51 protein-coding genes, 3 pseudogenes and 1 other annotated feature (1 of these 55 cut by a window edge) are annotated in these 57671 nt (G+C 64.8%); of the genes and pseudogenes, 34 read left to right on the top strand and 20 right to left on the bottom strand.

All coding sequences use genetic code 11. The features are described 5' to 3' along the window. Positions 1-374, top strand: partial view of a pyruvate formate-lyase-activating protein gene (pflA, locus tag BKA03_RS14580; protein WP_062075584.1) — the 3' portion only. 454 nt of this gene lie to the left of the window's left edge; the window shows 374 of its 828 coding nt (coding positions 455-828); its start codon lies off the left edge, out of view; it ends in the stop codon at positions 372-374. Positions 375-386: 12 nt separating this feature from the next. Here pflA and BKA03_RS14575 read toward each other — a convergent pair whose 3' ends face one another. Further along, positions 387-956, bottom strand: a complete 570-nt coding sequence (locus BKA03_RS14575) for a hypothetical protein (RefSeq protein ID WP_062075583.1) — start codon at positions 954-956, stop codon at positions 387-389. A 404-nt stretch (positions 957-1360) separates the two neighbouring features. Here BKA03_RS14575 and BKA03_RS14570 point away from each other — a divergent pair, with 404 nt between their 5' ends. The 6 genes and pseudogenes from BKA03_RS14570 to BKA03_RS14545 all read left to right on the top strand — a co-directional run. Beyond that, positions 1361-2290, top strand: a complete 930-nt coding sequence (locus tag BKA03_RS14570; protein WP_083971790.1) for an ABC transporter ATP-binding protein — start codon at positions 1361-1363, stop codon at positions 2288-2290. After that, positions 2287-3168, top strand: coding sequence for an ABC transporter permease (locus BKA03_RS14565; protein ID WP_062075582.1), 882 nt, complete (start codon positions 2287-2289; stop codon positions 3166-3168). Before BKA03_RS14570 ends, BKA03_RS14565 begins: the two co-directional genes overlap by 4 nt. Before the next feature lie 43 nt (positions 3169-3211). Further along, entirely contained in the window at positions 3212-3562 is a 351-nt protein-coding gene (locus BKA03_RS14560) for a VOC family protein (RefSeq protein WP_062075581.1), read from the top strand. A 359-nt stretch (positions 3563-3921) separates the two neighbouring features. Beyond that, positions 3922-5295, top strand: coding sequence for a sugar porter family MFS transporter (locus BKA03_RS14555; protein WP_062075580.1), 1374 nt, complete (start codon positions 3922-3924; stop codon positions 5293-5295). Between the two features lie 162 nt (positions 5296-5457). Further along, positions 5458-7269, top strand: a complete 1812-nt coding sequence (locus tag BKA03_RS14550; protein ID WP_062075579.1) for a glycoside hydrolase family 15 protein — start codon at positions 5458-5460, stop codon at positions 7267-7269. Between the two features lie 151 nt (positions 7270-7420). Continuing rightward, positions 7421-7813, top strand: a pseudogene (locus tag BKA03_RS14545) (transposase family protein); the annotation flags it as partial. A gap of 42 nt (positions 7814-7855) precedes the next feature. On the opposite strand, the gene BKA03_RS14540 reads toward BKA03_RS14545, so the two are convergent. From BKA03_RS14540 to BKA03_RS14525, 4 genes are all read right to left on the bottom strand, one after another. After that, positions 7856-9208 carry an IS256 family transposase gene (locus tag BKA03_RS14540; RefSeq protein WP_179398184.1) on the bottom strand — a complete coding sequence of 451 codons (1353 nt, stop codon included), beginning with the start codon at positions 9206-9208 and terminating at the stop codon, positions 7856-7858. A gap of 880 nt (positions 9209-10088) precedes the next feature. After that, complete coding sequence (locus BKA03_RS14535; RefSeq protein WP_152649653.1) at positions 10089-11771, bottom strand: hypothetical protein; 1683 nt, start codon at positions 11769-11771, stop codon at positions 10089-10091. A 428-nt stretch (positions 11772-12199) separates the two neighbouring features. Beyond that, entirely contained in the window at positions 12200-12391 is a 192-nt protein-coding gene (locus BKA03_RS14530) for a hypothetical protein (RefSeq protein WP_152649652.1), read from the bottom strand. A gap of 382 nt (positions 12392-12773) precedes the next feature. Continuing rightward, positions 12774-13595 (bottom strand): GntR family transcriptional regulator, encoded by an 822-nt coding sequence (locus BKA03_RS14525; RefSeq protein WP_062076283.1) that lies wholly within the window; start codon positions 13593-13595, stop codon positions 12774-12776. 33 nt (positions 13596-13628) lie between these two features. Here BKA03_RS14525 and BKA03_RS14520 point away from each other — a divergent pair, with 33 nt between their 5' ends. The 5 genes from BKA03_RS14520 to BKA03_RS14500 all read left to right on the top strand — a co-directional run bounded on the left by BKA03_RS14520 (position 13629) and on the right by BKA03_RS14500 (position 18710). After that, positions 13629-14600 (top strand): sugar phosphate isomerase/epimerase family protein, encoded by a 972-nt coding sequence (locus tag BKA03_RS14520; RefSeq protein ID WP_238579492.1) that lies wholly within the window; start codon positions 13629-13631, stop codon positions 14598-14600. Then, a complete protein-coding gene (locus BKA03_RS14515) occupies positions 14597-15493 on the top strand; it encodes an NAD(P)-dependent oxidoreductase (RefSeq protein WP_083972130.1) in 897 nt (298 codons plus the stop codon). Before BKA03_RS14520 ends, BKA03_RS14515 begins: the two co-directional genes overlap by 4 nt. Then, on the top strand, positions 15493-17286 hold the full coding sequence (locus tag BKA03_RS14510; RefSeq protein WP_062076281.1) for a dihydroxyacetone kinase family protein: 1794 nt from the start codon (positions 15493-15495) through the stop codon (positions 17284-17286). Before BKA03_RS14515 ends, BKA03_RS14510 begins: the two co-directional genes overlap by 1 nt. Further along, complete coding sequence (locus BKA03_RS14505; RefSeq protein ID WP_062076280.1) at positions 17283-17747, top strand: ribose-5-phosphate isomerase; 465 nt, start codon at positions 17283-17285, stop codon at positions 17745-17747. The genes BKA03_RS14510 and BKA03_RS14505 overlap by 4 nt, the downstream gene beginning before the upstream one ends. 162 nt (positions 17748-17909) lie before the next feature. Further along, positions 17910-18710: an IS481 family transposase gene (locus BKA03_RS14500; RefSeq protein ID WP_062076279.1), complete on the top strand. Its 801-nt coding sequence runs from the start codon at positions 17910-17912 to the stop codon at positions 18708-18710. A gap of 28 nt (positions 18711-18738) precedes the next feature. Here the strand turns inward: BKA03_RS14500 and BKA03_RS14495 are convergent. Then, positions 18739-19014, bottom strand: a pseudogene (locus BKA03_RS14495) (integrase core domain-containing protein); the annotation flags it as partial. A gap of 358 nt (positions 19015-19372) precedes the next feature. On the opposite strand from BKA03_RS14495, the gene BKA03_RS14490 reads away from it, so the two are divergent. The 4 genes from BKA03_RS14490 (at position 19373) to BKA03_RS14475 (ending at position 21669) form a co-directional block, all read left to right on the top strand. After that, entirely contained in the window at positions 19373-19537 is a 165-nt protein-coding gene (locus tag BKA03_RS14490) for a hypothetical protein (RefSeq protein WP_179398117.1), read from the top strand. After that, complete coding sequence (locus BKA03_RS14485) at positions 19534-19998, top strand: hypothetical protein (RefSeq protein ID WP_179398120.1); 465 nt, start codon at positions 19534-19536, stop codon at positions 19996-19998. The genes BKA03_RS14490 and BKA03_RS14485 overlap by 4 nt, the downstream gene beginning before the upstream one ends. Then, a protein-coding gene (locus tag BKA03_RS14480; protein WP_373366739.1) for an IS3 family transposase occupies positions 19941-21205 on the top strand; the annotation gives its coding sequence in 2 pieces (ribosomal slippage) (positions 19941-20226 and positions 20226-21205; 1266 coding nt in all). The genes BKA03_RS14485 and BKA03_RS14480 overlap by 58 nt, the downstream gene beginning before the upstream one ends. Next, positions 20226-20353 (top strand) — a sequence feature (AL1L pseudoknot). It overlaps the preceding gene by 128 nt. A 53-nt stretch (positions 21206-21258) precedes the next feature. Next, entirely contained in the window at positions 21259-21669 is a 411-nt protein-coding gene (locus BKA03_RS14475) for an integrase core domain-containing protein (RefSeq protein WP_179398119.1), read from the top strand. 222 nt (positions 21670-21891) lie between these two features. Here the strand turns inward: BKA03_RS14475 and BKA03_RS14470 are convergent, their stop codons facing one another. Beyond that, positions 21892-24348 carry a beta-glucosidase family protein gene (locus BKA03_RS14470; RefSeq protein WP_202965776.1) on the bottom strand — a complete coding sequence of 819 codons (2457 nt, stop codon included), beginning with the start codon at positions 24346-24348 and terminating at the stop codon, positions 21892-21894. Between the two features lie 649 nt (positions 24349-24997). On the opposite strand from BKA03_RS14470, the gene BKA03_RS14465 reads away from it, so the two are divergent. The 4 genes from BKA03_RS14465 to BKA03_RS14450 all read left to right on the top strand — a co-directional run bounded on the left by BKA03_RS14465 (position 24998) and on the right by BKA03_RS14450 (position 29556). Next, the gene (locus BKA03_RS14465) at positions 24998-26104 is read left to right on the top strand and encodes an ABC transporter substrate-binding protein (protein WP_062076296.1); all 1107 of its coding nucleotides are present in this window, start codon (positions 24998-25000) and stop codon (positions 26102-26104) included. A 66-nt stretch (positions 26105-26170) separates the two neighbouring features. Further along, complete coding sequence (locus BKA03_RS14460; protein WP_083972147.1) at positions 26171-27109, top strand: carbohydrate ABC transporter permease; 939 nt, start codon at positions 26171-26173, stop codon at positions 27107-27109. After that, positions 27106-27930 carry a carbohydrate ABC transporter permease gene (locus BKA03_RS14455; RefSeq protein WP_238579494.1) on the top strand — a complete coding sequence of 275 codons (825 nt, stop codon included), beginning with the start codon at positions 27106-27108 and terminating at the stop codon, positions 27928-27930. Before BKA03_RS14460 ends, BKA03_RS14455 begins: the two co-directional genes overlap by 4 nt. A gap of 87 nt (positions 27931-28017) precedes the next feature. Next, complete coding sequence (locus tag BKA03_RS14450; RefSeq protein WP_062076297.1) at positions 28018-29556, top strand: alpha-N-arabinofuranosidase; 1539 nt, start codon at positions 28018-28020, stop codon at positions 29554-29556. 226 nt (positions 29557-29782) lie between these two features. On the opposite strand, the gene BKA03_RS15465 is transcribed toward BKA03_RS14450, so the two are convergent. The 6 genes and pseudogenes from BKA03_RS15465 to BKA03_RS15035 form a co-directional block, all read right to left on the bottom strand. Continuing rightward, positions 29783-30010: an integrase core domain-containing protein gene (locus tag BKA03_RS15465; RefSeq protein ID WP_257020143.1), complete on the bottom strand. Its 228-nt coding sequence runs from the start codon at positions 30008-30010 to the stop codon at positions 29783-29785. Between the two features lie 116 nt (positions 30011-30126). Further along, positions 30127-30582, bottom strand: coding sequence for a hypothetical protein (locus tag BKA03_RS15460; protein WP_257020142.1), 456 nt, complete (start codon positions 30580-30582; stop codon positions 30127-30129). Then, a complete protein-coding gene (locus BKA03_RS14440) occupies positions 30579-30743 on the bottom strand; it encodes a hypothetical protein (RefSeq protein ID WP_179398117.1) in 165 nt (54 codons plus the stop codon). The genes BKA03_RS15460 and BKA03_RS14440 overlap by 4 nt, the downstream gene beginning before the upstream one ends. Before the next feature lie 371 nt (positions 30744-31114). Beyond that, positions 31115-31943, bottom strand: a pseudogene (locus BKA03_RS14435) (helix-turn-helix domain-containing protein); the annotation flags it as partial. A 110-nt stretch (positions 31944-32053) separates the two neighbouring features. Next, a complete protein-coding gene (locus BKA03_RS14430) occupies positions 32054-32437 on the bottom strand; it encodes a hypothetical protein (protein WP_152649552.1) in 384 nt (127 codons plus the stop codon). A gap of 465 nt (positions 32438-32902) precedes the next feature. After that, positions 32903-33607 carry a hypothetical protein gene (locus BKA03_RS15035; protein WP_218856208.1) on the bottom strand — a complete coding sequence of 235 codons (705 nt, stop codon included), beginning with the start codon at positions 33605-33607 and terminating at the stop codon, positions 32903-32905. Between the two features lie 3 nt (positions 33608-33610). Here BKA03_RS15035 and BKA03_RS14420 point away from each other — a divergent pair, with 3 nt between their 5' ends. From BKA03_RS14420 to BKA03_RS14410, 3 genes are all read left to right on the top strand, one after another. Next, entirely contained in the window at positions 33611-34435 is an 825-nt protein-coding gene (locus tag BKA03_RS14420) for a DNA cytosine methyltransferase (RefSeq protein ID WP_373366738.1), read from the top strand. A gap of 52 nt (positions 34436-34487) precedes the next feature. After that, positions 34488-35018, top strand: coding sequence for a zinc-ribbon domain-containing protein (locus tag BKA03_RS14415; protein WP_062075234.1), 531 nt, complete (start codon positions 34488-34490; stop codon positions 35016-35018). 206 nt (positions 35019-35224) lie between these two features. After that, the gene (locus tag BKA03_RS14410; protein WP_152649550.1) at positions 35225-35572 is read left to right on the top strand and encodes a PDDEXK family nuclease; all 348 of its coding nucleotides are present in this window, start codon (positions 35225-35227) and stop codon (positions 35570-35572) included. Between the two features lie 161 nt (positions 35573-35733). On the opposite strand, the gene BKA03_RS14405 is transcribed toward BKA03_RS14410, so the two are convergent. The 3 genes from BKA03_RS14405 to BKA03_RS14395 all read right to left on the bottom strand — a co-directional run bounded on the left by BKA03_RS14405 (position 35734) and on the right by BKA03_RS14395 (position 39717). Beyond that, positions 35734-38253, bottom strand: a complete 2520-nt coding sequence (locus BKA03_RS14405; protein WP_062075232.1) for a lysylphosphatidylglycerol synthase transmembrane domain-containing protein — start codon at positions 38251-38253, stop codon at positions 35734-35736. A 52-nt stretch (positions 38254-38305) separates the two neighbouring features. After that, a complete protein-coding gene (locus BKA03_RS14400) occupies positions 38306-38737 on the bottom strand; it encodes an isocitrate lyase/phosphoenolpyruvate mutase family protein (protein WP_062075231.1) in 432 nt (143 codons plus the stop codon). 149 nt (positions 38738-38886) lie between these two features. Beyond that, positions 38887-39717, bottom strand: coding sequence for a CPBP family intramembrane glutamic endopeptidase (locus BKA03_RS14395; protein WP_083971641.1), 831 nt, complete (start codon positions 39715-39717; stop codon positions 38887-38889). 249 nt (positions 39718-39966) lie between these two features. Here BKA03_RS14395 and BKA03_RS14390 point away from each other — a divergent pair, with 249 nt between their 5' ends. The 4 genes from BKA03_RS14390 to BKA03_RS14375 all read left to right on the top strand — a co-directional run bounded on the left by BKA03_RS14390 (position 39967) and on the right by BKA03_RS14375 (position 43296). Further along, positions 39967-40506, top strand: coding sequence for a sigma-70 family RNA polymerase sigma factor (locus tag BKA03_RS14390; RefSeq protein ID WP_062075230.1), 540 nt, complete (start codon positions 39967-39969; stop codon positions 40504-40506). A 1-nt stretch (position 40507) separates the two neighbouring features. Continuing rightward, on the top strand, positions 40508-41797 hold the full coding sequence (locus BKA03_RS14385; RefSeq protein WP_062075229.1) for a hypothetical protein: 1290 nt from the start codon (positions 40508-40510) through the stop codon (positions 41795-41797). 79 nt (positions 41798-41876) lie between these two features. Beyond that, a complete protein-coding gene (locus BKA03_RS14380; protein WP_062075228.1) occupies positions 41877-42416 on the top strand; it encodes a sigma-70 family RNA polymerase sigma factor in 540 nt (179 codons plus the stop codon). Position 42417: 1 nt separating this feature from the next. Further along, on the top strand, positions 42418-43296 hold the full coding sequence (locus tag BKA03_RS14375) for a hypothetical protein (RefSeq protein WP_062075227.1): 879 nt from the start codon (positions 42418-42420) through the stop codon (positions 43294-43296). 21 nt (positions 43297-43317) lie between these two features. On the opposite strand, the gene purB is transcribed toward BKA03_RS14375, so the two are convergent. Next, on the bottom strand, positions 43318-44760 hold the full coding sequence (gene purB / locus BKA03_RS14370; protein ID WP_062075226.1) for an adenylosuccinate lyase: 1443 nt from the start codon (positions 44758-44760) through the stop codon (positions 43318-43320). A 62-nt stretch (positions 44761-44822) separates the two neighbouring features. After that, positions 44823-45221, bottom strand: a complete 399-nt coding sequence (locus tag BKA03_RS14365; protein ID WP_062075225.1) for a phage holin family protein — start codon at positions 45219-45221, stop codon at positions 44823-44825. A gap of 35 nt (positions 45222-45256) precedes the next feature. On the opposite strand from BKA03_RS14365, the gene hisC reads away from it, so the two are divergent. From hisC to BKA03_RS14340, 5 genes are all read left to right on the top strand, one after another. After that, positions 45257-46336, top strand: a complete 1080-nt coding sequence (hisC, locus tag BKA03_RS14360; RefSeq protein ID WP_062075224.1) for a histidinol-phosphate transaminase — start codon at positions 45257-45259, stop codon at positions 46334-46336. Positions 46337-46404: 68 nt separating this feature from the next. Next, positions 46405-47067, top strand: coding sequence for a DUF805 domain-containing protein (locus tag BKA03_RS14355; protein WP_152649549.1), 663 nt, complete (start codon positions 46405-46407; stop codon positions 47065-47067). A 128-nt stretch (positions 47068-47195) separates the two neighbouring features. Continuing rightward, entirely contained in the window at positions 47196-48326 is a 1131-nt protein-coding gene (locus BKA03_RS14350) for a thiamine pyrophosphate-dependent dehydrogenase E1 component subunit alpha (RefSeq protein ID WP_062075222.1), read from the top strand. Continuing rightward, positions 48323-49399, top strand: a complete 1077-nt coding sequence (locus tag BKA03_RS14345) for an alpha-ketoacid dehydrogenase subunit beta (RefSeq protein WP_062075221.1) — start codon at positions 48323-48325, stop codon at positions 49397-49399. The genes BKA03_RS14350 and BKA03_RS14345 overlap by 4 nt, the downstream gene beginning before the upstream one ends. 8 nt (positions 49400-49407) lie before the next feature. Beyond that, positions 49408-50970: a dihydrolipoamide acetyltransferase family protein gene (locus tag BKA03_RS14340; RefSeq protein ID WP_062075220.1), complete on the top strand. Its 1563-nt coding sequence runs from the start codon at positions 49408-49410 to the stop codon at positions 50968-50970. A gap of 28 nt (positions 50971-50998) precedes the next feature. On the opposite strand, the gene BKA03_RS14335 is transcribed toward BKA03_RS14340, so the two are convergent. Continuing rightward, entirely contained in the window at positions 50999-52402 is a 1404-nt protein-coding gene (locus BKA03_RS14335) for a UTP--glucose-1-phosphate uridylyltransferase (protein WP_062075219.1), read from the bottom strand. 136 nt (positions 52403-52538) lie between these two features. On the opposite strand from BKA03_RS14335, the gene BKA03_RS14330 reads away from it, so the two are divergent. Next, positions 52539-53024 carry a hypothetical protein gene (locus BKA03_RS14330; RefSeq protein WP_062075218.1) on the top strand — a complete coding sequence of 162 codons (486 nt, stop codon included), beginning with the start codon at positions 52539-52541 and terminating at the stop codon, positions 53022-53024. An 87-nt stretch (positions 53025-53111) separates the two neighbouring features. Here BKA03_RS14330 and BKA03_RS14325 read toward each other — a convergent pair whose 3' ends face one another. After that, entirely contained in the window at positions 53112-54800 is a 1689-nt protein-coding gene (locus BKA03_RS14325; RefSeq protein WP_202965736.1) for an MDR family MFS transporter, read from the bottom strand. Positions 54801-55005: 205 nt separating this feature from the next. Between BKA03_RS14325 and BKA03_RS14320 the strand changes: the two genes are divergently transcribed. Next, a complete protein-coding gene (locus BKA03_RS14320) occupies positions 55006-56841 on the top strand; it encodes a bifunctional copper resistance protein CopD/cytochrome c oxidase assembly protein (protein WP_083971639.1) in 1836 nt (611 codons plus the stop codon). Positions 56842-57671 lie beyond the last annotated feature (830 nt).

Raw genomic sequence — 57671 nt, 5'->3', positions numbered from 1 at the left:
TCGATCTGTTTCTGCTCGACATCAAGTCGGGCATCCCCAAGACCTACAAGCGCGTCACGGGCCGCCCCCTCCAGCCGACGCTCGACTTCGCCAATCGCCTGTCGCGCCTTGGCAAGACGATGTGGATTCGCTTTGTCTTAGTGCCCGGCCTGACCGATGCGCCCGAAAACGTCGAGGCCATCGCGGAGTTCGTGGCGACGCTTGATGGTGTGGCGCGGATGGAAATTCTGCCGTTCCACCAGTTGGGCCGCGCGAAGTGGGAAGCGACGGGAGAGCCCTACCTGTTGAAGAACACCCAGCCGCCGTCGCACGAGCTCGTGGCGCGCGTGAAAGGTCAATTCGAGGCTCACGGCCTCAAGGTGTGGGTGGCGTAGGCCTGCGGCTGGTCAGTCCAGCGTGACGGCCATCAGGAACGGGGCCGACTCCTTGCCAAGGGACACGAAGTCGAGAGTGGCGATGAGGGCATCGGGCCGGGGGTTGCTCCACGTGAAGGCGTAGAGCTGGATCAAGTGGCCCAGGTCCTCGGTGCGCTCGTTTGCGCCGTTCCAGGCAATGGCCGCGTCGGTGGGCAGTGGGTCGCCGGCCGTGAACCACCAGTCGACGACGCTGTGGCCGTACACGATGGGGATCACGGCCACGTCACCGTCGTCGTAGTGCACGCGGTATTCGCCGATCACGCTGCCATCCGGGCCGCGCCACGACGACGACTGCAAAAAATGCATGCGCTTCGACATCGCGCCCACCGGGATTCCCAACGCGGACTCGGGAAACGACTCGCCCGTCTTTTCGTGTGAGATCTTGCCCGATAGCTGGATGAGGCCGTCAATCTGGAACGGAATGTCGGCCAAGATGCACAGACCGTGAGGCGCGGCCCTCAGGTCGTTGCCCGGCTTGTGGTGAATGTCGTCGTCGAGCGAATAGGTGCAATACGCGGAAAGCTCGAGCAGGGTGGTCATCGTTGTCCCTCACTGCTCCCCGGGGTGGTGGTACGAGGGGGCTGTTTCAAGGGTGTCACAGTCAAGGGCAAGGCACCAGGTCGGAAGGTCCCTCGACAGATGCGTCTACTGTTGGACGTGCCCTTCGAAGGCGCGGCGACCCCAGCCGCTGCCCTTAGCGCGCCTGCCCTCGACACCGCCGCCGTGCCGCCCGCGCCGCCGCTACCCGTCGCCGTGAGTGGAGCTTTTGCCGCCTGACCTGCACGTGGCGCTCCGCAACCGGCAACCCCGTCCGAGGATCAACTTGACGGTGCAGCGCGTCCTCTGTAGCGTCTCGCTTAGCATTGGTGGGGATGCTCAATTCTCCTCTGTACACCAACCGTTTGTTGCCAAATCGTTGCGCGTTGAGTAGAGAATGAAGATTGGTGAGGGGTCACTTGATCAGCGTTGAGCATCTCAAGAAGAGTTTTGGGCGAGTTCGTGCGGTAGATGATCTGAGTTTCGACGTTGAAGCCGGAAGCGTATTCGCATTTCTTGGAAGCAACGGCGCCGGTAAATCAACCACCATTTCGTGCTTGACAACGACCTTGCGCGCGGATTCCGGTTCGATTGTGATCAACGGGAACCGCGTCGGGGCTCATGATGCACGAGTGAGGCGCGACATAGGGGTTGTCTTTCAGGACTCTTTCCTTGACCCTGCGCTATCGCCTAGGGAGAACCTGCTTCTTCGCGGGGGACTCTATGGGACGCACTCCGTCCAGCGGCTTCGGCATCGGATTGACGAACTTGCAGACATCGTCGATCTGGGCGACTTCATCGACCGGCGGTACGGCCAGCTTTCTGGAGGCCAGAAGAGGCGCGCCGACATAGCTCGAGCGCTGATCCACGACCCTTCGGTGCTGTTTCTCGATGAGCCGACATCGGGGTTGGACCCGCACAGCCGAGAAAAGGTGTGGAGCGCGATCGCCACGTTGCGGGCGACCGCCGGACTTACCGTGTTCCTGACTACGCACTACATGGAAGAGGCGGAGAACGCGAACTCGGTGATGATCATCGACCATGGGCGCTCGGTTGCCCACGGAACTCCGCTCGAGCTTCGAACGAAGTATTCGACGACTCTGCTTCGGGGTGAAGTCCTGGAACACGAAGGCTGGGAGAAGGTGGGCCGTGTGCTCGCGCAACTCGGCCTGTCCTTCAGTCGCGAAGAAAAGGTGCTCGAAGTTCGAGTCGCCGAGGGGCAGTCCGCTTTCGAAGTCGCCCAAGCCCTCAGCCCGGCGCTATCCAACGTGGAGATCCGCCACGGATCGATGGACCAGGTTTTCCTCAGCCTCACGCACGAGGGGGACGACAAGTGAAGACGACGCTCACCTTGACCCAGCGGAATTTGACCGTATTCTTTCGCGATGTCGGTGCCGTGAGCCTATCGCTCGTCGCCTCTTTGGTTCTGTTTGTCCTCTACGTCGGCTTTCTCGGCGGTCTGCAAGTGGACAGTTTACAGGCACAATTTCCCGATGCGTCAGTGGATAATATCAACTGGTTTGTGAGTACCTGGGTGTTCGCGGGCATCGTGATGATCACCACCGTAACGACTGGAATAGCAGGGCTCGGAACGTTCGTATCCGACCGGTCTTCGGGGCGGTACCGAGACTTCTTGGTGGCTCCGGTAAAGAGCTGGCAACTGATCGCGGGCTACATGGTCTCGAGCGCGCTTGTCGCGATCGTCATGAGCGGGGTTGTGCTCCTCATCGGCGAGTCGTACCTGTTGGCGCGTGGATATCCTGTGGCGGGCGCCCTTGCGATGCTCCAGACGCTTGGTTACATCGTCCTGTTGAGTCTCACATTCTCGGGCGTCTCCGCGTTCGTGGTCACTTTCATCAAGTCCATCGGGGCGTTTGCTGCGTTGAGCACCGTAGTCGGCACCCTGGTCGGCTTCCTTGCCGGCGCCTACCTCCCTCTGGGCCTTCTGCCGCCAGCTGTCGTGAATGCAATCAACGTGCTTCCATTTTCGCAGGCATCCATGCTGATAAGAATTCCCCTCACTGAACCCGCCATCGAAGCGGTGACGGGTAATCAGGTACAAGCAGTGGCCGCGGTGCGTGCGTTCTACGGGGTTGACCTGTCGGTCGGTGACTTCGCCATCACTCAGGGGCTGGCCGTTGGGTTGCTTTTCGCCGTGATGGTTGTCTTCGCCACCGTCGCCACACTACGGATTCGAAAGGTGCTGCAGAAGTGACATCGTCACCAACCCTTGCTACGCCACCCGCATGGTTGCCCCCATGGATGTAACGACGGCGACGGTGGGTTTGCCCGTGAGTGATCTCGACCGTGCGATCGAGTGGTATCGCGCGGCGTTTGAGTTGCCGACCGCCGACCTCGAGCCGGCGTACGGCATCGTCGAGTTTCGCCTTGGGCCCATCTGGCTCCAGTTGAGTGCCGAGGAAACCGCACGATCGGGCGCCGAGGTGGTGACCCGCCTTGGCGTGGCCGACGTCGCGGCAGAGCGCGCGCGGCTACTCGCCCTCGGCATCGACGTGGGTCCCCTCCACCACGTGGAGGGGATGATCGACTACGTCGACTTCCGCGACCCGGACGGCAACGCGCTCAGCCTGTACACCGAGTTGTCCTGAGCGGCGCCGTACTCGTCGTCGCTCGCGATAGCCGCAACGAAACCGCCGAGTACCTCGATGTACGTTTCCGCGTGTCGAAATTGTGCACCGCTGACGTGGTCTGCGCTTCCACGCAACCCGTAGGCCCGATGGGATCGTGGGTGATACGTTGAATGGGCGTGCGCCACCAACGTCATGAGCCAGAGCAGCGCCGGAGAGTCACATAGTCGATCTCCCGACTCACGCGCCTCCCGAAGCCACGCAGATCACATTCATGCCTTACTGGCCGGACGCCGGTCACCGAGAAGGCAAGGACCTCATTGTGCGCGTCGGCTCTGTCGATGTGGTTGGAACTGCCCTGATGAAGAAACGTGAGACGGATGACAAAAAAGGCCACATCGGAAGTGAACGGATTTGTCTACTTCGCCGTGGCGGTCGCCGCTCTCGGAGGCCTGCTCTTTGGCTACGATACGGGCGTCATTTCCGGGGCCATATTGTTCGTGACGAAGCAGTTTTCCCTGTCGTCCACCATGGAGGAAATTGTCGTCAGTTCCGTCTTGGTGGGTGCCGTCGTTGGCGCGACGCTCGGGGGCGCGCTGACGGGCCGCTTTGGTCGCCGCAAGTTGATCATCGTGGCAGGAATGGTCTTTACCATCAGCGCCCTCGGCACGGCTCTGGCACCAACCGTTGGCTGGTTGATTGCGGCCAGGGTGGTCAGCGGCATCGGCATCGGCATCGCTTCATTCATCTCGCCGATGTACATCGCAGAGCTGGTGCCGGCAAAGGTTCGCGGTTCTTTGGTGGCGGTCAACATGCTGGCGATCACCACCGGCATCGTGGTTGCCTACATGGTGGACTACGCGTTTTCCTCGGGTGGGCAATGGCGCTACATGTTCGGACTGGCGGCCGTACCATCCACCGCGCTGATTATCGGAATGTGGCGGCTGCCCGATAGTCCGCGCTGGTTGATCGGCAAATCAAGAGTTGACCAGGCGAGGCGGATCTTGCAGCGCGCGCGCACGGGGTCGGACGTAGGCCCGGAAATCGCAGACATCCAAGAGAGCATGGGAGAGCAGAGTGTCGGCGGGATAAGGGGGCTGTTCCAGCCTTCGCTGAGGATGCCGATGATCGTCGGCATGGGGTTGGCGATATTTCAGCAGGTAACCGGCATCAACACCGTCATCTACTACGCCCCGACCATATTCAAGTTCGTCGGCATCACCGCCGCAGGGCCCGCGATACTAGCCGGAGCGGGGTTAACCGCGGTCATGTGGCTCTTCCATCTGCTGGCCATCTTTCTGCTGGACCGCGTCGGGCGGAGGCCCCTATTGCTGGTTGGGGTGGCCGGCCAGATCATTGGCCTCGCGATCTTGGGCGCGGCCTTTCACTTCCAGCAATTGGCGAGTTTCAAGAGTGGTGTCGCCATCGGCGGCCTAGTCATCTACGTCGCGTGTTTCGCCTTTGGCCTGGGGCCGATCTTCTGGCTACTGATTTCCGAGATCTATCCGTTGAAGATTCGTGGTGCGGCGATGAGCGCCGTGACAGTCACGAACTGGGCGATGAATCTGGTGGTGGCCGTGACGTTCCTGACCCTGGTCGGGGTTCTGGGGCACGCGGGAACATTCTGGTTCTACGGTGTCGTCGCCCTCGGCGCCTGGGTCTTCTTCTATCGGCTGGTGCCGGAAACCAAGGGGAAGACCCTGGAGCAAATTGAGGAACACTGGCGGTCGGGAAAGCACGCGCGGGCACTGTAGAACCCGCTGGGCCGCGATTCCTGACAATCGGCGGCGGCGCGTCCGGCATCACGTTCGCATGCGACATGAGGGGCCGGTCCTTCAGCGTGGGCGGGCACCGCGCTGACTTGAGCGGCGCCCGGCCGCAGTCAGCGTCATCAACGTGAAGTGCGATGATCGAGTATGGCGAGAGTTGAAGATTACGCACTGATCGGCGATTTGCACACGGCGGCGTTAGTCAGCACCGAGGGCTCGATCGACTGGTTGTGTTTGCCGCACTTCGACTCCCCCGCGTGTTTTGCGGCGCTTCTCGACACTCGCGATGCCGGCCATTGGTTGCTCTCGCCCGTCGAAGGTGGGACGTGCACGCGTCGGGCGTATGTCGAGGACACGCTGGTGCTGGAGACCGAGTGGGTGACGGCGAGCGGGACCGTCCGTGTCATTGACTTCATGCCGATCCGCCACAAGGCGCCCGACGTCGTCCGAATCGTGGTGGGCGTCAGCGGTGCCGTGCAGATGCGCTCTGAGCTTCGCCTCCGCTTCGATTACGGCCGTGTGGTGCCCTGGGTTCGTCACGACGCGGATGAGATGCGGGCCATTGCGGGTCCGGACGCTGTGCGCCTCTGCAGCCCGGTGACAAGCGCGGGCAAGGACTGGGCGACCGTCGCCGATTTCACCGTGAACGCTGGCGATCGGGTCCCGTTCGTCTTGACGTGGAGCCTGAGCCATGAGCGGCAGCCGATCCGCATCGACGCCGAAGAGGCGCTGGCGGCCACCACCACGTTTTGGACGGACTGGAGTGGCAAGGGCGCGGACGCCGAGGGTCCCTATCGTGAGCCGATCAAGCGGTCGCTGCTCACACTCAAGGCGCTGACCTATCAGCCCACGGGCGCGATCGTCGCGGCAGCGACCACCTCGTTGCCGGAGCGGATCGGTGGTTCCCGCAACTGGGACTACCGGTATTGCTGGCTGCGAGATTCGACGTACACGCTCCAGGCGCTCCTCGCGGCCGGGTATCTCGCGGAGGCGAAGGCTTGGCGGGAGTGGTTGCTGCGATCAATTGCGGGCGATCCAAGCACGCTGCAGATCATGTACAGCATCGACGGCACCCGACGCCTGCCCGAGGCCGAACTGCCCTGGCTCGCAGGGTATGAGAACTCCTCCCCGGTGCGCACCGGCAACCAAGCCTCGGGCCAACTCCAACTCGACGTGTGGGGCGAGACGCTCGACAGTCTGAATCTGGCGCGAGAGGCGGGCATCCACACGTCCGCCGACGCGTGGGCCATCCAGGTCGCGCTCATGGAGCACCTGGAGGGTGAGTGGCAGGAGCCCGACAACGGACTCTGGGAGGTGCGAGGCGACCGCCGCCACTTCACCCATTCGAAGGTCATGGCGTGGGTCGCCGCCGATCGGATGTCCCGCGCCGTCGCCGATCACCACTTGGAGGGACCGGGCAAGCGTTGGGAAGCGCTTCGCGATGAGATCAGGGCCGACGTGCTCGCCCATGGCTACGACTCCGAACACAACACCTTCACGCAGTCATATGACAGCAAGGTGCTTGACGCCAGCCTGCTCATGATCCCCCGGGTCGGTTTCTTGCCGGGAACGGACCCCCGGGTCAAGGGAACGATCGCCGCAATCCAGAACGGCCTCACCCAGGACGGCCTGGTGTTGCGCTACCAGACGTCCGAAGCGGACGACGGCCTGCCCGGACACGAGGGCGTGTTCTTGGCCTGCTCGTTCTGGCTCGTCGACGCTCTCCACGGTGCGGGCGAACGAAAGCAAGCCACCACCCTCTTTGAACGACTCCTCACCCTTCGCAACGACGTCGGCCTGCTCAGCGAGGAGTGGGATCCCCACGCCAAGCGGCAACTGGGCAACACCCCGCAGGCCTTCAGCCACTTTGCACTGGTGACCAGCGCATTCCAGCTCCACTCGGGCCGCGCGCACCGCAGCGACCAGCCCCTCACCAAGACGACTGACGGTGGTATGTAGCGTCGTGGCGACGGTGTTGGTTGTGGGGGTACCGACCTTTAGTGGCTCTTCACAATTGAGGGTGTGCTGAGCACGGGGTGAGTGGTTTGGGGTGGGGGTCGAGGTCCCCCAGGATGGAAGTTCTGACACTGCCCATCTGAAGGACCTCGACTTGTCTCACGCTACCTTTGGCGCGCCCGATCTGACGACTTTTTGCAACCTCGACGCCTTGGGGCTGGAGGTGGCGGGTCAACGCGTCGATGTCCGGCGGGCGGTGCTCGAGTGTCACGTCGTCGAGGCTGACGACTCGTGCCGCTCGTGTGGTGGTCGGGGTCGCCCACTGGGCACCGCCTCCCGCAGGCTCGCTCATGAACCGTTCGGTGGCAGGCCCACGACGCTGCTGGTGCGGATCCGCCGCTACCGGTGCACCGCTTGCGCACGTTTCTGGTCGCAAGACACGTCCGCGGCCGCTGAGCCTCGCGCGAAGGTCTCTCGTGGTGGGCTGGGATGGGCGTTGCGTGCCCTTGTCGTGGACCACCTCAGCGTGTCCCGTATCGCGGGGGGTGAGCCTGTCAAGTTGTTTGTGTAAGCGGGCGCGGTTCGGTTTTTAGAGGTAGGGCTGGATGCGGTCGGGGTAGGCGATCGCGAGTTGTGAGAGGGCTTGCTTCCAGTTCGTGGTGATCTGGCCTTCGACGAGGCGGCCTTCGGCGTTGCGTTTGACGCCTGGCGCCCGTCCGCGTTCCTTGGCTCGGTCGCGGGCCCGCTTGTCTTCGATGTTGCAGATCGCGAGCCAAAGTAGCTTCACGACGGCGTCATCGGAGGGGAAGTGGCCTCGGTTCTTGATGATTTTGCGTAACTGGTAGTTGAGCGACTCGATCGCGTTGGTCGTGTAGATCACCCGCCTTAGCATGGGTGGGAACGCCAGGAACGGGGTGAACCTGTCCCAGGCGTCCTCGAACACTCGCACCGTGTTCGGGTTCGCGATGCCCAGGTCGGAGGCCGCGAACTCGGTCAGCGCGGCCAGGGCGGCGTCTTCGTCTGCGGCCTGGTAGATGGGCTTGAGCGCGGCAGCGACGGCTTTGCGGGACTTGTAGTTCACGAACCTCATCGCGGAGCGGATCAGGTGCACCACACAGGTTTGAACCGTCGACTGCGGCCAGGTCGCTTCGATCGCTTCGGGGAAGCCAGTCAGCCCGTCACAACACACGATGAGCACGTCCTGGATTCCACGGTTGGCCAGCTGGGCGCACACACCGGCCCAAAACTTCGCTCCCTCGGTGGCCTGGATCCAGATCCCTAATACGTGCTTGATGCCGTCCAGGTCAACACCGACCGCGATGTGTGCGGCCTTGTTGCGCACGTGGGCACCATCACGGACCTTGACCACCAAGGCGTCCAGGTAGATCACCGGGTAGAACGCCTCGAGCGGTCGCTGCTGCCATGCGAGGACTTCGTCGAGGACCTCATCGGTGATCTTGCTGATCGTCTCCCGGCTGAGTTCGGTGCCGATCGTGGACACGAGGTGGTGCTCAATATCGCGAACAGTCATCCCGCCTGCGTAGAGGGAGATGATCATGTCATCAAGGCCACCAAGCCGCCTGGAGCCCTTGGGGACCAACACCGGGGTAAACGACCCGTCCCGGTCCCTGGGGATCGCCAGATCGACATCACCGACACTGGTCGCGACGGTCTTCGCAAAGCTGCCGTTGCGTGAGTTGGAATGCAACCACGCATCCGGGTCGCCCCTGTCATAGCCGACGTGCTCAGTCAGTTCGGCCTGCAACCCGCGTTCCAAGCCCGCCCGTATCAACTGTTGGATCAGGCCATCCCTACCGTCGAATTGGACCTCGCCCGCATCGATCTTCGCGTAGAGGTCATCGAGAGCACCAGAGGCTTCAAGCGCCTGGACACCCTCCCGTTGAGCCCGACCGCGTTCCTCACGCGCCTGCTTATCAATCATGGTCATCAGTGTCTCCACTTTCAGTCAGAAACCCCACCCCTTACACAAACCATCTGACACCCTCTTCTGATCCCTCGATGGCAACCGACGTGCATAGCCGAAGGCCAAACCGTCGCGTACTCGTTCAGCAGACTCGCCGCACGTTCACGAGCAGTACAATCTAGCAATTGCTAGAGTCCCTCGCGCACTTTGCTGAGTTAGCGTCAGTTGCTGAACTAGACAAACAACCGACACACTTGTCGGTTCCCTTCCTAAGTCAGCAGAGTGCCGAGGTGTGTGCCTGCTCAAATCCGCGGGATGACGAGCCGTCGACCGGCCGCTACATCTCAGCAATTCCGCAACGCCATACCCGCAACGCCGCCGACGTCGTACCCGGCCGGTAAAATCGTGTCCGCAAGGAAGAACCCCGATCGGCCACACCTGAGACGGGCTTCTGAGCGGCAGGTCGGGGTCCAGTGTCCTTGAGCAGACGTCTCGACTTTAGTGGCTCATCGGCCACTTCGCGATCGGGCTAAGCGCGGTCATGAGATCTGCCTTCGCTTCGAGTGAAGGGAGTACACCATGGCTAAGCCATCGAAGTCAGCCCTCAGCAAGGCGGGGAAGACGCTCGCGTCCGACTCATCTGGCAAGGGTGCCAAGTCGAAAGCCGGGAGCACGCTCGGCAAGGGCTAGAGAGGCGGGGGTCGGCGGCACCACCGTTGGCCCCCGTTCGCCCCTGCGGCAGGGGATTCTGCAATCGGACGGCCGGTTCCTTCCCGTGACCAGTCTCACGCGTCGCTGATGACTCGGAAGTGCGCAACGTCTTGAACAATGTGCTGTGCGACAGACAAGATGTCAATGAGTTTCTGCGCTTTGTGCGACGCCGGCGTTTCAAGTTCCGTCAGTAGCGCGCCGCGGCTGAGTCCTGGTTGTACCAAGACGACTTCGCCGGTTGTAAAGGGAGGGTTCGCGGAGTAATTGGGTACGCCTTCCATCGGTTCCAGACCGACGAGGGCTCGGAACGCTTCGATCGGTGATCCGCCGACATACACGAGGGGGGCGTCTTCGCTCCTGCGCCCGGGAGTCGCTCCGCGAGCGTTGACCATAGTGTTCCGTCGATGATCCGCCGCCGACTCTTCATGCCCTGCTGGCAGACTTCCTGAAAGGGTGCATGCGCTAGCGACGACTTGGCGCTGTCGGACGCTATGGAGTGCCAGAGTTCGACGTGCGCGTCGCCATACAACTCTAGAAGGTGCGCCTCGACTTTGGCATGGATCGACTTGCTGCGCGGAATGTTCCTCTCTTTGGACCCTTTCTCACTCGTCTTTTCGTAGCCACTCCAGTCCCAAGCCTCTACGAAGTCCGCGTTGAGAAGGGATGACCCCCGAGGGCGCTCGTAGACCACAGCCCCACGGATGGTTGTGCCGTCAAGTAGCCACAGCGTCGGAGGGTGATCAATGAAGAGGTCCGCCAGTTCAACTGGATAGCCACCGCCTCTCCAAACTGAGCACGCCTCGACACCTTCAGGTGTTTGCGAGCCTGGCGCATAGGTGCCGAGATACACCTCGACTGCGGCTGCGGGATCGGTGGCCCACACCTGCAGTCGACCGCCCGTGAGTTTGGCGCGGACCTTAACGTCTCCGAGAGCCGTGTCCGTTTCCGTGAATCGCCAGTGGTCACCAACTAACAGGGGATCTATCTCTGCGAACAAAACGTCGACATCGGGATACTCGTTGAGCCTCGAACCGCGGGCGAGGGCAGGAAGAAGCCGCTGCGCTATCGGGTCGCCAGGGCTCCAGTACTTCGAGATAAGTGCCGTAACCCATTCCCAGTACTCGACGAGCCCCATGTGGCGGAGTTCCCAGTACTTCCCCTTTTCGACGGCGATGCCGGCGTTGATTGAGCGGCCGTCGCCAGACAACTGGATCATGGCATGGCCGAGTGCCTTGAGGCCCATCGAAGCGGCCCCGAGGCCCCGGTCAACCCCACGCCCGCTGTAGTTCACGTATTGGGCCACGCCAACCTGTATCCCATTGGTACTGCGCACTCCGACGTTGCTGACGGACATGCGTGGGAGTGAGTCGATCACTCTCTGGAGTTTGCCGACATCGGCAATGGTGAGCGCCTCCTCAGGATCGAGGATCGCTAGAACACGGTTCTTGATGCGGTTGTCGGTGCACGAGACGCCGAGAACGGATTGGTGCTTGTTCGAGTCGGACGGGTCTGGGTGCCAAGTGAGGATACAGAGGTGGCTTTCCATGGTCGTGAGTGCCTCATCGCTGCTCCAAGTCGGCTTGACGAGTGCGGCAAAGCACAGGTAAAGCGAGCGGCGGTCGGGGGATCTCTGCGCGAGCGTCACTCGAAATCCTGCGAACTCCTGCCCCACCGCGAACTCCTTGGGCATCGTGTCTTGGACGAAGAATCCAGGCTCGTAGTCGCGCGACGCCCGGACTTCGCGGAGTTCTACAACGCCTAGTGGTCGGATCGTCTTCAAGTCGATATCGATCGAACCGCCATCAAAGTCCGCCACGTAGTTGAGGAGGGATTCCTGCGCCTCAAACTCGGAGTCGATGAGATCAGGCAAGATCTTCGCCCAGTTTGAGCCCTCCTCGTATAGGGCCAGAAGTGCGCCACGGAGCGCCGGGAACTCTTCACCGCCTCGTTGCACTATGACCAGTGAGGGTACGGGGAACGTTTTGGATCGGCGGGCCAGTCGGCCGATTTGCTGCATTGTGGCGGCATCTCATGGATCTGGGACTGGTACAAGCCCTCACGACGCAACACGGCAGCCTTGCTGCCGTGCGGTGCCGCCTCATACTCCGCAACCACCCTCGCCCGGTAGGCCGCCGTGAACGAGCGCCGGACCGGACGAGCCGCCGGATCTACGACTACTTCCCCTGAACTGGCCACCGGATCATCTTCGACACCAGGAAGAACTGGACTATTGCTACTCACGAAACTGTCTCCTATCACCACCCTCCACGGTGGGCCCGGGGGCTCCGGCATGTCTCACTACAGCCTGACAGGGAGGGCGACGACCTCGCAGGCCCGACACCCGGTCACGACCTCGTCGGTCTCGACCGTCACCACCACCTGCCCGCCGGCGTCGTGGTGCACGTCGATCACATGCAAGCCGGGGACGTTGAACACTTCATCGGCACGGGCGCACCGTGGCGCGCCGATGCCGCATCTACGATTCGACACGCCGGGGCCTCCGGGGATCAGGCAGCTTGGTCGCTAGTGATCTTGGAGGCCCCGACGCCTACGTCCCCGGACCGCCACGCACCCCCCCGCGCCGACCTCACCCACGCTCAGAAGAGCCTCCAATTGGCGGCCTGCCGTCGAACGATCGGGAGTCGACTTCGCCGTGCGGATGCTACCTCGCCCTGGACGTCCTGAGCAGATCACGGCTGACCGCCCTGCCCGACACTCAGGAGGTGACCACCGACCAGCTCCCGGCGCTCAGCGCCTGACCATCGAAGATCACGCGGCAGCCGTCACACACCACGCCCCGGGACTTGACCCAAGATTCGGTCGACGTTGACGAGGGAATGGGTGACGCCAGGGGGCAACAGAGTGTCAGTACTCACTCGGCGTTGACATGACTGCCGGCCGCAGCGTGAGAACTCGGCGGCGATGAGGGCCAACCCGTAGGCGAGCCGCTCGACGAAGGGCGCTCCTGGACGGGGAGCGACACGACCCCCCGGCCGCGCTCTGCCACGCCGAGCAAGTGTTGGCGCATCGCTACGCTGGCACCCTCAGCATCTCGGGCGCGCAGGGCGCGCAGGACGACTGAGTGTTCGCGTAGGGAATCAGTGGCATCGGTGATGGTTCCTCCGCCAAACCGGCGGAACCGGTGCGCGTGGGTGCTCGTCACGGCAAGTGCCGCCGGGAGGAATCGGTTCCCGCTGGCTGCGGCGATCGTCTCGTGGAAGGCAATGTCCGCTCGCAGGTAGTCACGATAGTCGTGCGAAGTGGGGCCCTTGGGCGAATCCCGCATGACGGCCTGCTGGCGCTCGAGCAGGTCGAACACGTCGTCATCGGCGCGCTCGCACGCCCTGGCGGCGCAGTGCGGCTCAATCAGCAGACGCATCTCCACGAGCTGCTCGAACTCTCCTGGCGACAGCAAAGGCGCCACCTGATACCCCCGCAGCGGCTGCCGCACCACGAGTCCGCTGGCCTCTGCGCGGGCCAGCGCCTCGCGGATCGGCGTTTGCGACACCTGCCAGACCCGCGCCAGCCCATCGATCTGGAGCCGTGCTCCCGGCTCAAGCTCCGCCTCCAGCAGCAGCTCGATCAGACGCTCGTAGACATCGTCGGCGAGCGAGCGTCGATGGACTACCGCGCCCCCGACCGCTGCTGCTTCTGCCAGGTTGACGACGCCTGGCCAGCCTGATCTAATGTCCATGACCCAATCATATAGGAATTTGGATGTGGCTCCGTGTCCGACGCTGTACATGCCCCAACCTCTCCCAGCCAGAGCTGGCCCATCGCCGCCGCGATGCTCCCGTTCCCCGCCTCACAGGAGGCGCCCGCGGAGGTCTGGCACGACCAGTTCGCCGAGGTCGCATTCGAAGGCTTCACGGAGGTCGATCTCACCGACTCGTGGGTGAAGGTGGGCAATATGGAGGCTTCCCGCCTGACCGAGTTGGCCGACGTGCTGCGCCAGACCGGTCTGCGTCCTGAGGCGGTCTCGGCGATCCGATGCAGCGTGATCGACCCCGATGCGGGGGAGGCGAACCTCGCCTACTCCCACCGCACCATCGACGCCGCCGCGCAGCTCGGTTGCTCGGTGGTCAGCGTCGGCCTGCACCGGCCATTGGCGCCCCAGCAACGCGACGTCCTGTGGTTCTGGACCGTCGACGGGCCCAAGGACGACGACTCCGCGGAGACGTGGCAGCTGGCGGTCCGCCGGCTGCGAGAGCTCGGTGAGCACGCCCACGACGCCGGCGTCTTGCTGTCCCTGGAGATGTACGAGGACACGCTTCTGGGTTCGGCCGAGTCCGCCGTGCGCCTGGTGCAGGACATCAACCACTCGGCGGTAGGACTCAACCCGGACTTGGGCAACCTCTTTCGACTGCACCGCGACATCGAGTCGTTCCAAGCGGCCGTCGAAGCCTGCCTGCCGCTGTCCAACTACTGGCACGTGAAGAACTACTACCGCGACACGGAACCCACGACGGGCGCGGTCGTCTCCTTGCCCGCCCCGATGTACTCGGGCTCAATGAACTACCGCACCGCGGTCAAGACGGCGGTCGCGGTCGGCTACACCGGCCCGTTCTGCGTCGAGCACTACGGCGGCGACGGGCTGTCGGTGATGGCCGAGAATCGCACGTACCTGCGCAAGCTGCTGGCGGTCGCCACCGGTGAGGTCGCGCGGGCAAGCCGCGGCACCGACGTGGGTGTCAAGTGAGTCCCCGCGTTGCGGTCCTGGGATTGGGAGCCATGGGGCTACCGATGGCGACCCACCTCGCTCGTGACCACGAGGTCATCGCCTTCGATGTCAACCCGGAGCGCCTGAGCCTGGCCAAGCTGGCGGGCGTACGCCCCGCCGAGTCCCCCGCCGAGGCGTGCGCCGGGGCCGACGTCGTCCTGATCGGGGTGCGGGATGCTGCCCAGCTTGAGCGCGCGCTGTTCGGACCGCTGGGCGCTGCCGAGGGGTTGGCCGCAGGTGCCGTCGTCATCCTGACCTCTACCGTCGGCCGTGACGCGGCGCGCGAGGCCGCCCACAGGCTCAAGGAGTTGCAGGTGCACCTCATCGATGCGCCGGTCAGCGGCGGACCGGTTCGCGCCGGCGAGGGCGACCTGTTGATCATGGTGGGTGCCGACCCCGCAGCCCTTGCTCAAGGCCGGTCAGTGCTGGAGGCCCTGGCCTCCACGCTCACCGTCGCCGGGCCGCACGTGGGCGACGGCCAGATGCTCAAGACGGTGAACCAGCTGCTCTGCGGCGTGCACACCGCAGCCGCGGCCGAGGCCCTCGCGCTCGCTCACGCCCTGGGCCTGGACCTCGACAGCACGCTCGAGGTCCTCGGCAAGGGCGCGGCCGCCTCGTTCATGCTTTCCGACCGCGGGCCTCGCATCGCGCAGCAGCTCACCGGGGCACGACCGGAACTGCGGTCGAGGCTGGACGTGATCTCGAAGGACATGGGCATCGTCGCGGGCCTCGCGCGCGAGGTCAAGGTTGCGACGCCCGTTGCGGGAGCCGCCGGCCAGCTGTTCCTGCTCGGCGAAGCCCTGGGCTTCTCCGCGGAAGACGACTCGATCATCGCCACAGCCCTGCACGCCGCAAGCCCCGAGTCCGCCTGATGACGGTGTTGTCCAACGACCCGGCGCAGTTCGTCGACGAAGCGCTGCGGGGATTCGTCGACGCCTACGCCGACCTGGTCGCGCTGGTTCCGGGGGGGGTCGTGCGCGCTGAGGCGACGCCCGCCGGCAAGGTCGCCGTCGTCGTGGGGGGCGGGTCGGGCCACTACCCCGCCTTCTGCGGACTCGTGGGTCAAGGCTTCGCTGACGGCGCGGTGGTGGGCCACGTCTTCACCTCGCCATCGGCCGACGCCGCCGCCTCCGTGGCACGCAGCGCCTCCTCGGGCGCAGGGGTGGTGATGCTCACGGGCAACTACGCCGGCGACGTCATGAACTTCACCCTGGCGCGGCGCCAGCTCGCCGCCGAGGGGATCGACGCCCGGTACGTGGTCGTCACCGATGACATCGCGAGCGCCCCGGTCGGGCAGGAGAGTCTGCGCAGGGGCATTGCCGGGGACCTCATGGTCTTCAAGGCCGCGTCCGCAGCAGCCGAGGGAGGCGCCGACCTTGACGAGGTGGAACGCGTGGCGCTGCATGCCAATGCCATGACACGCACGCTCGGCGTCGCGTTCGACGGCTGCACCCTCCCCGGCGCCAGCGAGCCGCTGTTCACCGTCGCCACGGGGCGAATGGGCATCGGCGTCGGCATCCACGGCGAGCCCGGGATCGGCGAGGCAGCGCTGCCCACTGCGGCCGCGCTCGCGACGACGCTCGTTGAGCTCGTCCTCGCCGAGGCGCCCGTGGCCGGCCCTGCTCGCGCTGCGGTCATCCTCAACGGGCTGGGGCGCACGAAGTACGAGGAACTGTTCGTGGTCTGGTCCACGGTGGCGCCACTGCTGCGCGAGGCGGGGATCACGATTGTCGAACCGGACATCGGGGAACTGGTGACCAGCCTCGACATGGCCGGGTGCTCGCTCACGCTGATGTGGCTGGACGAGGAACTCGAGGCACTCTGGCGGGCACCCACCGCGGCGCCGGCGTACCGCAAGGGAACGACACGCACCCCTCTCCATGCCGTGGACACGACCGGCACCGACCGGACGCGCCCCTCCCACACCACCCCGAGCGGTGCAACCAGCGTCGTGCCCCCCGCCAGCGAGCGCGCCCGTGCCCACGCGGGGCGGGTGTTGGCCGGGATCGAGGCGGCCTTGCGGGCCGTCACCGAGGCCGAGGACCACCTCGGACGACTCGACGCGATTGCCGGCGACGGAGACCACGGTCGCGGAATGGTTCGCGGACTCACCGCGGCCCGGGACGCCGGCCGCATCGCCCTGGCCAGCGGGGCCGGCGCACGTGAGGTGCTGGTCCAGGCGGGGCAGGCATGGGCACACCGTGCCGGCGGGACCTCCGGGGTCCTCTGGGGCGCCATGCTCGAGGCGGGCGGCAACGCCCTTGGCGACGATGCGCCCGCATGGGAAAGCTGGGACGCCGATCCGCTCGGCGTCGTCGTCCGGGCGGTGGGCGCGGCAATCGATGCCGTACAGGATCTCGGCAATGCGAAGCTCGGCGACAAGACACTGCTCGACGCGCTCGTCCCGTTCCACGAGGCACTGAGCCGAGCGGACAGCCCGGGACGAGAACCCACCGAGGCATGGCGCGCGGCGGCGGAGCAGGCGACACGGGCGGCACTCGAGACAGCACCCCTGCGTCCGCGACTGGGTCGAGCACGTCCGCTCGCGGACCAGAGCGTAGGGTCCCCCGATCCCGGCGCGGTCTCGCTCGCGCTCATCGCCACCGCCGTCTCCGACGCCGCACCGAACGGTCCCGAGAGTTCTTCCCGAAAGGAGCAGTCGTGACCGACCTGCTACGGATCGTCATCGGCAGCGACGAGGCTGGACTGGCCTACAAAGACCGGCTCAAGTCCGACCTCGAACTCGACGAACGCGTTCAAACCGTCATCGACGTGGGGGTGCACGCCGATCAGCACACGGCGTACCCCCACATCGCCGTCGCCGCGGCCCGCCTGGTCGCTGCCGGAGAGGCGGACCGCGCGCTGCTCGTGTGCGGCACGGGCCTTGGGGTCGCCATCTCGGCCAACAAGGTGCCGGGAGTACGTGCAGTGACCGCCCACGACAGCTACTCCGTCGAGCGGGCCGTCTTGTCGAACAATGCCCAGGTGCTGTGCCTCGGGCAGCGAGTCATCGGCGTGGAGCTCGCCAGGCGCCTTGTGCGGGAATGGCTCGGTTACGAGTTCGACCCGACCTCCGCCTCGGCTGCGAAGGTGGCCGCGATCGACAGCTATGAGGCGTGCGAGTAGGCGGTCACCCGCAGAGAGTTCCCGGCAGGCTGCACATTCCGGGCTCATCGCATTCGAGGGTGTAGTTGGGGTCTGAATGTGAAGTCTCAGGACTTCGTGGACGGTTCTGTCTCAGGACTTCGTGGACAGCCGGTCTCATGACTTCGTGATCACTTGACCTGCGTGCTCGTCTCGGGCATGGACTTCAACCACGTGCCCGCCGACGTGCGGTGGGCGATAGCGAACTGGCCCGAGGACGCCGAGCGCGGTGCGGTGACGCGCTTCTGTGAGCGGCACGACATCAGCAGGTCGGTGTTCTACAAGATCCGCGGCCAGGCCCGCGAGCTGGGCCCGGTCGGCGCTACCGAGCCCGCCTCTCGTCGGCCACACCACAGCCCAACTCGTACGGACCCGACCGTGATCGAGGACGCGCTGGCGGTGAGGGCATGGCTCGTCGAGCAGGGACTCGATGGCGGGCCGTTGTCCGTGGCCGCCAGGATGCGCAGGCAAGGCCTGTCCGCCCCGTCGCGGGCGACCCTCGCCCGCGCGTTCGCGGCCGCCGGGGTCTCCAAGCCTGAGCCGCGCAAGAGGCCGCGGGCGGCGAACCGCAGGTTCGTCTATCCGGCGCCGAACTGCTGCTGGCAGATCGACGCGTTCGCCTGGTCCCTCGCCGACGGCACACCGGTCGCGATCCACCAGGTCATCGACGACCACTCACGCATGGCAGTGGCGACCCTGGTCGCCGGCGGGGAGACGGCCAAGGCCGCCGTGCAGGTCGTGTCCACGGCGGTGCGCCGCTGGGGCGTGCCGCAACGGCTGCTGTCCGACAACGGGCTGGCGTTCAACCCCACCCGACGCGGCTTCACCAGCAAGCTCGTGGACTACCTGATCGACCCCGGCGTCAAGCCGATCACGGGCAAGCCAGACCAGCCCACCACCCAGGGCAAGAACGAACGGTTCCACCAGACTGGGCTGCTGAGGTGATTTCGGACAGCGGAGTTGGTGGTTTCTCTTATGCTGCCAGGGCTGGCTGCTGGTAACTGTAGTGGACTTCGTTGGGCTTGCGGTAGTCGAGTGCTGAGTGTCGGCGGCGGCTGTTGTAGAAGCCCTCGATGTAGGCAATGACGTCCCGTTTTTCCTGTGTTTTTGTCGTGTAGACGGTGCGGTATACGCGCTCGTTCTTCAGCATCGAGAAGAACGATTCGGCCATGCTGTTATTCCAGCACACACCGGTTCTGCCCATCGAGGAGCGCATGCTCAGGCCGGTCACGAGGGCCCGGTAGGAGGCCCCTCCCTGTCAGGCTGTAGTGAGACATGCCGGAGCCCCCGGGCCCACCGTGGAGGGTGGTGATAGGAGACAGTTTCGTGAGTAGCAATAGTCCAGTTCTTCCTGGTGTCGAAGATGGTCCGGTGGCGAGCCCAGGAGAAGTAGTCGTAGATCCGGCCGCTCGTCCGGTCCGGCGCTCGTTCACGGCGGCCTACCGGGCGAGGGTGGTTGCGGAGTATGAGGCGGCACCGCACGGCAGCAAGGCTGCCGTGTTGCGTCGTGAGGGCTTGTACCAGTCCCAGATCCGTGAGTGGGCTCGCGCACGTGATGCGGTGACCCGTGGCGCCTCGGCCCCTCGGAGGGCGCATCGAGAGCCAGCGTGGGCGAGAAGGACGATCCGGGGCGGTTGCGGGCGGAGAACCAGCGGCTGGTCCGCGAGTTGGCCAAGTCGCAGGTGGTGGTGGAGATCATGGGAAAACTGCAAGGGCTCTTGGAGCACATCTCCGAGAGCACGGGCACGCCACCGTCGTCGAGGAGACGATGAGAGCGACATTCACCGAGTTGCGTGCGGTCGCGGTACCGATCAGCCGGTCCTGCGCACTGCTGGGCCGGGCCAGGGCCACCCACTACCGTCACGCCCGCGGACCGGTGCACGGGCCCCGGCCGGTGCGTGCGGTGCCCGAGAACGGGCAGGTGCTCTCACCGGCCGAGCGGGTGGCGGTGCTCACGCTGATCAACACCGAGGCGTATGCGGACCTCTCGATCGGCCAGATCTGGGCCAGGGAGCTCGACGAGGGCCGCTACTGGTGCTCGGCCTCGAGCATGTACCGGATCGCCCGGGCGGCCGGACAGAGCCGCGAACGGCGACGGCTGGCGACCCACCCCGCCAAGGTCATGAATCGCCCCGGGTTTGGTGGAGGGTCTGATTCCCCGAAAGGATGGGAGTCATGCCAGCACCGAGGAAGTATCCGCAGGAGCTCAGGGAGCGTTCCGTGCGGCTTGTAAGAGAGGCGATGTCTCAGGAGACGTCGCTGTCGATGAACGCGGCCGTGATCCGTGTGGGTCATCGGGTCGGAGTGAACTCAGACACGCTGCGTGGCTGGGTGAAACAGGCCCGGATCGATGCAGGAGAGGTTGCCGGTGTGACCTCGGTGGACGCGGCCACGATCAAGGCGTTGGAGCGTGAAGTGCGAGAACTCAAACGCGCGAACGAGATACTGCTCGCCGCGTCAAGTTTCTTCGCGCGGGAGCTCGACCCGCGACTTCCGTTCTAGTGGCCTTCATCGACGAGCATCGCTCGCGGTTCGGGGTCGAGCCAATCTGCCGGGTGCTCACCGAGCACGGGTGCCGGATTGCCCCGTCGGGTTACTACGCCGCCAGGCACCGTCCCGATTCCGCGCGTGTGATACGCGACGGTGATCTGATCGTCGATATTGAGCGGATCTACTGGGATCGTGAACGCGGACGCGGACTCAGTGGGGCGCGCAAGGTGTGGCGTCTGCTGCACCGTGAAGGCGTTGTTGTGGCGCGCTGCACGGTCGAACGCCTCATGCGTGAACACGGTCTGCGCGGTGCGCGCCGCGGCAAGCAGTTCGTCACCACCAGGCCGAACGACACCGCGCCTCGCCCTGCGGATCACGTTCAGCGCTGCTTCCGTGCGGAGCGACCAAACCAGCTGTGGGTCGTGGACTTCACCTATGTGCCGACATGGTCGGGTATGGCGTTCACCGCCTTCGTGACCGACGTATTCTCACGTCGCATTGTCGGCTGGCGCACGATGAACCGCATGCCGACGGATCTGCCCTTGGATGCGCTCGACATGGCTTTGTGGGTCCGTGGCCGGGCCGGCGAGGACGTCACAGGAGTCATTCAACATTCGGATGCGGGAGCTCAATACACCGCGTTGCGCTACTCGGAACGGCTCGCAGACGTGGGAGCGATCGCGTCGATCGGGACCGTCGGGGACTCCTACGACAACGCCCTCGCAGAGACCGTCGTCGGGCTCTACAAAACCGAGTGCGTGAAGCTCGACGGCCCGTTCCGCACCGCTGACGAGCTCGAACTCGCGACCCTGTCCTGGATCCACTGGTTCAATGAAAACCGGCTGCACTCCTCGATCGGATACCTCACCCCGATCGAGATGGAAGACCTGTACTACCGTGAGAACACGACCCAGGAGCAGCCGCTTCTGGGAGAACTCGCCCTCCACTAAACCCGGGGCGATTCAGTCAAACCCGAACTGCTGGCCGGCGGGTCGTCGCAGGTGTGGACCTGGGACATCACCAAACTGCGCGGCCCGGCCAAGGGAATCTTCTACCAACTCTACGGCTGATCGACATCTACTCCCGGTTCAACCCGTCCTGGATCATCGCCCAAGTCGAGGACTCCGCACTGATCGACCGCAACGGCGCCGTCCCGCCCACCGTGCACGCCGACCGCGGCACCTCGATGACCTCCAAACCCGTGTCGGCGCTGCTGGCCGACCTGGGCGTGACCCGCTCGCATTCGCGGCCTCGGGTCAGCAACGACAACCCGTTCTCCGAGGCCCAGTTCAAGACGCTGAAGTACCTGCCTGAGTTCCCGAAAGCCTTCGCTTCGCTGGCTCACGCCCGCGAGTTCTGTGCCGGCTTCTTCCACGAGTACAACTACATCCACCGCCACTCCGCGATCGCCTGACACACCCGGCCTCGGTCCACTTCGGCACCACCGACGCGATCGACCAGGACCGACAGAACACCCTCACCGCCGCCTACCACGCCCATCCCGAGCGGTTGGCCACCGACCGCACCCGCCGGTAATGCCCACCCAGTCCTGGATCAACCAGCCCAAGGTCGAACCCCAGATGAACTGACCACAACCGTCTCAGTTGACTTGACAGATTCCGGATCGTGACTCGTGCTACCTGTGCGGGCGCCGTGTGTCGGCCAATGACTCCTTAGCGTCCGAGGCGTTGACATGCGCGGATGAACTCAATGGCGACGTTGCGTCGGGGGCGACGGGCCCATCGCACACTACGGTCAGTGAGAACTCGCATGCCACATTCGCGCTCGACCGTCGCAGGCTAAGTGTCAGTGCGCCGGGCTCGACCACTCGCCTTCCGTCACGGTTTGTCAGCGCGGCAAGTGCGATCGGCACATCGACAGTGACTATGGCAGACGCGCCGGGCTCGAGGGTGACTCGTGTGTAGCCGACCAAGCGAGCGAGTGGTTGAGAGACTGATGCCCACGGATCGGTGAGGTACACCTGGACGACATCGACACCAGCGACATTGCCCGTGTTGCGAACGGCGACAGAAAGTCGAACTACATCATCCGGCGATACCTCGTCGGCATCGCACGACCCGTCATACCAGTCGAATGTCGTATACGAAAGCCCGTGACCGAAGGGGTACAAAGGGGTTGGATCTACGGCAGAGACTTCCGTGCGGTGTCCAAGTGCTGGTGACAGGTAGGAACGCGGGTAGCCGCCGGGGCCCGACGGTACGGAGACTGGAAGGCGTCCCGATGGCGCGACCCGACCGGATAATACGCCTACGACGGCCTCGCTACCCTCCTGCCCCGGGAAGAATGCCTGCACGATCGCCGCGCATCGCTCCGCGACCGGGCCAAGCGCGTAAGGCCGTCCCGCCAAAAGTACGACGACAGTCGTGGTACCGGTCGCTAGGACGGCTTCCAGCAGGGCTCGCTGGAAACCAGGGAGCTCCAGGCTAGGGGCATCGGATCCTTCGCCACTAGTGCCTTTGCCCCACATGAGTGCGTTGTCGCCGAGTGCCACCACGGCGAGGTCTGCGCCGGTGCATGCACGCCCAATTGCGTCTTGGTCAATCGGCTGTGCCGTGCCGAAGGGTGTTCCCTCAAGATGTCGAATGGAGGTTGAAGGGTAGGTGCGCTTGAGCGCCGCGAGCACAGAGATGAGATCGATGCCGTGCCGCGAGCTGTGGTGTATGCCGACGTGAGAGGGGAAGGCGTATCCGCCCATGCCGGACATGGTGAAGTCCGCACTTGGTCCGAACACGGCAATCGTAGATAGGTCGGCGATAGGGAGCGTCCCGTCGTTGGAGAGCAGCACAATCGACTCGTCCGCGACGCGACGCGCGATCCCGCGACCGACATCGCTATTGAGGGAGACGGATCCGCGCAAGCCTGGGACGTCGTCGAGTTCGCGCCGAGCGAGGCATTCCGGAAAAGCTGACCACTCGGGATCGAGAAGTCCCAAGTCAACTTTCTGCGAAAGTACCCGGGTAGCCGCTTGGTCGACCAGCGCTTCATCAATGGCCCCCTCCCTCACGGCATTGAGCAATGGGGCTCCGTATGCCTTGGTGGTCGGCAACTCTACGTCGATCCCCGCGCGGAGCGCCTGGGCGGCGGCCTCAGCCACGTCGCTCGCAACGCCGTGGAGAGTCTGGAGGAAAGGGATGGCGAAGTAGTCGGCGACCACCGTGCCCTTGAAGCCCCACTCGCTCCTCAAGAGATCAGTGAGTAACTGTCGATCGGCGGCCACGGGAAGACCGTCCAGAGCGGCGTAAGAATTCATCACCGACCGGGCGCCAGCCTCGCGAATTGCCATTTCGAAGGGAGGAAGCACGACGTCGCGTAATTCTCGCCATCCAATTGACACAGGCGCTAGATTGCGGCCCTCACGGGACGCTGAATACCCCGCGAAGTGCTTGAGAGTGGTGATGATACCCGATTTCTCCATACCGCGAACGTAGGCCGATCCGATAGTGCCAACGAGGTAGGGGTCCTCTCCGATGGTCTCCTCAGTTCGGCCCCATCGTGGGTCATAGGCGACGTCAAGAACAGGGGCTAGTCCCTGGTGAACACCAACTTTTCGCATGCTCGTCCCAATGTACTCTCCCATGTCCTCGATGAGTGCGGGGTCGAAGGTCGCGCCCCACGCCAAGGGAGTGGGAAATGTCGTGGCGCCCCAAGTTGCGAATCCTGTGAGACATTCCTCGTGAGCAATTGCGGGAATTCCAAAACGATTGCTTTCGACTATGCGTTGCTGAGTTCTTGCGAGACTCAGTGCGCCAAGTGCCGGATCAATTGGCTTCGTACCAAAGGGGCGTGTCAGTTGACCGACTCCGATGCCGAGACGGGCATCGAAGTCGATGGGTTCCTCCATTTCGTGTTGCTGAGGGGCAACTTCGCCGCCGCTGTCGTCGGCTCCCACCCACACGCCGGACAACTGCGCCACTTTCTCCTCCAAACTCATTACCTTGAGCAGCGCGGCGACACGGGTAGCTGTGTCGAGTTCGGGGTTGTTCCAAGGGCCGCGGGACTCACCCGCGGTCCCTGTGAAGACGCTTGAGGCATCAGCGTTGACTTGGCTATCGGGCAGATGTGAAGGGTTCACGATTGGCTTTCCCGTCGAAGTCGGAGTGGTCGCGACGCGGCTACTGCGAACAAAAATAGGGTGCCACTCGAGGGCGCGTCAACCTCGTCGTCGGGGCGCCGGTTACGCATGATGATCGGTTTTGACACAACACCCATAGTCACCTAATATCGTAAATCGTGCACGATGTGTGATCGTGAAGAGCCCTTGTACCGTACCGGTTCGATCTGGTGTGGATGCTTTTCCAACACGTGTTCAGAAGCGACTCAAGGAGGAGTGGTGAGGATGACGGATGCCTTTCGAAAGGCGCGTGAGTCGAGCCTGATGTCGGCGACAAGTTCGGGGATGAACGGGTGGCATCGCGTGCACGCGGCCGGCCAAGCTCGACTTAGTCAAGGCTCGCTAAGAGGATACCCGCTACAACTCAACTGAGCTGGCGCGGCCACGAAGGTGCAACTAGCACCGAAGGTGGACGCACGGGTACGTGCGACACAACACAACGAAGGAGAAACGGGCAATGAGACGCAACCTCGCAATGGGAGCCGCGGGCCTCGCGGTTGGGCTACTAGCACTGACGGGCTGTTCCAGCAGTGCAGACGTAAGTAGCGGCTCGGCCAGCGGTGGAGGCACTACAACGCTGACATACCTGTCATGGGAAACCCAAGACGTGATGCAGCCGGTGCTGAAAGCATTTGAGGCCGCCCACCCTGAGATCAAGATTGAGGCGTCCTACGCGCCGCCGGTTCAGGGGTACATCACTACGCTGCAAGCTCGCCTGCTCGCTGGAACCGCGCCGGACGTGTTCATGATGGCCGCCGAGAATAAGACCGGTCTCATCGACGGTAAATTCGTTCTGGACCTTGCGGGCGAAGGCTTCATGTCTAACATCCCGAAGTTCAACCAAACAACATATGGTCGTGACGGCTCGGTGTACGGCATGTCGATTGCCTCCTGGGGAGCTGGCTTGATGTATAACGTGGACATGCTGGCCTCGGTAGGGTACGACGCTCCTCCGGAGAACTGGGACGACTTCATCGCCATGTGCCTGAAGCTCGACGCGGCGGGCATCAGCCCCTTCCTCGAGGCAATCGATGGCATGCCGATCATTCTCGGCGCACAGCTTGGTGCGTACAACGCGTCGATCGGTGGCACCATGGACGACAAGATTTTCGACGGCACCTCGTCGTTTGACGAGCAGTGGACCCCTATCGTCAAGGAATACAACAAGTTGTACGAGTCTGGCGCTGTCACGCGTGACGTAGTCGGGCTGTCACGTGCCGATGCGCAAAACGCGTTCTACGCGGGCAAAACCGCGATGACGATTGGTCGTCCGTGGATCATGGCGGCAGCGCACGAGGCAGGCGGTCCCGATCTCAAATTCAAGGTCGTTAAGGTTCCAGCGATTGCTGGCTTCGAGCCCTATGTCGCTGGCGCTGCAAGCCCGGCGTTCGCGATCAACTCATCCAGCGACAAGGTCGAGGCTGCGAAGACCTTCCTTACGTGGATGAGCTCGCCTGCGGGTGCCGAATCCTTTGCGACAAATACTGGTCAGATCACCGTCACGAGCGACTTTAAGCCCACGCTCGATCCCGCTCTCGATCCAATTCTGTCGGATATTCGGGCAGGAAACCTCTACCTTCCACAGATCGCCTGGCAACGTAGTGAGGACGTGCTCAATCAAGAGGCGATCGCCCAGATCCAGCGCATGGTCACCGGCGAGATCACGCCTCAGGAGTTCACGAAAGCGCTCGACTCCAGGTTGGCGTCGGCTTCCTGAACTCGCAAGTAAGTTGCCGCGGGTGGGGGCGTCCGCGCCCCCACCCGCGCATCAGAAGGGATTCGCATGACCGTCACCGCTAGAGCGATAGTCACTCGCCTGCGAAGTCGAGCGCTCCGAACCACTGGCTGGCGTGATGCGGCAGCACACCAGGCCTTTTTGATCCCGATCATCATTGTCTTTGTGGTGCTCTTCTTGGTGCCGCTCGCGCAGTCCTTTTACTGGAGTTTTACGGACTTCAACGGCTACTCCTCTGACGTCAACTTCGTGGGGCTTGCCAATTATGTGAAGCTGTTCACGGACAGTTCGCTTCTCGCCGGGCTCACCTTCACACTACTTTTTGCAGTGGGCATCACCGTGGGCGTAACGATGATCGCCATACCGCTTGCAGTAGCGCTAAACAAGCGTTTCTTTGGCCGGAACCTCGCACGCTCAGTTTTCTTCTTCCCCGCAGTCCCTAGCATGCTCGTACTAGGCCTCGTCTGGGCCTATATTCTGTCGCCGTTGGACACCGGTGCGCTGAACACGGTCCTCGACAAATTTGGCGGTGGGGGCCCAGTGGCGTGGCTCGCCGCGACGGGGCTCGCGCGGATGTCCGTCATCGTGGTCGGCATTTGGGGGCTCGCGGGCTGGCATGCGGTGCTCTACCTCGCCTACCTCCAGTCAATCCCACACGAGTATTACGAGGCCGCTACTATTGATGGCGCGTCTGGGCCGCAGCAATTCTGGAAAATTACGCTACCTCTACTCACTCCCGCCATTGTGATTAGCCAGTTTCTGTTGTTGACCCACGGGCTTAAGATCTTCGACCTGCCATTCGCGTTAACCGGCGGAGGGCCCGGATTCGCAACATTCACCATTACACAGTCAATCATTGTCACTGGTGTATCGCAGGGTCACTACGGTCTTGCATCCGCGCTTGCGGTGGTTTTCACGCTGACGGTCGCGGTGCTGGCGATTTCGCAAGTGACGCTCATGCGGGTGCTTGAGAGGAGAGTGACGTGAAGAAACTCAAGGGACGGCACGTCATGCTGTCCGTTTTCATGTTTGGCGCGGTGGTTGTCGTGGGGTTCCCTCTCTACTACATCGTCGTGAACACCTTCAAAACCCAGCGCGAAACTGTGGCTAACCCGCTAGGCCTTCCAACGTCGCTTTACCTCGGTAACTACATTGACGTTTTTGAGAGTGTGCCGCTCGTGCAGGTGTTCTCAAATACTCTGTATGTGACCGTTTTGGCCATCGTGTTGCAGTTGCTCGTGGGATCTATGGCGGCGTACTCGATGATCATGCGGCACACATTGCTCAATCGAGTGCTCGGAGTCGTGCTCCTCATCGCGTTCGTCGTGCCAGCGCAGTCCACCTTGATTCCGCTTTACCGAGTTTTTGTCGGATTCAAACTAGTTGATAACCTCAATGGACTTGTCATTCTCTACGCAGCCGGATCAGTATTTTGCTACTTCATCATTCAGGGGTATATGAAGACTCTTCCGTACGAGATAATTGAGGCGGCACGTATTGACGGAGCGAGCGCAAGCCAGATTTATTGGCGCGTGGTCCTCCCCCTCATTAGGCCAATCCTCGTGACTGTGGGCGTGTTTCAAACGATGTGGGTGTGGAACGACTTCGTGTTTCCGACGGTCTTCATATCATCTCCGGACAAGCAGACCATCGTACTTCAAATCTACGCTGCGGTAGGGGAGTTCGCCACCAATTGGCCGGCATTCATGACGCTTACTGTAATAGCGCTCATACCTATGGTCGTCTTCTTCGTTTTCGCCCAACGGCACATTGTGAGCGGGCTAGTCTCGGGGAGTGTCAAGGGATGATGTGAGCTAATTTGTAGGCGGAATGTTGCGGACTACTACATAAGCAGTCTATTGCTACACGTCACTCGTATATTGTTAAGGAGTATTATGTCTGGTAAGCATGTTAACGGTGTTATTGACCTCGATGTGACTGGACCGAAGATCAGCCGGCACCTGTACGGCCATTTTGCTGAGCACCTCGGCCGATGCATCTACGGAGGATTCTGGGTGGGTGAGGATTCGAAGATTCCCCACGAAGGAGGTATTCGGCGGGACGTCGTTGAGGCGCTACGCACTCTCAGGATCCCTAACCTGAGGTGGCCCGGTGGTTGCTTTGCTGACGAGTATCACTGGCGCGACGGCGTCGGCCCGCGTGCAGCGCGCCCCCGGATGGTCAACAGCCACTGGGGAGATGTCGTCGAGGACAACAGCTTCGGCACGCACGAGTTCATGGCTCTGTGCGACCTGTTAGGCGCCGAGCCGTACGTCAATGGAAACGTTGGCTCGGGAACAGTGCGGGAGATGAGTGAATGGGTGGAGTACCTCACACGCGAAGGTGACTCGCCGATGGCTTCGCTGCGTAGTAGTCACGGCCGAGAAAAGCCGTGGCGTGTCCCCTTCTGGGGCATTGGAAACGAGCCCTGGGGCTGCGGGGGGCGGATGAAGGCTGACGCATATGCCGACCTCGCCCACCAGTACGCGACTTACTTGCGCGACCATGGAGAGAATACGCTCTACCGAATCGCGGCAGGGGCAAGGGACGATGACTATTCTTGGACCGAGTCGCTGATGAAATCGATCGGTTGTGTGACCTGCCCTGAAAGTCCTCAGAGCCCTTATCAGGCGATCTCATTTCATTACTACACGATTCCCGTGCCGAGGGACACTGTTGGCAGCGCGCTTGAGTTTTCGGCCGACGACTATTACGCGACAATGATCCAGGCGCGCCGTATCGACGAAATCATCCGCCGACACGGCGACGTCATGGACATTTACGACCCCCAAAAGAGTATTGGTCTCGTGCTCGACGAATGGGGGACTTGGCACGGAGTGGAGCCGGAGACCAACCCCGGTTTCCTGTACCAGCAGAACACCATGCGAGATGCACTTGTGGCGAGCGTCCACTTCGACGCCTTCCATGCACATGCCGACCGGCTTGTTATGGCCAACATCGCTCAGACCGTCAACGTGCTGCAGGCGATGGTGCTCACGGATCCCGAAAACAACACCCTTGTGCTTACCCCGACTTATCACGTGTTCGCAATGAACGTCGGCCACCACGATGCACTCTCTCTTCCAGTCCACATTACGAGTCGGGCTGCCGATCGCAATGTGAATGGTGTGCAGCTCGACACCGTATCAATCTCTGCCTCGCGCAAGGGGGAAAATGCGCTCGTGTCGTTGACCAACCTTGATGCTGACGACGCCGTGTTGGTGGATCTCGATCTTCGGGGCGGCGCCGTGGTGGAGTGCCACGGGAGAATCCTCACCGCAGATTCAACGCGTTCGCACAACACTTTCGAATCTCCAGAGGAAGTTGTCGTTCGTGACTTTGACGTCGCGTCGGATGCTTCGCGCTATGGCACCTCCGTGCGGTTGGAGATCCCGGCGCACTCGTATGTGACGGTTCAAGTCGCCCTCGCGTAGTGTCACGCCAGATCGATCCGGAATCTGTCAAGTCAACTGAGACGGTTGTGGTCAGTTCATCTGGGGTTCGACCTTGGGCTGGTTGATCCAGGACTGGGTGGGCATTACCGGCGGGTGCGGTCGGTGGCCAACCGCTCGGGATGGGCGTGGTAGGCGGCGGTGAGGGTGTTCTGTCGGTCCTGGTCGATCGCGTCGGTGGTGCCGAAGTGGACCGAGGCCGGGTGTGTCAGGCGATCGCGGAGTGGCGGTGGATGTAGTTGTACTCGTGGAAGAAGCCGGCACAGAACTCGCGGGCGTGAGCCAGCGAAGCGAAGGCTTTCGGGAACTCAGGCAGGTACTTCAGCGTCTTGAACTGGGCCTCGGAGAACGGGTTGTCGTTGCTGACCCGAGGCCGCGAATGCGAGCGGGTCACGCCCAGGTCGGCCAGCAGCGCCGACACGGGTTTGGAGGTCATCGAGGTGCCGCGGTCGGCGTGCACGGTGGGCGGGACGGCGCCGTTGCGGTCGATCAGTGCGGAGTCCTCGACTTGGGCGATGATCCAGGACGGGTTGAACCGGGAGTAGATGTCGATCAGCCGTAGAGTTGGTAGAAGATTCCCTTGGCCGGGCCGCGCAGTTTGGTGATGTCCCAGGTCCACACCTGCGACGACCCGCCGGCCAGCAGTTCGGGTTTGACCTTGGCGGGGTGGGTCGCCAGCCGTCGCCGTTCGCGGCTCTGTCCGGCCGCCCGGGCGATCCGGTACATGCTCGAGGCCGAGCACCAGTAGCGGCCCTCGTCGAGCTCCCTGGCCCAGATCTGGCCGATCGAGAGGTCCGCATACGCCTCGGTGTTGATCAGCGTGAGCACCGCCACCCGCTCGGCCGGTGAGAGCACCTGCCCGTTCTCGGGCACCGCACGCACCGGCCGGGGCCCGTGCACCGGTCCGCGGGCGTGACGGTAGTGGGTGGCCCTGGCCCGGCCCAGCAGTGCGCAGGACCGGCTGATCGGTACCGCGACCGCACGCAACTCGGTGAATGTCGCTCTCATCGTCTCCTCGACGACGGTGGCGTGCCCGTGCTCTCGGAGATGTGCTCCAAGAGCCCTTGCAGTTTTCCCATGATCTCCACCACCACCTGCGACTTGGCCAACTCGCGGACCAGCCGCTGGTTCTCCGCCCGCAACCGCCCCGGATCGTCCTTCTCGCCCACGCTGGCTCTCGATGCGCCCTCCGAGGGGCCGAGGCGCCACGGGTCACCGCATCACGTGCGCGAGCCCACTCACGGATCTGGGACTGGTACAAGCCCTCACGACGCAACACGGCAGCCTTGCTGCCGTGCGGTGCCGCCTCATACTCCGCAACCACCCTCGCCCGGTAGGCCGCCGTGAACGAGCGCCGGACCGGACGAGCGGCCGGATCTACGACTACTTCTCCTGGGCTCGCCACCGGACCATCTTCGACACCAGGAAGAACTGGACTATTGCTACTCACGAAACTGTCTCCTATCACCACCCTCCACGGTGGGCCCGGGGGCTCCGGCATGTCTCACTACAGCCTGACAGGGAGGGCGACGGCGAGGGTGCGGTTGTAGCGTTCGACTTTGCCGTTGTGGCGGGGTGTGTAGGGCCGGATGTACTGGTGCTTAGACGCGGTCGCTGCGATCACCCGTGTGAACTCTTTGGCCCGATAGTTCGATCCGTTATCGGTCACGACCGTCACGACGCGGTCGATGCCGTGGGCTCGGAAGAAGACGCGGGCCCGGGTGTAGAAACCGATCGTGGTGGAGGACTATTCGTCGCCGAGGTGTTCGGTGTAGGCCAGACGTGAGTAACCGTCAACGATCGAGTGCAGGAACACGTAGCCGGCTCTGGCGCCAGCGGTCTTCGCACGCTGGGCGGCACGATGCTGACTGGGTCCTCTGCCTTGGCCACGATGTCCGCCACCGTCGGAGATACGGCCGACCTTCTTCACATGAATGTGGACCATGTGGCCGGGAAAGCGTGCCGTGATGGTGCGCACGACACGGTTGGTTGACCCGTCAGGGTCCAGGTCACGCAGCCGGGAGATACCCAGGCGTTTCAAGCCACCGACCCACGCTCGCCAGCGACACGTGGTGGCCATGGGCGGCGAGCTCGGTGCGGATCGCACGCGCGGTCAAGTGTCGCTCACGCCGCCACTCCTCGATCAGGTCCACCACCGCCGCGTCAAGCTGGGTGGGACGGCGGTGAGGAGCCGAGGAGTGATCCTCGAGCCCGGCGACACCATCGCGTTCGAACCTGGCCTTCCACTTCGATAGACACTCCCGCGACACGCCAGCCTCTGCGGCAACGTGAGCGATCGGGCGAGACTGGCAGCGGCGGATCAGTCGCAGGCGGCCTTCAGGGGTCAACGGCGCGTTAGCGTGGTGCATGAGGGATAGGTCCTTGCAGCAGGCGGATGTAGTGGTACTTCCATCGTGCCCTCGGGCCTATCCCTCCCTCACACCCCGAACCATGTCAACAACCTCATGAGACGCAACACCTAGACGGTGTCTGAGGGCGCCGTGTCGCTCGGCCGCTCGACTCGCTTGATCTGGCGACCATCTACCCACCACTCCACGACAATCGCGGTTCCGTTGAAGTCGTATTCGATGACTGCGGGCCCGTCCGACCTGTGGTGCTCACCGTGGCGATACCAACTCAACTTCAAGCGCTCGAGGTTCGGATGGAACTCGAAAACGGCTGGTCCGTCGTCGCTGTGCTGTTGGCCGTTTTGGAAGTAGGACTCGCCGTACGCACCGTACCTGCGCGCGATGATTGCGGGCCCGTCAACGCGGTGCCACCTTTCACTAGGGAGTAGCCACTGAAGGACAAAATCGTCCGGTTCGATTGAATCTTCGATGAACTCGACTTCGCTTACAGACATCGTCATGTTCCTTTCCCGCGCGGCGACCGGCCTCCTGGCTGGATCCGAGCCAGTTAGATAATTGTGCGCCGCTGTCGCGGCCTACTTGCATTGCTGGTATGCCACACCGAACGACGTATTTCGCATTGTTACAGGTTTCGGGAACCACTTTTCCTCTCTGATTTCCCATCGATTACACGGCCGCCAGGGGAAATTACACAGGCTCTCGCTACCTAACCTGGAGATGTCGTGAGTCGCTGCATCAGACCGCCGCGCAAGCCTGGGAGCAGCTGCGCTAGGGCGAATCGCGCCAACTTGGTTGCTAATTGCTGGACCTTGCGTCTTCAAGCGAGTCGGCGCCGTTTCAGAATGGCCAACTGCTCCACCGGTTGCGGGGCATTCTCGATTTGAATGCCGCGTTGTCCACACGTCGCGCGGCCCATTCCAAAATCTTCCGTGGCTTCAATCGACTTGCGCATCGAGATCTCAGTTTCGGCGTCCGCGCGAAATGATCGAAGGTCGGCGATCTGGTGGTGCACCATTTCCCTTTCTTCGGAAGTTGCGGCGTCTTCCCACGTCGACTCCTCCGAGCCGCTGGTCAAGTAGTTCCTGAAGGTTTGGTGTCTTCAGAAGTGTGTGCTTTGACCGGCTGGCTTCGGCGTACTCGTTGAGGAGAGTAATGTTGGACGCTGAATCGTTGGATGCCATGGCGTCAAGCAGTATTTGCCAAGGGTGCCGCGAGGTATAGGTCCCGCCTTCGCGCGCGAGCAACACTGCGTGGCGAAAATTCTGCTTCGTCAGGTAGCGAGCGAGGCGCTCGCTGTGATGTTTGTCGGTGATCCGCTCGAACTCTGAGCCCGTGAGCACAGGTGCCGCTCCTCCCGTCGCGATGTATGTTCGCCGCCGTGCGGCCGCCCATGCGATGAAAAGATCCGACTCTTCAGCCTGGGTAAGTGGACGTTTGGCAAGGTAGACGAAGTGGCTATGGGGGTTCCAGCCGTTTTCGTCATGTACGGCCTCCGTTACAGGGAAGAAGCTGAAGACTCCCGCCCGCTTTTTGGCCTCGTTGATGGCGGTGTTCTCGCCGACCGCGGCCCAGGCTTCGTTGAAGCGTGAACACGACGCGAGCGCGTCTTCATCACGGCAATGCTCATCCCGGACGCGATGCCCCGTGACCCCAACCCTGCGCAACTGATGCTGCCGGACCGGGTACTGATACGTCGTGAGTGGGACCTCAAGGAGGACCTGCCGCTTGATAGCGCCACCGACGTGCCGGGTACCGCGCTCTCGGCCGACGAGGTCGCGTGGATTGGGCATTGGGAGTTGATGGTCCAGTTCATGCGCGAGTGGCGTCGTTGGCAGGCGACGAGTGTCGGTGAGGCTCAGCGACGGCTGCCCGGGTTCCCGATCTGGACTGACGCATGGGTCGCAACAAAGAAGGCTCGTGAGGGACTGCTCGAAGGTGCGCCCGCCTGGGAGGCCGACTTCCTGCGCAAAAACTTTGACCTGTTCGACGCTCTTCGCGGGGTCGACGACAAGTTGGTCAAAGGCTGGCTGCACGACGTGCGGAAGTTCCCGGAGTCGCGACGCAAGTTGGAGTGGCAAGCGCAAGACACCCAGAGCCTGTGGGGTTGCGTGATCTCATTCCGGCCGAGCGGTTTGCGTGCCAAGCGCATGACCCACCTGCCTGCGCTAGTTGCCATTACCCAGACGCCAGTCCTCGGGCCGCTGCGGCGGAAACTGTCCGCGCGAGAGGCGGCGCGATTGCAAGGACTGCCCGACGGCTACTCGTTCGAGGGGCAGACCGACAAGGCGACGTTCAAGCAGATGGGCAACGGCGTCAACACCGGGGTCGTGTGGAACGTCCTCAAGGCACACTGTGCGCGCGACCGGCACCTGCTCGTCGAAACGCCCGAGGGACGAGCAATCCTGGAGGCTGTCGAGGGCTCGCCGGACAACCCGCCCGATGCGCTTAGAGTTCTATTTGCAGCCGGTGTCACTCCATCGACTGGCGCTTAGCCGCGCTGATTCTCCGCGTCTCCTGTCACCGGCGCGCCGTATCCTCACTGTCTTGGATGACGTCGAAGATTTCTTCAACTCAACGGTCGGCTACACCCCTGCCGAATGGAAGCCGAAGGCCTCCTCCGTTGGCACTTTCGACACGTCGAGACGCCCGCTCGCGCTCGAGCGCTGGGACACCGACGCCAACGATGGCATCGACTTGTCTCAGGTGCCCACCTCACTGTCGACCGTCGCGTGGTTCTGGCGATGCCCCGAGGGCCACCGGTGGCGCGAGACCCTTTCCTCGGTCTCGAAACGTGGCGCGTGGAAGCGGTACGACATTTCCTCCGCTGCCTGCCGTCGGTGCGTCCTGATCGCTCACGGGCCGCGCTGCCCCGAGGGCCACCTCGTCGACCGTGTTGACCACCTCAACGAACCGATCGCTTCTCACCTGTGCCGACAGTGCGATCCGGACGCTTTCGACACCCGAGGTGGCGACCAGGCGAAGGTTCGTGCCGCTGACAAACTGACGCGCGACGTGTGGCGGACGGCCACCGATCCGCGACACGTCGCCATGACAGGTCGCGACCTAGGGGGTTGATTGCTTTCGAGAGGTGCATCCGCGCCTGCCGCGCTCAGGGAGTTCGCTGGTGGAAGCCCGTTCCTCCGAAGAAGGTCGTCTGGGATGCCGCCCTTGGCTCCGTCGCCCCCAGTCGTCGCGAGACGTGGACTGGCAAGGACGAACGCTCTCTCATCGCGGCCTGCGTTGACGCGGGGTTGCCGGTGCGGACGGGAGTTACTGTCACGGTGCCTGACGTGTATTACCCGACCGGGGCCACTTGGAGGGCCACTCCCGACATCCTCATCGGTGACAGCCTCGTCATCGAAGTTGACCATCCGGCAGAACTGCATGGCGGCTCCACCCACGAGGAAGGCTTTCCTGCGGCCGACCTGCAACGCGACGACGTGTACCGCGCGGCCGGCCTTACTGTCATCCGGGTTCGACTCCGTGGACTAGCGCCGGTGGCCGACTCCATCAACTTTGTCCGCAGCAATTACACGCGGGCGGTCGCGACCGCCGTCATCACTTGCGCCCGTCAGATCGTCGACGGCGCTGACCCCGCGAGTTTTGCATCCGTCACGGTCGTCGACTAGGCCCGGCGTTTGCGGCTTCGGGGGGAGTAACCGACGAGAAGCGCGACGCTCATCACTGAGAATTCGGCGAAAAACAGCGCTACAACCTAGCAATTGCTAGAGGCCCTCGCGCACTTTGCTGAGTTAGCGTCAGTTGCTGAACTAGACCAACAACCGACACGCTAAAGTTCGCCCTTTCGTTGGAGGAACCTCATGGCGACGTACCCCATCGGGATGCGTGCCCAATAGCTGATCAGACGGTAAAGAACGACAACAGACGCGGCAATTTCCTTGGGAAGACCCGCGGAGATCAGCCCGGCGGTGAGCGCGCCTTCGACCGCGCCAAGGCCACCGGGGGTGGGCACGATGGCTCCCACGGCGTTTCCGAGCAGGAACAGCACGGTGACGTCGATGAGCGGCATGTGCTGCCCGAAGGCACGCAGCGTCGAGTCGAACGCGCCCACGTAGGCCACGGTGAGCAACAGGTTGCCGCCGATGCCGAGCGCGAGACGCCACGGCTGGCTCAGCACCTGGGCGAGGCGCGGCCACGTCTGGCGCACGAGGGGCCGGAGCCTTCCGAGAGCCCACGTGCGGACCCGCGGCACGATCATGGCGATGGCCACCACGACCGCGGTGACGATCACGCCGACGAGCACGGAGCTCGAGGGGAGTGCGGCAAGGGTCCCCTCGGAACCGGTGATGAGCGACAGCACGATCAGGCCGACCACGGTGACGACCACCGCGCTCACCTGCACGAGTGCGACCGTCGCGACGGCAAGGGGAGCGGGGACCTTGCGACGCGTGAGGAGGCGCATGTTGAGGGCTGCGGGCCCCACGCCGGCTGGCGCTGCAAGCGCGATGTAGGCGGCCGCCACTTGCGCCAGAAGCGCCCTGTTCCACGGCAAGCGAATCGGGGAGAAGGCCATCAGGGCCACCGCAGCGCCGGCGAACGTGGCGAGCGCCCAAGCGAGGGCGGCGAGCAGCCACCACGGGTTGGAGTCGCGTAGCGCGTTGAGCACGTTCTCGGTGTTGAACGAGGCGAAGACCACCAGGGCCGCGATGATGCCCGCCGCAAGGGTGAAGACCGTGCGTGGGCCAAACCGGGCGATCTTTTCGGGCTCGACGTCGGCATCGGGAAGTCGCTCGACGATCTCCTTGCGGACCACGCCCAGGTTGATTTCCGATGCCCTCATCGCGTGCCTCGTGGCGCGCGGAAGCACGATCGACTGCAACATCGGCGCGAACGCCTCAACGCCGGCGTCGTCCAAGGCGCGGAACGCCGACGCGACCGCGCGTTCCGCGCCGATGATGGGCGCGAGCATCGCGACGAGTTGGGCACAGTCGATGCGTTTGGCGAGCTCGGTCGTGGCGACCTCGCCGAGCTCCCAACTGGTGAGCCATACGGTGGGAAGTCCGACGAGTTCGTCGTGGCCAACGAGCACCGTGTCCGCGCTGAGCGAGCGGTGCGAAATTCCCGCGTCGTGGGACTTCATCACTTGATCCCAGATGGCGTCGACCGCGGCGTCGGTGACCTCCGCGGGGTCGATGTCGGCGAGAGGGCGTGCCGCCAATGGGCGTTGGTAGACGACGATCATCGAGTCGCGGGCCTGTGCCATGCCCAGCACGCGGGCGGTGCGCACTCCGGCACCGCGAGCCGCGTGGGACACGAGCGCGGTCGCCTCCGCGGAATGCCGCAGGGACACGTCGGCGCGCGCGTCGATGCCGCGCAACCGCGCGGATTGCCACAGCTTCGTGAGGAAGCCGACGGCGTGCTGGTCGGCATCGAGCGTCACCACGATGAGGTGGTAGTTCTCCTTGGTCAGCAGCGAATAGACGCGGCCGTGACGCGTGCGGCCAAGCGCGGTCGATACCTCGTCGAGTTCCTGAGTTGCCTGACTCGAGGAGGGGTCGGCGCGTACAAGGCGTTTGGGAGAGAAGCCGGCGCGCTTGATGCCGTCGACGAGTGCGTCGCCATACGCGCGGTCCGTCGTGGATCCGAGCGCGTAGCGGATCCCAAGTCCAGCGAGCCGGCCAAGCAGCACCGTCAGGAGCGCCGCCGGGAGAGTGACGATGCTGGAGATGACGGCCACGGCGATCGCGAGCCACATCACATTCCACGACAGCATGAGGGTGCGGCGGGTTCCTCGTCTACCCGCGACCGTGAGCAGTGCCGCGACGCCCGCGATATAGGCGGGCAGCGCGACCGTGGCGTGGGCGCCCACGCCGATCGTGAGCGAGCCCTCCACTCCGGTCGAGCCGAAGTGGTGCACCAGGAAGACGGTGACGAGCGTGAACCCGAAGCCCACCGCGGCCGCGGTGAGCGCCTCCAAGATGCGGCGGGGCTCCCTGCGGACAGCCAGGTCGATGACCACGGCGGCGGGAAGGATCAGGGTGACGATTCCAGAGAACAGGTTGACGGGCGCGATGAGCAGGCGCTGGAGAATCCCGGAGATCCCGTGCACGTCCGCGGTGATTCCATCTGTGGTGCCGCGCGCGTACGCGCCGAGCAGCAGCACGATGACGATGCCAAGGGCGACACCGAGGAGCGAAATGAGGTCCGCGACGCGGTGGACCCGGATTTCGGGAGTGTCGATCACCGTGACGGTGGGGGCGCTGGCCGCAGGGGCGCTCACCGCGGTGGTTCCTGCCTGGTCATCGGGTGCCGTATCGCCGCCGGTCGTGGGCGGAGCATCTGCGGGCATGAGGTGAGTCTATGGGCCGCGACCCGTCATGGAGTGGAGCGTCGGCCGCCGTTCATTGGTCGAAGCGTCGCTGAAGCTCGGCGTAGGAGATCGCGCCATCGAGAAAACCGAGGGTTCCGGAAAGGAGCAGCTCGCGGCCGGCGCGTTCCACGAGCGAGAGCGCGGCTCGTGCGAGGCTGCCGCCCAGGCTCACACGCGTGACGCCGAGCGAGAAGAGCGTGAGCGTATCGATGGTGTTCGCCAGCCCGGCCACGATGTTGAGGGGCGCAGGAATGGCGGCGGCGAGCCGGCGGATGGTGTCCGCTTCGACGACGCCCGGCACGAAGATGCAGTCTGCGCCGGCCTCGATGTAGCGGAGCGCGCGCTCGACCGTCTCGTCGAACGGGTCCCCTGTGACTCCGCCGAAGTACGTGTCGGTTCGGGCATTCAGCACGAACGCTTCCCTGGGCGCCGCGGCCGCCTCAAGCGACCGGGGGGCCGTCATCGGGGGGCGGTCACCGGGTGGCCCGTTGGGCGAGCGGGTAATTCGGCTGAGGGATGCGCATTCCCACATCGTCGGCGATCGTGGCCTCGTGCGCCACCCGAACGTCACAATTCGCCCTCGCGTGGCGAGTGCCCCGCGGAGAGGGAGTCTCAGCCGCCGTTGAGCGCGTTGATCCAACTCGCAGGCACGACGTCGGGGCCGATGAAGGAGACCGCGTCGAGTGTCCAGTGCGCCAAGATCAGTGGACCGAGCCTGCCCGTACGCACAAACACCCAGGCGAATACGGCTCCCATCACGGCGTTGCCGAGCGCCATCGGCCAGCCCTGGTAGAGGTGATAGGTGCCGCGGAGCAGCGCCGATGCCAGGATCGCCACCGGCAGCGACCAACGCATTTCTTGGAGCCGGGTGATGAGGTACCCGACGACGATGACCTCCTCGAGCATCCCTGCCACTCCCGCAGAGGCCAGCAGGATGACGGCCGACCACCACTGGTGCGGCAGCCCGGAGGTGTCGATCCGCACGGTTTGGCCGATCGCGCGACCCACCGCGTAAAGGCCCAGTCCGGGAAGGCCGATGGCCGCCGCCAGCCCGAAGCCGAGCCCCACGTCGCGCCACCGCGAGCGACCGTTCCGGTTGAGGCCGAGTCTCGCCCTCCACGAGCCGCCGTGGCTCGAGAGCAGGTACAGGGCGAGCGCGACGGGCACGAGCGCGAAGGCGATGCTCAGCACCTGGTAGATGATGTTGAGGTAGTTGATGCTCGACAGCGACGGGTTGAGGGTCGTGGACTGCTTGCCGATCGGAGCGGTGGCCATGTAGCGCCGGATGAGCGCAATGATCGCGTACACGGCGCTCTGGCCGAGCGACAGACCCAGCACGATGAGGACCTCGGCGCGCAGCCTGGGGATCGAGGGGGCGTCTGCGGTGGCGACGCCCGCGGGGGTGACGTCTGCTGCGGGATCAGTGGCGGGGTCGGCGTTCATCACGCTCACTGTAACGAGCGAACCGGGCCGTGCGTCCCACGTGTCGCCCCGCCCGCTCCGACGCTCCGAACCAATCTCAGGCGGGCACGCCGACGTCAGGGGCTCGAGCATCGGCGCCCGACGGCGTGGCGGGACTGGATTGGTTCGGAGCGTCGCGGGAGGGCAGTCGGGGTGTGGCACCGGCGCACCCCAACGTTTCATGGCGGTCACCTCGTTCTCAGGGGGACAATGCCGATGAGGGGGATACACATGGCCCGATGGGAACCGCTGCTGGAGCAGGTGATGCGTGAGCGCGCTCCGCGACTGCTCGCCTACGCCGCGATGCTCACGGGCGACGATGCTGAGGCGCACGACGTGCTGCAGGACGCGCTGGTCCGCACCTTCTCCCGCGGCAGGCGGTTCGACCACGTCAACCAGGCCGAGGCGTATGTGCGCCGGGCGATTCCCAGCGTGGTGATCGACCGTTCCCGCAAGTTCAGGCCGGTGCCGCGCGATCCCGCTGACCACCCCCAGGTGGCCGCTCAAGCCTCCGACCGCGACGCCGTGATGGACGTGCGCGGCGCCCTGCGCGAACTCGCCCCGCGCGAGCGGGCTTGCGTCGTGCTCCGCTTCTACGACGACCTCACGGTGGCGCAAATCTCCGCGCACCTCGGGCTCGCGGACGGGACGGTCAAGCGCTACCTGTCCGATGCGTCGGCGAAGCTGGCGGGTCTCTTGGGGTCGGAACTCGATCTACGCGAAGAAAACACGGTGCCGGTGACGGCACCTTTGGTGAAGGGAAGGCGCTGACATGAACGGCGACCTTGGAAACCTGCTGGCTGGTGAGATGGGCGAGGCCGAGGCCCGCTTCGGGCACGACGACTTCGCCGAGGCCTATGGCCGACGCATCGCCGGCCGGGTGCGCAGGCGCCGGACCGTGCGAGCGGTGGGAGTGGGCGGCGGCACGATGCTCACGGCCGGCGCGCTCGTGGTGGGCGCCACGCACATGCCGTGGGGGGTGCTGGGTGCGGCTCCGGGTGCGGGCGGTACCGACTGCGTGACCCCGTCACCCTCCGACGGCTCGTTCACCTACGAGGTGACCGTTCGCGCCGGCAATACACCCACTGACACGGTTTCGTTGTTGGACAACGCCACCGGTGCGGCGATCTTGACGGCGGCGTTGCAGCCTGACGGTTCGTACGTCTTCACCGACGCGGAAGGCAATCCGTTGAAGGCGACGCTCGAAACGTCGGGGAGCTATCGGGTGACCGTGTCGCAGGCTCCGACGGCCGACGCCCAGTGGGGCACGGCGCCTTCGGGTGGTGCGGAGATCGTGGTCGAGGGCATCAGCACCTCCGACTTCGCGAACCCGAGCGGCGCCACGCCCACCCCATCGGACGACTGCTACACGCCGAGCCCTGCGCCGTCGGGCGTGCCGAGCCTGTCCACCGAAATTTTCCACGTGACCGACCCGAGCCTCGCGGCCAAGCCCGAGGACGTCACTAGCCCGTTCCAGTGCGGGTTCACCTTCCCCACCGAGTCCTCGAAGACAGATGGCCTCTGGATCGACGGCGCTCAGAGGATGACCGGCACCGACGCGGCGGCGGCCATCCGGGCGAGTTTCACGAGTGACCCCTCCCAGGCACCCGGTGTTGGCAACCTCACGGGCCTCGTTCCGGTGGTGACGGTCCACTTCGCCAACACGATCACTGATTCCGGGCTAGCGGTGGCGTTCGGAACCACCGAACCGAGCATGGTTCGGATCCCCACGGCTCCGACGGACAGCGCCACCGACTGGGTGGCATCTGAGGGCGCGACCTATGTGGGAGTCGTGGACGGACGGGTCGTGGCCACGGGTACGGTGCCTCCGGACGGTTCGACGACGAACGCTCCGCCGATCTACGCGGATTGGGGCGGTTTTCCCGAAGCCGGCGCACGCATATACCTGCTCGATGAGACCGCGGCCCTCAAGTCGTGCGACGCCAACCCCGTCGACTCCTCACGCATTGACCTGTATGCGGTGGCGGGCTCGATCGTCGAGCACCCAGACGGAACGGTCGTTGGTCCGACCTACGCCTGGATTCCGGTGGGCAAGCCGTAAGGCCTCTCGCCCGCGTCACCCAACGATCCGGGCCACCACTCCCGTTGTGTGCGTGACAGGCTAGACAGCGGAGGCGGACGTGGCACGGTGGGAGCCCATCCTCGATGAGGTGATGCGGGAGCGCGGCTCCGGCCTGCTCGCGTATGCGCGGCTACTGACGGGAAACGATGCCGAGGCGGAGGACGTGCTCCAGGACGCGCTCGTGCGCTCCTTCTCGAGGGGGCGCACGTTCACCCACGTCAATGCCGCCGAGGCCTACGTGAGGCGCGCCATCCCGTCCGTATTCATCGATCGCTTGCGGCACCGGCGTACGCGGGACACCGCCCTTGAGCGGCAGGCCTACGAGCAAGACGAGGCCATCTCCATGGGCGATCGCGACGCGGTCCTCGACGTCCGCGCGGCGCTCGCTACCCTGCCTCCCCGCGAGCGCGCGTGCACGGTGCTCAGGTTCTACGACGACCTCACGGTTCCCCAGATCGCCGCCCAACTTGGCCTCGCTGAAGGCACGGTCAAGCGCTACCTCGCCGACGCGTCGGCGCGACTGGCGTCGGTGCTCGGGGACGTGGAAGACAACGATCGAATCCCGGTCGTGACACATTCAGGCAAGGAAGGCCGCTGACATGGACGACTCCCTTCACTCAGTCATGAACGACCTCGTAGCGGCCGATGCCGCACGGATGTCGGGACCGCGCTTCGCGAATCGGCATGGTGGTGGTATTGCGCGACGGGTGCATACTCGCCGAACGGTGCGCGCGGTGGGCGTGGGCGGTGCATCGGCAGTGGCCGTGGGCGTGCTCGCGGTGGGTGCGACCCACATGCCGTGGGGTGAGTTGAGCGTGGCGTCGTCCGGCTCAGACTCGACGGCCGGGTCCGAACCTGCGACCAGCCCGTTCCAGTGTGGGTTCGTGTTTCCCAGTGCGTCCCAGAGCGTCGAGGGGATGGCCATCGAGGACACGGGCTGGCTCACCTCGGAGGAGGTCCTCGCGCGCCTCGACCGGCGCCTCAACTCCAATGTCGACTCATCTGGCAATCCCGTGCAGAGCGAGCACGTCCCGGTACCGTTCCATGTGGACTCGACGCAGTCGCTACCGACCTTCAGCCTGGTGGATCCGGCTGGCTCGGCGGTAGCGGGTGGGTACATGGGAGCCGAGGATCCCGTCCTCCACTCGCCAACGATCGACGGCCTGCAGGGGCCCGCAGGCGCCGACATCGAGGTATCGACTGAGGGACTCACGTTCGTCGCGGTATCCCAGTCCACCGTGATCGGCACCATCACCAGCCCGTGGCAGCCCGAGGACGCGTCCCCCGTCATGTGGACAAACACATCGCTCCCAGCCTCGCTGACGCTCATCAACCCCGAGGGTGCGTTCTCGGCATGTCCCGGCGCGACGTTGGGAAACAACTTCGACGTCTATGCCGTCGCGGGCAGGATCACCATGGATTCCGCCCACGTGACTACCGGGCCGATCTACGTGTGGAGTGAGATCGCCAAGCCCTAGCGGGGCTGGAGCCCGTCCCGCCTACCCCAGGTACTCGTCGACCAGCTTCTCGGCGATGCCCACATAGCTTCCGGGCGTCAGGGCGATGAGCCGCTCGGTCGCGTCGGCCGGCAGCCCGAGCCCCGACACGAAGGTGCGCACGTCGTCGGCGCCGATGCGGCGGCCGCGTGTGAGGTCGCGCAGGGTCTCGTAGGGGTTGTCCATGCCGGGCACGCCGGCGATCGCGGCGGCGCGCATGGCCGACTGGATGGGCTCGGCGAGCACCTCCCAGTTCGCGTCGAGGTCGGCATTGAGCGCCGTGGGGTTGACGTCGAGACCGGCCAGCCCGCGGCGCAGGTTGTCGATCGCGAGCAGCGAGTGGCCGAACGCGACGCCGATGTTGCGCTGGCTGGTCGAATCGGTCAGGTCGCGCTGCATGCGGCTCGTGACGAGCGTGGCGCCCAGCGTGTCGAGCAGCGCCGCCGAGATCTCGAGGTTGGCCTCGGCGTTCTCGAAGCGGATGGGGTTGACCTTGTGCGGCATCGCGCTGGACCCGATCGTGCCCTGGCCGCGCACCTGCGCGAAGAAGCCAAGAGAGATGTAGGTCCACACGTCGGTTGCGAGGTTGTGCAGGATGCGGCCAAACCGGGCAACGTCGGAGTAGAGCTCTGCCTGCCAGTCGTGGCTCTCGATCTGCGTCGTGAGCGGGTTCCACGCCAACCCCAGCCCCTCGACAAACGAGCGCGACACAGCCGCCCAATCCGTCCCTGGCACTGCGGCGGCGTGCGCCCCAAACGTTCCGGTCGCGCCGTTGATCTTGCCCAAGTACTCCGCGCCCTTGATGCGCGCGAGCTGGCGGCGCAAGCGGTGCGTCACGACCGCGAGTTCCTTGCCGAGCGTCGTGGGGGTCGCGGGCTGGCCGTGGGTGCGCGCGAGCATCGGCTGGCTCTTCGAGGCCCGCGCCATCTCGGCGAGCTGGTCCGCAAGCGCGGTCGCGGCGGGCAGCCACACCTCACGCACGGCGCCTTGGATCATGAGCGCGTAGGACAGGTTGTTGATGTCCTCGGAGGTGCACGCGAAGTGCACGAGCTCGCGCAGGGGCTCGAGCGTCGTGCCCTTGATGCGGGCCTTGATGACGTACTCGATCGCCTTGACGTCGTGGACCGTCTCGCGTTCGAATGCGGCGTGCTCCGCGATGCCTGCGGCGTCGAAGCCGGCCGGGATTCCGCGCAACAGGTCGAGTTCCGTGGCGGTCAGGACGCGCACCCCCGGCACCGCGTCGGTCGCGCACAGGTGAATGAACCACTCGACCTCGACGTGCAGGCGCATGCGGTTGAGCGCGGGCTCTGACAGGTAGTCGACGAGCGAGGCGACGGCGCCGCGGTAGCGGCCGTCGAGCGGGCCAAGTGCGATCGCGGGCTCTAGCCCCGCCAACGACACCGTGGGGCGGAACGGGTGGGCAGCTGAAGCAGTGGGCTCGGTCACGACGTCATTGTTTCACGTGCAACGGCGAGCGCGTGGGTGCCGCCAGCGTCCTACTACCGACGCTAACGACGCAAGCGCTTGCGGTCCTTCGCGATGGGGTCAAGCACCGCCGTAATCACCGCGATCACAATTGCGGCGATCAGGGTCTTCCAGAAGCCGCCGATCGTGAAGTCAATGCCGTCGATGTTCGACGTGATCCACGAGGTGAGCCAGAGCATGAACCACGCGATGACCGCGGTGAAGAGGCCAAGGGTGAGGATGATCACCGGCAGCGCGAGAGTCTTGACGATCGGTTTGATGATTGCGTTGAGCAGCACCAGAAGCGCGCCGATGGCGAGGAAGACGAGCGGTCGGCTCCACCAATCGTTGGCATTGCCACCGGTCACCCCCACATCGAGCGGAAGCAGGGTGGCAATCCAGACGGCGAGCGCCGCGAATGCGGCTCTGAGGACGAACTTCATACACCGAGTCTGCCACGCGCTGGCATGATCGGCCTATGACCACACCTCAGCCGCTCCCAAACGTCGCCGCACTCCCCCCTTACGTTCCCGGCGCTCGCGGCCTGGTGAACGGTGTGACTCCCATCAAGTCGTCGTCGAACGAGAACCCGCTGCCGCCGCTCCCTTCCGTTCTCGAGGCGCTCGCGACGGCAGGCGCCTCGATCCACCGCTACCCCGACATGTATGCGACGGATCTGGTGGAGCGACTCGCGGAACGCCACGGGGTCACGCCTGCCGAGGTGGTCGTCGGCGGGGGCTCCGTCTCCGCGCTTGCCCACGTGCTGCAGGCGTACGCGGGGCCGGGCAATGAGGTGGTCTTCGCGTGGCGTTCCTTCGAGGCGTACCCCATCCTGACGCTCCTCACGGGCGCGTCCCCCGTGACGGTTCCCTTGGACGCCGATGCGCGTCACGACCTGCCGGCCATGGCGGCCGCCATCACCGAGCGCACCAAGGTGGTCATGGTGTGTTCGCCCAACAACCCGACCGGGCCCAGCGTTCACACCGACGAATTCGTCGCATTCATGGGCGCGGTTCCCGAGCACGTGGTGGTGGTGCTCGACGAGGCGTACCTCGAGTATGTGACCGACCCCGAGACGGTGCACGGCCAGGAGATGATCGGTCGCTGGCCCAACCTCGTGGTGCTGCGCACCTTCTCGAAGGCGTACGGCCTCGCCGGGCTACGCGTCGGATACGCGATTGCCCCCGCGGCGATCATCACCGCCGTGCGCTCTTGCGTCACGCCGTTCTCCGTGTCGGGGGTGGCCCAGTTCGCCGCGATCGCGTCGCTCGACGCCCTGCCGGAGCTCCTGGAGCGCGTCGATGGCATCGTCGCCGAGCGCGCCCGAGTGGTCGCGGCCCTTGCGGCCGACGGTTGGAATCTGCCCGACTCGCAGGGCAACTTCGTATGGATAGCCGCGGGCGACAAGACGGCCGAGTTGGTCGCGCACTTTGGCGCTCAGCCGCGCCCCATCCTCGTCCGCCCCTTCACGAACGAGGGCGTGCGCCTGACGATCGGAACCCCGGCAGAGAACGACGCTGCGCTCTCTGCCCTGGCAGGGCTAACCTGGAGAGCATAGAAACGGTCATTTGACCCACGGCGGCAATGTTGCCGCGCACGGCATGGCCGCTCTCGAAGGGAACCGCCATGTACCTGAGCATCAATAACGTCTTTCCGATTGATCCGGACAAGGCCGGGAAGGCTCTGACCGACTATCTGAACTCGTATGGCCAGATCACCTACTTTTCGCTGATCGCGCTCGCGATTCTCAGCCTCATCGTGGCCATCGTGGTCGCCAAGAAGGCCGGCTATTCCGGCTGGTGGGGCGCGATCGCGGTGCTGGTCCCGCCCGTGGGCCTCATCCTGGTGGTGCTCATCGCCATCCTCAAGTGGCCCGCTCTCAAGGAGCGCGACGAGGCCCTTGGGATCCTCGATCAGAACCAGCTCACCCTCCCCAGCCACGAGCGAAGGGCCATCAAGGAGGCCGAGCGCAAGCGGGCGATCGAGGACGCCGCACGCAAGCGGATGGAGAAGGCGCAGGCCGATCGCGAGAAGGCCGATGCCCAACGCGAGAAGTTCGCCGCAGGCGAGGCCAAGCGCGCGGCGACGGCCCCCGTTCCCGTGTCCGCGACTCCCGCCGCGGAGGGTGCCGCGTCTGCCGTGCCAGCGCCGGTTGTCAAGCCCGCTGACGCCCCGGTTACCAAGCCCGCCGCCGCCCCGGTTGCCGCGAAGCCTGTCGACACAAAGCCCGCGGCTGCGGCAACGAATCCGGCCGCAGCAGAGAAGCCGGCCGTACCGCCCAAAGGCTGAAAAGCCGCGCCCTTGGTAGGACCCTCTTGCAAACCTACGGTTCCGTAGCCTACGCTTGCGTAAGTTAAGTCTGGGGGGTCGTTCCGGGGCCCACCAAATAGCCCATCACGTCATGGCAAGGGAGTCGCATGGCCGGCATCGGACCACTGTCAGAAGAGGGACTCGTCCGTCTTCTTGACCACACAGGCGAGAGAGTCGCCGACGAATACTTTGGACCGTTCGCGGAGCATCTCACCTTCGATGACCTGCGCGGCTTCTGGCGCGACATGATCATGACGCGCGCCTTCGACACGGAGGCGACCAGCCTGCAGCGTCAAGGCGAGTTGGGCCTCTGGGTCGCCTCGCTCGGTCAAGAGGCGGCACAGATCGGCTCGGGGCGCGCGCTCCGCGATCCCGACTACGCATTCCCCAGCTACCGCGAGCACGGCGTCGCATTCACGCGCGGAATCGACATGCCCTCGATCCTGCGGGTCTTCAGGGGCCTCGAGCACAGCACGTGGGATCCCGCGGCGCATAACTTCCACATCTACACACTGGTGATCGGCGCGCACACGCTCCACGCGGTGGGCTACGCGCAAGCGATGGACTGGGACGGCCTCGTCGGCTCGGGAGACCCCGACAAGGACGGCGCGGTCATCTGCTACTTCGGCGATGGCGCCACCAGCCAGGGTGACGTCAACGAGGCCATGGTGTTCGCGGCAGTCAACAACGCGCCCATCGTCTTCTTCATTCAGAACAACCAGTTCGCGATCTCCGAGTCGGTCACTCGCCAATCGACGGTTCCCCTCGCGCAGCGCGCCATCGGCTTCGGGATCCCGAGCGTGCGCGTCGACGGGAACGACGTCGTGGCGGTCCACGCCGTGACGCGGTGGGCGATGGAGCACGCGCGTTCCGGCGCCGGTCCGGTCGTGATCGAGGCGCTCACCTACCGCATGGGGGCCCACACCACGTCGGACGATCCCACTCGTTACCGGTCATCGGCCGACGAAGACTATTGGCGCGAACGCGACCCGATCGCCCGCGTCGAGACCTACTTGCGTGGACTCGGCGAGCTCCCCGAGGACTTCGAAGAGGCGGTCCGCGCCGACGCGAAGGAGCTTGGGCGCGTGACGCGCGAAGCCGTGAAGTCGTGGCAGCCCGGCCCCACGGACACGATCTTTGAACACGTCTATGCGGAGCCGCACCCGCTCGTGGATGCCGACCGCGCCTGGTTTGCGCAATATGAGGCCTCTTTCACCGACAAGGAGGTGACGCGATGACCGCCCCCACCCATGAGCAGGTTTCAAGCGACCGGCTCGCGCCCGAGGGCCTCGCTCCGGTCCGCACCCTGACCCTGGGCGCCGCCATCAATGCGGGCCTGCGGGCCGCGATGGACCGCGACCCCAAGGTCGTCCTGATGGGCGAGGACATCGGCGCGCTCGGCGGCGTGTTCCGCGTCACGGACGGACTGCTGAAGGACTTCGGCGAGCGCCGCGTCATGGACACCCCCTTGGCCGAGTCCGGCATCGTCGGCACCGCGATCGGCATGGCGTTCCGCGGCTATCGCCCGGTGCTCGAGATCCAGTTCGACGGCTTCATCTTTCCCGCGTTCGACCAGATCACGACCTCGCTTGCGAAGCTTCACTACCGGACCAAGGGCAAGCTCACCGTCCCGCTCGTGATCCGCGTGCCATATGCCGGCCACATCGGCGCGATCGAGCACCACTCCGAGAGCCCTGAGGCGCTGTTCGCCCACACCGCGGGCCTGCGCATCGTCTCCCCTGCGACCCCGCAGGACGGTTACGACATGATTCAGCAGTCGATCGCCAGCCCCGACCCCGTGCTTTTCTTCGAGCCCAAGGCCCGCTATTGGGACAAGGGCGAGGTGGACTCGACGCGAGTCGCGTCTCAGCTCGACCTGGCGGATGGCGCCTCGAAGGCCACCGCCGAGATGTCCAAGGCGCGCGTCGCCCGCGAGGGAACGGACGTCACCCTGATGGCGTACGGCCCCACTGTGCGTCTCGCGATGCAGGCCGCGGTGGCCGCCGCCGAGGGAGGCGTCTCTGTGGAGGTTCTCGACCTGCGCTCGATCTCGCCCTTCGACTACGAGACGATCCTGGCCTCGGTCAAGAAGACGGGCCGCGGCGTCGTCGTTCACGAGGCCCCTGTGGCCTATGGCACCGGCGGCGAGCTCGCCGCCCATGTCGCCGAGCACGCCTTTTTCCACCTGCACGCTCCGGTTTTGCGCGTGGGCGGCTTCCATATGCCGTACCCCGGCTCTAAGTTTGAACACGACTACCTGCCCAGCCTTGATCGCGTCTTGGACGCGGTCGACAAGGTCATGGCCCACTAGGAGAACTCATGCCGATCTTTCAGCAGTTTCCGCTGCCCGATGCGGGTGAGGGTCTCACCGAAGCCGACGTCGTCACCTGGCGAGTCGCCGTGGGCGACCGCGTCGAGGTGAACCAGCCGCTCGTCGAAATCGAGACCGCGAAGTCTCTGGTCGAGTTGCCGTGCCCCGTCGACGGCGTCATCACCAAGTTGCTCGTGCACGAGGGCGACACGGTCGAGGTGGGCGCACCCATTTGCGAGTTCGACACCGACCCCGACGGACCCCCGGCCCCGCCCGCTCCTGAGGTCGTGGCGTCGGAGGTCGCGGCGCCTGAGGGCGTGGCGCCTGAGGGCGTGGCGTCGGAACAGCATGAGGCCGCTCCCGCCGAGGGTGCGAACCCCGCCGGTCCCTATGCGCCCGCTGGCGCCGGTGACGCCTCCCCCGCCCCCACCGACGCTACGAACCAATCCGGCGGCGACACGCCGACGTCTGGCTCGGGCAACGCCGACGCCACCGGCGCGTCGGCCAACGCTTTGGTTCGGAGCGACGGCGAAGCGTCCCCCGCAGCGGCGGCCTCCTCGGACGAATCCGGAGCAGTTCTTGTGGGTTACGGAGTCAAGGAAGGGTCCGCCCACCGCAGGCCGCGCAAGGAGGGCTCGATCGAGTCGATCGGAGGCGCGGGCGACTACCCCGTGCTGGCCATGCCCCCCGTGCGCAAGCTCGCCAAGGAGCTGGGGGTGGACATCACCACGATCAACCCCTCGGGCCCCGGCGGCCTGGTGACGCGTGGCGATGTGGAGCAAAAGGTGAAGGCGACTTCCGCGCACACGCTCGCGACTTATCCCACTGACGATCAGCCGTGGCTCGAGACCGGATACTCGAACGACAATGGCCGCTCCACCCGCGTTCCCGTCAAGTCGGTACGCAAGCGCACGGCCGAGGCGATGGTGCAGTCGGCATTCACCGCCCCGCACGTCACCGAATTCCTCACAGTAGACGTGACCGACACCATGAACCTCGTGGCCAAGCTCAAGGCGGACAAGGACTTCGCCGACGTGCGCGTCACGCCCCTCCTGCTGGTGGCCAAGGCGCTGCTACTCGCGGTGCGCCGCCACCCCGAGGTCAACGCGTCATGGGACGACTCGAAGCAGGAGATCGTCTACAAGCACTACGTGAATCTCGGAATCGCCGCGTCGACGCCGCGCGGTCTCGTGGTGCCCAATATCAAGGACGCTCACCGCCTACCCTTGCACGCACTCGCGACCGAGCTGCAGCACCTCACGGCGGAGGCCCGCAGCGGCCGAGTCCCGCCCGCACGCATGGCCGACGGCACCATCACGATCACCAACGTGGGCGCGCTCGGCATCGACACGGGCACCCCCATCCTCAATCCCGGCGAGGCCGCGATCCTGGCGTTTGGTGCGATCCGCCAGCAGCCGTGGGTGCACGAGGGCGAGATTCAGATCCGCTGGGTCACGCAGCTCGCGCTGAGCTTTGACCACCGCCTGGTGGATGGTGAACTGGGCGCGCGGTTGCTGTTCGACGTGGGTCGAGTGATGAACGACCCGGCGCACGGGCTCGTCTGGGCGTAGTCGTTCCGCTCGGGCCAACCCGCAGGGACTAGCCCTCCATCACCACGCCGTCGAGCATCGTGCCATTGGCGATCGCGTTGCGCTCGCCGTCGTCATCTTGAAGCACCACGGTGCCGCGGATCGCGACGTCCTTGCCGAACGTCCAGTCGCCCTTGATGGTGAGCGACGATGCCTCGCGCAGCGACGGTGCGCCGTGCGGGAAGCGCGCGTCGAAGTCCGCCATGGTCTTGTAGAACGCGGGATCGAGGTCGACCAGCGGGGCCCGCTTTACCGCGAGGCGTAGGGCACCGTCCTCCTCCAACTTGTAGGCGTCGGAACGCAGCACCAACAGGTCGTTGGTGGTCTTGACCGGCAGGAATCGGTCGCGGCCAACGACGATCGCGGTGGCGCCTTCGAAGACCTCGATCGCGGCGCCCATGGCGGTCTCGATCTGAAAGACCTCGGGCGATTCCTTGTCCTTGGGGTCCACGGTCTTGGTGTTCCGGATGAGCGGCAGGCCAAGCACCGCGCCGCGCTCGGTGAGCGCCGCCTTCAGCTGTTCCAGGTCCCACCACAGGTTGTTGGTGTGGAAGAACGGGTGGTGGTCCTCGTCCGTGAAGAAGTGCATGTCCTCGGGTGCGGTTTGTGCCGTGTCGCGCAGGATGAGTTGGCCGTCGGACTTTCGCACTGCCAAGTGGCCGCCCTTGCGGTCAGCGGCGGTGCGGGGGCATAGCTCGGCGGCGTAGGGTGCGCCCGACGCGGCAAACCAACCCGCGATGCGCGCGTTCGGCACCGCCCCGAGGTTGTCCGAATTGGACACCGACGCATAACGGAAGCCGGCGTCAAGCAGGGCGTCGAGCACGCCCGATGCGAGGATCGCCGTATAGATGTCGCCGTGGCCGGGAGGGCACCACTCAAGGTCGGGGTCGGCGGGCCACTCGACGGGGGTGAGGCCGTCGACGAGTAGTTTGGGTTCCTTGTTTTGCAGGAAGTCGAGCGGCAAACCGTGGACCTGGACCCCGCGATGGGCCGCCAGGGCCTCGAGCGAATCATCACGAGTGCGGAACGAGTTCATGAGTACGAGCGGCAACAGCGCACCGGTGGCACGCCGCGCATGCTGCACCTGGCCCACGATCAGATCCAGGAACGTGTCGCCGCCGCGCACCGGAAGCAGCGACTTGGCGCGATCCATGCCCATCGAGGTGCCAAGCCCGCCATTGAGCTTGATGATCGCGGTCTTCGCCAGCGCCTCGCGCGCCGCGTCGTCGTCCACGTCGACCGCGTCGAGGTGCGCTGGGTCAGTCAGAGGCTCGATCGTGTCCTCGAGAATCAGGCCCGTCGCGCCCGCCTCGAGTTGTCCGTAGTAGTGGCTGAACACGTCGATCGCGGGCTGACTCACGCCAGCGTCGCGCATCTTGGCTTGGGCGGCAATGAGTCCTGGTGCATCGGTCATGCTACGAGCCTATGCATGTCGCACTCCGGACGCGAAACCAATCGCGTGAAGGGCCAGCGAAATCCGGGCCACGTCTGCCTACCACGGCGTGCCGGCGGGTAGATTGGGGCAACGCCACGCAGGACCAGGGGGGGCGATGAACCAGCAGATGCCGCAGGGTGAAGGTCAGCGCCGAGTCGAGGTCGGGCTCGACGGCAAGCCATTCGAGGTGTGGGAGCCTGATCCGCAGCCACTTCCGGCTACCACCCCGCCGCCTTCGGCCACAGATTGGGTGGACGGGTCGTACTACCCAAGAGGCACTGCAGAGACCGCGATGCTCCAAACCCCTCGCCGGAGCATGGAGTTCAACCACTATGCGTGGTACTCCATCGGCTTGGCCGGGTTCGCGACGAGCGGGGCGATCGTCCTGTGGCTGATCGACAGGCCCGGCCGGCTCCCGATCATCTGGTTCGCCCTGGCGGGTGCTGGCGCGTATTACGGAATGCGTGCCCACAACGCTGGCGTACGGGGGTTCTGCACCAATGCCGGCCTTGGACGGGCGGGGCTCGCGATCTCGCTGCTCGTGGTCGTCGCCTTGGTGGTCGACCTCTTGAGGGCGTTTGTGTTCGCCGCGAGCCTGTAGCGAGTTCTCGACTCCGGCCTTCCAGCACCCGTGAACCAAAAGCGGGGCCGGCCCGAAGGCCAGCCCCGCCCTGTTTAGCGCTGAGCGCTACATCTCCATGGCGACGGCCGGCACGGGTTCCTCCGCCTCGTCGTCGCGCATCGTTTCGAGCCCCGACTTCTCGCGCAAAGGCACGTGAGGCACAAGGAGTGCGAAAAGCAGCCCACCGATCGCGATGAGCGCCGAGATGAACAACACTCGTGTGATCGACAGCGAGAAGCCCTCCTGGAACGGAGCCGCGAGCACGGGGTTGGTGGTCTTGATGAACGACGTGTCGTTGAGCGAGACGCCCGCCTTTGCCGCCTGGTCTACCGAGCCTGCGTTGAGGAGCGCGAGGATCTTCGCGTTGTCGGGGTTGGACGTCACCGCGGGGTCGGCGAGGGTCTGCTGGAACTGGGGCGTCTTTGCGGCCGTGGCGTACTGGTTGCCGATGTCGCCCGCGACGGTGCCGAACATGATGGACAAGAACACGGCGGTGCCGAGAGAGCCGCCGATCTGACGGAAGAACATCACCGATGCCGAACCCGTGCCCATGTCCCGTGGCTCCACAGCATTCTGCACGGCCAGCATGTTCGGCTGCATCACGCCGCCGAGGCCAAGGCCAAACAGGGCGCCGCCGATGAACAGGTGCCACAGCGGGCTGTCGGCGTGAAGCATTGACAGGTCTAGGCCGCCGAGGATGAGCAGGATCGTACCGATGACGGGGAACATCTTGTAGCGGCCGGTCTGGTGGATCACGCGTGCCGAGATTCCCGCCATCGTGATAATGCCGAACGTCACGGGAAGCATCGTGAGTCCAGACGCGGTGGGCGACATGCCCTTGGCGATCTGGGTGTACAGCGGCAGGCCCGCCATGCCGCCGAACATTGCAAAGCCCATGATGAAGTTCAGGCCGGTTGACACGGCGACGGTGCGGTTCTTGAAGAGGCGCGGTGGCAGGAGGGCGTTGTCGCCCGCCCTGTGCTCCGCGAGAAGGAACCCGAGGATGCCTACGATCGTGAGCGCGCCCAGACCTAGCACCGCGCCGGAGGTCCAACCCCACGCGCGGCCCTGTTCGACGACGATGAGCATCGGGACGATCGCGACCACGAGCGCGGTGACGCCCGCCCAGTCGATTTGCACGCGCTTGTGAGTCGCGGGAAGGTGCAACACGCGAACGATGATGAAGAGCGTCGCTACGCCGAGCGGGACGTTCAAGAAGAAGATCCAGCGCCAGCCGGCGAAGCCGAGGATGCTGTGGGCATCGGCAAAGAAGCCGCCGAGCACGGGGCCGAGGACCGAGGCCACGCCCCAGACGCCGAAGAAGAAGGCCTGGTATTTGGTGCGTTCGCGCGGCGAGAGCATGTCGCCGAGGATGATGAGCGCGAGGGCCATGAGGCCACCGGCGCCAAGGCCCTGAACGGCGCGGAACGCGGCGAGCTCGTACATGCTGGTCGCCGATCCTGACAGCAGCGAACCCACCACGAAGGAGCTGATCGAGAACACGTACAGCGGCTTGCGGCCGAAGATGTCGGACAGCTTCCCGTACAGGGGGGTCGAGATGGTGGCCGCGACCAGGTACGCCGTCGTGACCCACGCCTGGAGCGTGAGCCCGTGGAGGTCGTCGCCGATGGTGCGGATGGCGGTGGCGACGATCATCTGATCGAGGGCGGCAAGGAACATGCCCACCATGAGGCCGCCGACGATCAGGTTGATCTGGCGAACGCTGAGGAGCGGTGTAGGCGCTTCTGTTGTCACAAGGGAGTCCTCTCCCATGCCAAGGGACATGGAACTGGCAGCGGCCGCGTCGGCACGGCGGAAAAGCTATGACACACACATGGGGGTGAAGCACATGGGGGTTGCGGGGCGGGATCGGTCGCTGCGCAACTGTGTAGTTTACGCACCGGGGCCGACATTTATTCCCACGATGGGGAAATGCCTGGTCCGCGCCTAGTCTTGAGCCATGACGATCGTGGGCCTCAGCGCCATCACCCGCGACCTTTCTGTGGCCGTCGTGGTCGGCGCGCTCTTGCTGCTCGTGACCGTGGTCCGCGGCGCGGCAGTGGAGAGGGCCGCCCTTGTGGCCCGCGTCGGCGCGGTCGCCTGGGTCGTCTCTTCCGCAGTCTTTCTGGTGTGGTCGTATGCCGAGATCGCCAACGTCAGCGTGGGCGATCCGACGTTCGGTCAACAGTTGTGGAGCTTCGTCGCAGACATCGATCTGGGGCGGGCCTACGGCATGGGCGTCGCCGCCGCGCTCGTGACCTCCATTGCCGTCACGTTTGCCCGGACCCCCACCGAGGCGGCGTGGTCCCTCCTGCCCATCATCTACGGACTCGGCGTCCAGGCCGAGACGGGGCATGCGGCGGGGTCTTCCGACCACCACCTCGCGGTGACCGCGATGTTCCTGCACATCGCCGCGTCGGCCGTGTGGCTGGGGCTGCTCGTGGGCATTGCCGCCGTGCGTCGCCAACTGGGCGACGATGCCAAGTCAGCCGTGGAGCGTGTCTCCAAGATGGCGATTTGGGCCGCCGTGGCGCTCGTCGCGTCGGGCGCGGCGAACGCGTGGTTGCGCGTCGGCTCGATCACCGACCTGGTGACCACCACATATGGGCGACTCCTTGCCGCCAAGCTTGTGCTGATGTCGTGCGCCATCGCGTTGGCTGCGTGGCATCGCCGCGCCACCTTGCCTCGCCTTACTGCGGCCGATGTGAGGGCGCGCTTCTGGCGAATCCTGTCGATAGACATCGGCCTCCTGGTCGGGGTCATCGCGATCGCGGGCGTGCTATCGCGAACGGCCCCGACCATTCCCGTCGAGCTGGTTCCCGACCCAAGCCCCGCATTCCGGCTCACCGGCTACCCGCTGCCTCCGCGCCCCGACGCGTTGCAGTGGATTGTGCAGTGGCGACTCGAGATTCTGTCGGCCTTCGTGATCCTCGCGCTCTTGACCGTGTACCTCAGGTGGGCGATTCGCTTGCGCCGACGCGGCGACAGCTGGGCCTGGCACCGGACCGCTTCGTTCGTCTTCGGCATGGCGGGACTCATCTGGATCACTCAAGGTGCGCCCGCGGTGTACGGCATGGTGACCTTCAGCGGCCACATGGTCGAGCACATGTTGCTCGTCATGGCCGTGCCGTTGCCGATCGTGTGGGCGGCCCCCGTCACGCTTGCGCTGCGGGCCCTCCCGCCGCGTCACGATGGCACGCGCGGCCCCCGCGAGTGGATCAGGATCATCGTCGAGTCGCGGTGGATGCGCTTCCTGGCCAACCCCGTGGTCGCCGCCGTGAACTTCGCAGGCTCCCTCATCGTCTTCTACTACACGCCGATCTTCGAGTTCGCGCTGCGCAATCACGCCGGGCACCTGTGGATGATCGTCCACTTCACCTTGGCGGGTTACCTGTTCGCGAACGCCCTCGTCGGCATCGACCCCGGACCCAAGCGCCCGCCTTACGCGCTCCGCGTGGTCCTGTTGTTCGCGACGATGGCGTTCCACGCGTTCTTTGGTGTGGCCCTCACCACGTCACAGGTCCTGCTCGCCCCGCGGTGGTACGGCCTCATGGGTCGCGACTGGGGTCCCTCTGCTATCACCGATCAGCAATATGGTGGCGCCTTCGCGTGGGGCCTGGGCGAGTTTCCCGTCCTGATCTTGGCGATTGGCGTGCTGGTCGCGTGGCGATCGGCGGACACGCGCACGGCGAAGCGCCTTGACCGAGAAGCCGTACGCACCGGCGACGCGGATCTGACCGCGTACAACTCGATGCTCGATCGCCTCTCACAGTCCGACGAGAACGCGCCGTCCTAGCCGAGTGCGCCCCAGAGTTGTCCACAGATTTTGTCCACAGCGGTGTGCAGAACGGCCCTTTCCCTCCCGCGCAACGGTGGAAAACGGTGGGGAAATCGGGTGGACAAAATTGGGTCCTTCCAGTGGTTGCGCGGGCACGTGGAGGTGCGATAGACCTATGGCATCGGGAGGGTGTTCTTCCACCTGATTGGGGCTTCGGCTCTGGTCTTCTGCAGAAAACGCGGGCGTTCGGGAAACCGGCGTGGCGGCTCGGTGGAATCGGTGGGGCATATCCAATCGGATGCTTCGGACAACGGCAGTCCACGTTGCGGAACGGGCCTTCGGGTCTCGGGTCGCGACCTGTGGGTGACGGCACAGGGTCTGACGGCCCGGAGCATCGACTGCGAGGTCGCCCCCGTGAGTGGGGGCGAAGCCGTATCGTCAATCACGGCCTTTGGTGGGGGCCCCTTGGGGCACCGGCCGAGAACTCAACGTCATGGCAGGGCCCCTCGAACGCTTACTTCGAGGGGCCCTTCGCCTTTCCTGGTGGCGCTGCGGTCGGGTGGCGCTGCGGTCGGGTGGCGCTGCGGTCTGGTGACGCCGAGTCTTGGTGACGCCGAGCTTTGGTCACACTGAGCTCCAGTGCATCCGGGATGACGCCCTTCAACTTCTGCGCCCCCGCCGCCCGCGCCCTCGGGCGACCGATGCTCGCCCGGATCCGCACGTCAGGTGAGGTCTGGAAGAGGTCCCGGTCCTAGAGAGTTCTCCACAGATTTTGTACACATCCCGGTGGATAGATCCCCGAATGAGCGTGCAAAGAGGGGGAAAAACCTGTGCAACAAAAGTGGAAA

Source organism: Demequina lutea, from assembly GCF_013409005.1.
Lineage (GTDB): Bacteria > Actinomycetota > Actinomycetes > Actinomycetales > Demequinaceae > Demequina > Demequina lutea.
Note: the sequence above shows the minus strand (reverse complement) of the source record. Positions and strands in the feature narration are given on the sequence as shown.

Coding starts and splice junctions, on each gene's coding strand:
- BKA03_RS14575 (WP_062075583.1), bottom strand. CDS start 956: ATGACCACCCTGCTCGAGCTTTCCGCGTATTGCACCTATTCGCTCGAC.
- BKA03_RS14560 (WP_062075581.1), top strand. CDS start 3,212: ATGGATGTAACGACGGCGACGGTGGGTTTGCCCGTGAGTGATCTCGAC.
- BKA03_RS14555 (WP_062075580.1), top strand. CDS start 3,922: ATGACAAAAAAGGCCACATCGGAAGTGAACGGATTTGTCTACTTCGCC.
- BKA03_RS14550 (WP_062075579.1), top strand. CDS start 5,458: ATGGCGAGAGTTGAAGATTACGCACTGATCGGCGATTTGCACACGGCG.
- BKA03_RS14540 (WP_179398184.1), bottom strand. CDS start 9,208: ATGATTGATAAGCAGGCGCGTGAGGAACGCGGTCGGGCTCAACGGGAG.
- BKA03_RS14525 (WP_062076283.1), bottom strand. CDS start 13,595: ATGGACATTAGATCAGGCTGGCCAGGCGTCGTCAACCTGGCAGAAGCA.
- BKA03_RS14510 (WP_062076281.1), top strand. CDS start 15,493: ATGACGGTGTTGTCCAACGACCCGGCGCAGTTCGTCGACGAAGCGCTG.
- BKA03_RS14485 (WP_179398120.1), top strand. CDS start 19,534: ATGAGAGCGACATTCACCGAGTTGCGTGCGGTCGCGGTACCGATCAGC.
- BKA03_RS14465 (WP_062076296.1), top strand. CDS start 24,998: ATGCAGCCGGTGCTGAAAGCATTTGAGGCCGCCCACCCTGAGATCAAG.
- BKA03_RS14460 (WP_083972147.1), top strand. CDS start 26,171: ATGACCGTCACCGCTAGAGCGATAGTCACTCGCCTGCGAAGTCGAGCG.
- BKA03_RS14450 (WP_062076297.1), top strand. CDS start 28,018: ATGTCTGGTAAGCATGTTAACGGTGTTATTGACCTCGATGTGACTGGA.
- BKA03_RS15465 (WP_257020143.1), bottom strand. CDS start 30,010: ATGACCTCCAAACCCGTGTCGGCGCTGCTGGCCGACCTGGGCGTGACC.
- BKA03_RS15460 (WP_257020142.1), bottom strand. CDS start 30,582: ATGAGAGCGACATTCACCGAGTTGCGTGCGGTCGCGGTACCGATCAGC.
- BKA03_RS14430 (WP_152649552.1), bottom strand. CDS start 32,437: ATGTCTGTAAGCGAAGTCGAGTTCATCGAAGATTCAATCGAACCGGAC.
- BKA03_RS14420 (WP_373366738.1), top strand. CDS start 33,611: ATGCTGCCGGACCGGGTACTGATACGTCGTGAGTGGGACCTCAAGGAG.
- BKA03_RS14405 (WP_062075232.1), bottom strand. CDS start 38,253: ATGCCCGCAGATGCTCCGCCCACGACCGGCGGCGATACGGCACCCGAT.
- BKA03_RS14400 (WP_062075231.1), bottom strand. CDS start 38,737: ATGACGGCCCCCCGGTCGCTTGAGGCGGCCGCGGCGCCCAGGGAAGCG.
- BKA03_RS14395 (WP_083971641.1), bottom strand. CDS start 39,717: ATGAACGCCGACCCCGCCACTGATCCCGCAGCAGACGTCACCCCCGCG.
- BKA03_RS14390 (WP_062075230.1), top strand. CDS start 39,967: ATGGCCCGATGGGAACCGCTGCTGGAGCAGGTGATGCGTGAGCGCGCT.
- BKA03_RS14385 (WP_062075229.1), top strand. CDS start 40,508: ATGAACGGCGACCTTGGAAACCTGCTGGCTGGTGAGATGGGCGAGGCC.
- BKA03_RS14375 (WP_062075227.1), top strand. CDS start 42,418: ATGGACGACTCCCTTCACTCAGTCATGAACGACCTCGTAGCGGCCGAT.
- BKA03_RS14365 (WP_062075225.1), bottom strand. CDS start 45,221: ATGAAGTTCGTCCTCAGAGCCGCATTCGCGGCGCTCGCCGTCTGGATT.
- hisC (WP_062075224.1), top strand. CDS start 45,257: ATGACCACACCTCAGCCGCTCCCAAACGTCGCCGCACTCCCCCCTTAC.
- BKA03_RS14355 (WP_152649549.1), top strand. CDS start 46,405: ATGTACCTGAGCATCAATAACGTCTTTCCGATTGATCCGGACAAGGCC.
- BKA03_RS14350 (WP_062075222.1), top strand. CDS start 47,196: ATGGCCGGCATCGGACCACTGTCAGAAGAGGGACTCGTCCGTCTTCTT.
- BKA03_RS14345 (WP_062075221.1), top strand. CDS start 48,323: ATGACCGCCCCCACCCATGAGCAGGTTTCAAGCGACCGGCTCGCGCCC.
- BKA03_RS14340 (WP_062075220.1), top strand. CDS start 49,408: ATGCCGATCTTTCAGCAGTTTCCGCTGCCCGATGCGGGTGAGGGTCTC.
- BKA03_RS14335 (WP_062075219.1), bottom strand. CDS start 52,402: ATGACCGATGCACCAGGACTCATTGCCGCCCAAGCCAAGATGCGCGAC.
- BKA03_RS14330 (WP_062075218.1), top strand. CDS start 52,539: ATGAACCAGCAGATGCCGCAGGGTGAAGGTCAGCGCCGAGTCGAGGTC.
- BKA03_RS14320 (WP_083971639.1), top strand. CDS start 55,006: ATGACGATCGTGGGCCTCAGCGCCATCACCCGCGACCTTTCTGTGGCC.